Source organism: Ruegeria sp. CDSC085 (genome assembly GCF_059610465.1).
This window is the reverse complement of record NZ_JBXWNR010000002.1, coordinates 506,580-560,430: the sequence shown is the minus strand read 5'-3', so window position 1 is coordinate 560,430 and position 53,851 is coordinate 506,580. Positions and strand designations below refer to the sequence as shown.

General features: G+C 57.5%; 62 protein-coding genes, 1 tRNA gene and 1 pseudogene (2 of these 64 only partly in view). 32 read left to right on the top strand and 32 right to left on the bottom strand.

Annotated features, from left to right (window positions below; genetic code table 11):
• The 5 genes from AC2FJB_RS06265 to ribD all read left to right on the top strand — a co-directional run.
• A protein-coding gene (locus tag AC2FJB_RS06265) for a DUF4166 domain-containing protein (protein WP_496720238.1) crosses the window boundary here: on the top strand, positions 1-164 show its final stretch. 385 nt of this gene lie to the left of the window's left edge; the window shows 164 of its 549 coding nt (coding positions 386-549); its start codon lies off the left edge, out of view; its stop codon occupies positions 162-164.
• 78 nt (positions 165-242) lie between these two features.
• Positions 243-647, top strand: coding sequence for a hypothetical protein (locus AC2FJB_RS06260; RefSeq protein WP_117869417.1), 405 nt, complete (start codon positions 243-245; stop codon positions 645-647).
• A gap of 21 nt (positions 648-668) precedes the next feature.
• A complete protein-coding gene (locus AC2FJB_RS06255; protein WP_496720240.1) occupies positions 669-1,082 on the top strand; it encodes a secondary thiamine-phosphate synthase enzyme YjbQ in 414 nt (137 codons plus the stop codon).
• A gap of 120 nt (positions 1,083-1,202) precedes the next feature.
• Positions 1,203-1,673: a transcriptional regulator NrdR gene (gene nrdR, locus AC2FJB_RS06250; RefSeq protein ID WP_117869416.1), complete on the top strand. Its 471-nt coding sequence runs from the start codon at positions 1,203-1,205 to the stop codon at positions 1,671-1,673.
• On the top strand, positions 1,670-2,770 hold the full coding sequence (gene ribD / locus AC2FJB_RS06245; protein ID WP_496720242.1) for a bifunctional diaminohydroxyphosphoribosylaminopyrimidine deaminase/5-amino-6-(5-phosphoribosylamino)uracil reductase RibD: 1,101 nt from the start codon (positions 1,670-1,672) through the stop codon (positions 2,768-2,770). The genes nrdR and ribD overlap by 4 nt, the downstream gene beginning before the upstream one ends.
• Before the next feature lie 2 nt (positions 2,771-2,772).
• Here ribD and AC2FJB_RS06240 read toward each other — a convergent pair whose 3' ends face one another.
• The 3 genes from AC2FJB_RS06240 to AC2FJB_RS06230 all read right to left on the bottom strand — a co-directional run bounded on the left by AC2FJB_RS06240 (position 2,773) and on the right by AC2FJB_RS06230 (position 7,289).
• Positions 2,773-4,773: a capsule polysaccharide biogenesis protein gene (locus AC2FJB_RS06240; RefSeq protein ID WP_496720244.1), complete on the bottom strand. Its 2,001-nt coding sequence runs from the start codon at positions 4,771-4,773 to the stop codon at positions 2,773-2,775.
• A 3-nt stretch (positions 4,774-4,776) separates the two neighbouring features.
• A complete protein-coding gene (locus AC2FJB_RS06235; RefSeq protein WP_117869413.1) occupies positions 4,777-5,910 on the bottom strand; it encodes a polysaccharide biosynthesis/export family protein in 1,134 nt (377 codons plus the stop codon).
• 80 nt (positions 5,911-5,990) lie between these two features.
• Positions 5,991-7,289 carry a capsule polysaccharide biogenesis protein gene (locus tag AC2FJB_RS06230; RefSeq protein WP_299895942.1) on the bottom strand — a complete coding sequence of 433 codons (1,299 nt, stop codon included), beginning with the start codon at positions 7,287-7,289 and terminating at the stop codon, positions 5,991-5,993.
• Between the two features lie 140 nt (positions 7,290-7,429).
• On the opposite strand from AC2FJB_RS06230, the gene AC2FJB_RS06225 reads away from it, so the two are divergent.
• From AC2FJB_RS06225 to AC2FJB_RS06205, 5 genes are all read left to right on the top strand, one after another.
• Positions 7,430-8,017, top strand: coding sequence for a riboflavin synthase (locus tag AC2FJB_RS06225; RefSeq protein WP_117869411.1), 588 nt, complete (start codon positions 7,430-7,432; stop codon positions 8,015-8,017).
• 99 nt (positions 8,018-8,116) lie between these two features.
• Positions 8,117-9,238, top strand: a complete 1,122-nt coding sequence (gene ribB, locus AC2FJB_RS06220) for a 3,4-dihydroxy-2-butanone-4-phosphate synthase (RefSeq protein ID WP_117869410.1) — start codon at positions 8,117-8,119, stop codon at positions 9,236-9,238.
• A gap of 2 nt (positions 9,239-9,240) precedes the next feature.
• Positions 9,241-9,792 carry a 6,7-dimethyl-8-ribityllumazine synthase gene (locus AC2FJB_RS06215; RefSeq protein WP_299636648.1) on the top strand — a complete coding sequence of 184 codons (552 nt, stop codon included), beginning with the start codon at positions 9,241-9,243 and terminating at the stop codon, positions 9,790-9,792.
• Positions 9,789-10,271, top strand: coding sequence for a transcription antitermination factor NusB (nusB, locus tag AC2FJB_RS06210; RefSeq protein ID WP_117869408.1), 483 nt, complete (start codon positions 9,789-9,791; stop codon positions 10,269-10,271). The genes AC2FJB_RS06215 and nusB overlap by 4 nt, the downstream gene beginning before the upstream one ends.
• A 59-nt stretch (positions 10,272-10,330) precedes the next feature.
• The gene (locus AC2FJB_RS06205) at positions 10,331-10,636 is read left to right on the top strand and encodes a hypothetical protein (protein WP_299895950.1); all 306 of its coding nucleotides are present in this window, start codon (positions 10,331-10,333) and stop codon (positions 10,634-10,636) included.
• A gap of 214 nt (positions 10,637-10,850) precedes the next feature.
• Here the strand turns inward: AC2FJB_RS06205 and AC2FJB_RS06200 are convergent, their stop codons facing one another.
• Complete coding sequence (locus AC2FJB_RS06200) at positions 10,851-11,276, bottom strand: SRPBCC family protein (protein ID WP_496720247.1); 426 nt, start codon at positions 11,274-11,276, stop codon at positions 10,851-10,853.
• Complete coding sequence (locus AC2FJB_RS06195; RefSeq protein WP_496720249.1) at positions 11,269-11,592, bottom strand: ArsR/SmtB family transcription factor; 324 nt, start codon at positions 11,590-11,592, stop codon at positions 11,269-11,271. The genes AC2FJB_RS06200 and AC2FJB_RS06195 overlap by 8 nt, the downstream gene beginning before the upstream one ends.
• 113 nt (positions 11,593-11,705) lie before the next feature.
• Between AC2FJB_RS06195 and AC2FJB_RS06190 the strand changes: the two genes are divergently transcribed.
• Complete coding sequence (locus AC2FJB_RS06190; RefSeq protein ID WP_496720251.1) at positions 11,706-12,137, top strand: MmcB family DNA repair protein; 432 nt, start codon at positions 11,706-11,708, stop codon at positions 12,135-12,137.
• 5 nt (positions 12,138-12,142) lie between these two features.
• Here the strand turns inward: AC2FJB_RS06190 and AC2FJB_RS06185 are convergent, their stop codons facing one another.
• Positions 12,143-12,331, bottom strand: coding sequence for a DUF6324 family protein (locus AC2FJB_RS06185; RefSeq protein WP_117869403.1), 189 nt, complete (start codon positions 12,329-12,331; stop codon positions 12,143-12,145).
• Positions 12,332-12,408: 77 nt separating this feature from the next.
• Here AC2FJB_RS06185 and AC2FJB_RS06180 point away from each other — a divergent pair, with 77 nt between their 5' ends.
• Together AC2FJB_RS06180 and AC2FJB_RS06175 are read left to right on the top strand one after the other, a co-directional pair.
• Positions 12,409-12,891 carry a GNAT family N-acetyltransferase gene (locus AC2FJB_RS06180; RefSeq protein WP_117869402.1) on the top strand — a complete coding sequence of 161 codons (483 nt, stop codon included), beginning with the start codon at positions 12,409-12,411 and terminating at the stop codon, positions 12,889-12,891.
• Between the two features lie 47 nt (positions 12,892-12,938).
• Positions 12,939-13,015: transfer RNA gene (locus AC2FJB_RS06175), tRNA-His, on the top strand.
• Positions 13,016-13,108: 93 nt separating this feature from the next.
• Here AC2FJB_RS06175 and AC2FJB_RS06170 read toward each other — a convergent pair.
• The 12 genes from AC2FJB_RS06170 to secG form a co-directional block, all read right to left on the bottom strand.
• Positions 13,109-13,915: an ABC transporter permease gene (locus tag AC2FJB_RS06170; RefSeq protein ID WP_496674983.1), complete on the bottom strand. Its 807-nt coding sequence runs from the start codon at positions 13,913-13,915 to the stop codon at positions 13,109-13,111.
• Positions 13,912-14,799, bottom strand: a complete 888-nt coding sequence (locus AC2FJB_RS06165) for an ABC transporter permease (RefSeq protein WP_496720253.1) — start codon at positions 14,797-14,799, stop codon at positions 13,912-13,914. The genes AC2FJB_RS06170 and AC2FJB_RS06165 overlap by 4 nt, the downstream gene beginning before the upstream one ends.
• Before the next feature lie 82 nt (positions 14,800-14,881).
• Positions 14,882-15,631, bottom strand: coding sequence for a transporter substrate-binding domain-containing protein (locus AC2FJB_RS06160; protein ID WP_117869399.1), 750 nt, complete (start codon positions 15,629-15,631; stop codon positions 14,882-14,884).
• Positions 15,632-15,663: 32 nt separating this feature from the next.
• A complete protein-coding gene (locus tag AC2FJB_RS06155) occupies positions 15,664-16,440 on the bottom strand; it encodes an ABC transporter ATP-binding protein (RefSeq protein WP_117869398.1) in 777 nt (258 codons plus the stop codon).
• A gap of 109 nt (positions 16,441-16,549) precedes the next feature.
• Entirely contained in the window at positions 16,550-17,308 is a 759-nt protein-coding gene (locus tag AC2FJB_RS06150; protein WP_496720289.1) for a phosphate/phosphite/phosphonate ABC transporter substrate-binding protein, read from the bottom strand.
• 5 nt (positions 17,309-17,313) lie between these two features.
• Positions 17,314-17,751, bottom strand: a complete 438-nt coding sequence (locus tag AC2FJB_RS06145; protein WP_117869396.1) for a tellurite resistance TerB family protein — start codon at positions 17,749-17,751, stop codon at positions 17,314-17,316.
• A 20-nt stretch (positions 17,752-17,771) separates the two neighbouring features.
• Positions 17,772-18,221, bottom strand: a complete 450-nt coding sequence (locus AC2FJB_RS06140; RefSeq protein WP_299895970.1) for a tellurite resistance TerB family protein — start codon at positions 18,219-18,221, stop codon at positions 17,772-17,774.
• Between the two features lie 42 nt (positions 18,222-18,263).
• The gene (locus AC2FJB_RS06135) at positions 18,264-18,557 is read right to left on the bottom strand and encodes a DUF1330 domain-containing protein (protein ID WP_496675109.1); all 294 of its coding nucleotides are present in this window, start codon (positions 18,555-18,557) and stop codon (positions 18,264-18,266) included.
• 78 nt (positions 18,558-18,635) lie between these two features.
• Positions 18,636-19,412: an isocitrate lyase/PEP mutase family protein gene (locus tag AC2FJB_RS06130; RefSeq protein WP_496720255.1), complete on the bottom strand. Its 777-nt coding sequence runs from the start codon at positions 19,410-19,412 to the stop codon at positions 18,636-18,638.
• Positions 19,413-19,580: 168 nt separating this feature from the next.
• The gene (locus tag AC2FJB_RS06125; RefSeq protein ID WP_496720257.1) at positions 19,581-20,084 is read right to left on the bottom strand and encodes a bacterioferritin; all 504 of its coding nucleotides are present in this window, start codon (positions 20,082-20,084) and stop codon (positions 19,581-19,583) included.
• Between the two features lie 123 nt (positions 20,085-20,207).
• Positions 20,208-21,851, bottom strand: coding sequence for a CTP synthase (gene pyrG / locus AC2FJB_RS06120; RefSeq protein WP_170346558.1), 1,644 nt, complete (start codon positions 21,849-21,851; stop codon positions 20,208-20,210).
• A gap of 160 nt (positions 21,852-22,011) precedes the next feature.
• A complete protein-coding gene (gene secG, locus AC2FJB_RS06115; protein WP_496720291.1) occupies positions 22,012-22,377 on the bottom strand; it encodes a preprotein translocase subunit SecG in 366 nt (121 codons plus the stop codon).
• Positions 22,378-22,528: 151 nt separating this feature from the next.
• Between secG and nthA the strand changes: the two are divergent.
• The 5 genes and pseudogenes from nthA (at position 22,529) to AC2FJB_RS06090 (ending at position 25,898) form a co-directional block, all read left to right on the top strand.
• Positions 22,529-23,143 (top strand): annotated as a pseudogene (gene nthA / locus AC2FJB_RS06110) (nitrile hydratase subunit alpha).
• Positions 23,140-23,817, top strand: a complete 678-nt coding sequence (nthB, locus tag AC2FJB_RS06105) for a nitrile hydratase subunit beta (RefSeq protein WP_299895988.1) — start codon at positions 23,140-23,142, stop codon at positions 23,815-23,817. The pseudogene nthA and the gene nthB overlap by 4 nt, the downstream one beginning before the upstream one ends.
• Positions 23,814-24,143, top strand: a complete 330-nt coding sequence (locus tag AC2FJB_RS06100; RefSeq protein ID WP_496720259.1) for a nitrile hydratase accessory protein — start codon at positions 23,814-23,816, stop codon at positions 24,141-24,143. Before nthB ends, AC2FJB_RS06100 begins: the two co-directional genes overlap by 4 nt.
• A gap of 223 nt (positions 24,144-24,366) precedes the next feature.
• Complete coding sequence (locus AC2FJB_RS06095; RefSeq protein ID WP_496720261.1) at positions 24,367-25,662, top strand: adenylosuccinate synthase; 1,296 nt, start codon at positions 24,367-24,369, stop codon at positions 25,660-25,662.
• Positions 25,662-25,898 carry a DUF2842 domain-containing protein gene (locus tag AC2FJB_RS06090; RefSeq protein WP_496720263.1) on the top strand — a complete coding sequence of 79 codons (237 nt, stop codon included), beginning with the start codon at positions 25,662-25,664 and terminating at the stop codon, positions 25,896-25,898. Before AC2FJB_RS06095 ends, AC2FJB_RS06090 begins: the two co-directional genes overlap by 1 nt.
• Here AC2FJB_RS06090 and AC2FJB_RS06085 read toward each other — a convergent pair.
• Together AC2FJB_RS06085 and AC2FJB_RS06080 are read right to left on the bottom strand one after the other, a co-directional pair.
• Positions 25,889-26,461: a GNAT family N-acetyltransferase gene (locus AC2FJB_RS06085; RefSeq protein WP_496817969.1), complete on the bottom strand. Its 573-nt coding sequence runs from the start codon at positions 26,459-26,461 to the stop codon at positions 25,889-25,891. The two genes, AC2FJB_RS06090 and AC2FJB_RS06085, sit on opposite strands and share 10 nt — an antisense overlap.
• A gap of 191 nt (positions 26,462-26,652) precedes the next feature.
• A complete protein-coding gene (locus AC2FJB_RS06080; RefSeq protein WP_496720267.1) occupies positions 26,653-28,365 on the bottom strand; it encodes a hypothetical protein in 1,713 nt (570 codons plus the stop codon).
• Positions 28,366-28,488: 123 nt separating this feature from the next.
• Here AC2FJB_RS06080 and AC2FJB_RS06075 point away from each other — a divergent pair, with 123 nt between their 5' ends.
• A complete protein-coding gene (locus AC2FJB_RS06075; RefSeq protein ID WP_117869383.1) occupies positions 28,489-29,196 on the top strand; it encodes a thiamine diphosphokinase in 708 nt (235 codons plus the stop codon).
• Here AC2FJB_RS06075 and AC2FJB_RS06070 read toward each other — a convergent pair.
• The 4 genes from AC2FJB_RS06070 to AC2FJB_RS06055 are packed head-to-tail and all read right to left on the bottom strand — an operon-like array spanning position 29,141 to position 32,617.
• Positions 29,141-30,055, bottom strand: coding sequence for a DMT family transporter (locus AC2FJB_RS06070; protein WP_496720269.1), 915 nt, complete (start codon positions 30,053-30,055; stop codon positions 29,141-29,143). The two genes, AC2FJB_RS06075 and AC2FJB_RS06070, sit on opposite strands and share 56 nt — an antisense overlap.
• 45 nt (positions 30,056-30,100) lie before the next feature.
• Positions 30,101-30,517 (bottom strand): GFA family protein, encoded by a 417-nt coding sequence (locus AC2FJB_RS06065; protein WP_496720271.1) that lies wholly within the window; start codon positions 30,515-30,517, stop codon positions 30,101-30,103.
• 23 nt (positions 30,518-30,540) lie between these two features.
• The gene (locus tag AC2FJB_RS06060; RefSeq protein ID WP_117869380.1) at positions 30,541-31,914 is read right to left on the bottom strand and encodes an L-serine ammonia-lyase; all 1,374 of its coding nucleotides are present in this window, start codon (positions 31,912-31,914) and stop codon (positions 30,541-30,543) included.
• A gap of 1 nt (position 31,915) precedes the next feature.
• Positions 31,916-32,617 carry a glutathione S-transferase family protein gene (locus tag AC2FJB_RS06055; protein WP_299896009.1) on the bottom strand — a complete coding sequence of 234 codons (702 nt, stop codon included), beginning with the start codon at positions 32,615-32,617 and terminating at the stop codon, positions 31,916-31,918.
• A gap of 167 nt (positions 32,618-32,784) precedes the next feature.
• Between AC2FJB_RS06055 and rpiA the strand changes: the two genes are divergently transcribed.
• The 6 genes from rpiA to AC2FJB_RS06025 all read left to right on the top strand — a co-directional run bounded on the left by rpiA (position 32,785) and on the right by AC2FJB_RS06025 (position 38,987).
• Positions 32,785-33,573: a ribose-5-phosphate isomerase RpiA gene (gene rpiA, locus AC2FJB_RS06050; RefSeq protein WP_117869378.1), complete on the top strand. Its 789-nt coding sequence runs from the start codon at positions 32,785-32,787 to the stop codon at positions 33,571-33,573.
• A gap of 125 nt (positions 33,574-33,698) precedes the next feature.
• Positions 33,699-35,057, top strand: coding sequence for a glutathione-disulfide reductase (gene gor / locus AC2FJB_RS06045; protein WP_496720274.1), 1,359 nt, complete (start codon positions 33,699-33,701; stop codon positions 35,055-35,057).
• A gap of 72 nt (positions 35,058-35,129) precedes the next feature.
• On the top strand, positions 35,130-36,272 hold the full coding sequence (gene hflK, locus AC2FJB_RS06040; protein WP_117869376.1) for an FtsH protease activity modulator HflK: 1,143 nt from the start codon (positions 35,130-35,132) through the stop codon (positions 36,270-36,272).
• A complete protein-coding gene (hflC, locus tag AC2FJB_RS06035) occupies positions 36,272-37,168 on the top strand; it encodes a protease modulator HflC (protein WP_117869375.1) in 897 nt (298 codons plus the stop codon). The genes hflK and hflC overlap by 1 nt, the downstream gene beginning before the upstream one ends.
• Positions 37,168-37,362 carry a DUF2065 domain-containing protein gene (locus AC2FJB_RS06030; protein ID WP_496720276.1) on the top strand — a complete coding sequence of 65 codons (195 nt, stop codon included), beginning with the start codon at positions 37,168-37,170 and terminating at the stop codon, positions 37,360-37,362. The genes hflC and AC2FJB_RS06030 overlap by 1 nt, the downstream gene beginning before the upstream one ends.
• A 110-nt stretch (positions 37,363-37,472) precedes the next feature.
• On the top strand, positions 37,473-38,987 hold the full coding sequence (locus tag AC2FJB_RS06025; RefSeq protein WP_496720278.1) for a Do family serine endopeptidase: 1,515 nt from the start codon (positions 37,473-37,475) through the stop codon (positions 38,985-38,987).
• A gap of 225 nt (positions 38,988-39,212) precedes the next feature.
• Here AC2FJB_RS06025 and AC2FJB_RS06020 read toward each other — a convergent pair whose 3' ends face one another.
• The 5 genes from AC2FJB_RS06020 to AC2FJB_RS06000 form a co-directional block, all read right to left on the bottom strand.
• Entirely contained in the window at positions 39,213-39,881 is a 669-nt protein-coding gene (locus AC2FJB_RS06020) for a Crp/Fnr family transcriptional regulator (RefSeq protein WP_496720280.1), read from the bottom strand.
• A 115-nt stretch (positions 39,882-39,996) separates the two neighbouring features.
• The gene (locus AC2FJB_RS06015; protein WP_496720282.1) at positions 39,997-40,602 is read right to left on the bottom strand and encodes an inner membrane-spanning protein YciB; all 606 of its coding nucleotides are present in this window, start codon (positions 40,600-40,602) and stop codon (positions 39,997-39,999) included.
• Positions 40,603-40,618: 16 nt separating this feature from the next.
• Positions 40,619-41,521, bottom strand: a complete 903-nt coding sequence (locus AC2FJB_RS06010) for an EamA family transporter (protein ID WP_496720284.1) — start codon at positions 41,519-41,521, stop codon at positions 40,619-40,621.
• A 90-nt stretch (positions 41,522-41,611) separates the two neighbouring features.
• A complete protein-coding gene (gene ftsY / locus AC2FJB_RS06005) occupies positions 41,612-42,751 on the bottom strand; it encodes a signal recognition particle-docking protein FtsY (protein WP_299896020.1) in 1,140 nt (379 codons plus the stop codon).
• 58 nt (positions 42,752-42,809) lie between these two features.
• Complete coding sequence (locus AC2FJB_RS06000; protein WP_496720286.1) at positions 42,810-43,448, bottom strand: lysoplasmalogenase; 639 nt, start codon at positions 43,446-43,448, stop codon at positions 42,810-42,812.
• A gap of 155 nt (positions 43,449-43,603) precedes the next feature.
• Between AC2FJB_RS06000 and AC2FJB_RS05995 the strand changes: the two genes are divergently transcribed.
• Complete coding sequence (locus AC2FJB_RS05995; RefSeq protein WP_117872792.1) at positions 43,604-43,984, top strand: hypothetical protein; 381 nt, start codon at positions 43,604-43,606, stop codon at positions 43,982-43,984.
• Here the strand turns inward: AC2FJB_RS05995 and AC2FJB_RS05990 are convergent, their stop codons facing one another.
• Positions 43,985-44,347, bottom strand: coding sequence for a glutathione binding-like protein (locus AC2FJB_RS05990; RefSeq protein WP_496720287.1), 363 nt, complete (start codon positions 44,345-44,347; stop codon positions 43,985-43,987).
• A 281-nt stretch (positions 44,348-44,628) separates the two neighbouring features.
• A complete protein-coding gene (xseA, locus tag AC2FJB_RS05985) occupies positions 44,629-46,113 on the bottom strand; it encodes an exodeoxyribonuclease VII large subunit (protein WP_117869368.1) in 1,485 nt (494 codons plus the stop codon).
• Positions 46,114-46,188: 75 nt separating this feature from the next.
• Here xseA and purD point away from each other — a divergent pair, with 75 nt between their 5' ends.
• The gene (purD, locus tag AC2FJB_RS05980; RefSeq protein WP_496685264.1) at positions 46,189-47,457 is read left to right on the top strand and encodes a phosphoribosylamine--glycine ligase; all 1,269 of its coding nucleotides are present in this window, start codon (positions 46,189-46,191) and stop codon (positions 47,455-47,457) included.
• A 106-nt stretch (positions 47,458-47,563) separates the two neighbouring features.
• On the opposite strand, the gene AC2FJB_RS05975 is transcribed toward purD, so the two are convergent.
• Positions 47,564-48,604 (bottom strand): LacI family DNA-binding transcriptional regulator, encoded by a 1,041-nt coding sequence (locus AC2FJB_RS05975; protein ID WP_299896035.1) that lies wholly within the window; start codon positions 48,602-48,604, stop codon positions 47,564-47,566.
• 97 nt (positions 48,605-48,701) lie between these two features.
• On the opposite strand from AC2FJB_RS05975, the gene AC2FJB_RS05970 reads away from it, so the two are divergent.
• The 5 genes from AC2FJB_RS05970 to AC2FJB_RS05950 all read left to right on the top strand — a co-directional run.
• Complete coding sequence (locus AC2FJB_RS05970) at positions 48,702-50,213, top strand: tripartite tricarboxylate transporter permease (protein WP_299639265.1); 1,512 nt, start codon at positions 48,702-48,704, stop codon at positions 50,211-50,213.
• On the top strand, positions 50,210-50,680 hold the full coding sequence (locus AC2FJB_RS05965) for a tripartite tricarboxylate transporter TctB family protein (protein WP_117869364.1): 471 nt from the start codon (positions 50,210-50,212) through the stop codon (positions 50,678-50,680). Before AC2FJB_RS05970 ends, AC2FJB_RS05965 begins: the two co-directional genes overlap by 4 nt.
• A 47-nt stretch (positions 50,681-50,727) precedes the next feature.
• Positions 50,728-51,690, top strand: coding sequence for a tripartite tricarboxylate transporter substrate binding protein (locus AC2FJB_RS05960; protein WP_496717244.1), 963 nt, complete (start codon positions 50,728-50,730; stop codon positions 51,688-51,690).
• Between the two features lie 61 nt (positions 51,691-51,751).
• Positions 51,752-53,155 (top strand): acylating sulfoacetaldehyde dehydrogenase, encoded by a 1,404-nt coding sequence (sauS, locus tag AC2FJB_RS05955; RefSeq protein WP_496717245.1) that lies wholly within the window; start codon positions 51,752-51,754, stop codon positions 53,153-53,155.
• Positions 53,152-53,851, top strand: the 5' portion of a protein-coding gene (locus AC2FJB_RS05950) for an AMP-binding protein (protein WP_117869361.1). The gene runs 800 nt beyond the window's last position; 700 of the gene's 1,500 nt are visible here — the first part of the coding sequence; it begins with the start codon at positions 53,152-53,154; its stop codon lies off the right edge, out of view. The genes sauS and AC2FJB_RS05950 overlap by 4 nt, the downstream gene beginning before the upstream one ends.

The window sequence follows — 53,851 nt, the reverse complement described above, 5'->3', positions numbered from 1 at the left end:
TCCCGGTACCTTTATTTGCGGTGCCACGTTCGAACACACGGGAATGGCAGGATGCAACGGGCCGGTTCAGGTTCAACGTGTCAGCAGAGGCACCGGGATTAGGCCTGCTGATCCGCTATCAGGGCTGGCTCACGCCGGATCACGCAATGCACGAAGCGGGTTGAATTGATCGTGAGGTGCCCTGTGCACGCGATGAAGTTCGTCTAACCTATTTGGAACAAGCAATCAGGGAAGAATTAACGATGAAACAGTTATGCACCTTCGCCGCGCTGGCCGCCTTGACCCTCAGTATCCCCATGACAGCAGATGCTGCGCCGAATGGATTTCGAACAGAACCCATCAACGCCACTGATTTTGAGGTCATCCCGCGCGGTGACAAACGTGTCGAAGGCTATTGGTGCGCGGCCGCGGATTATGCGCGCCGGACCTTGGGGTTGGGCTGGATGGACCGAATTTATGTGTTGCGAGGATACGGGCCCAGTGTCACCACCGGGCGCAGAACAGCAGTTCAGTTTTCGATTAAGCAGCCTCAGTCGGTTGATGTGCAACCAAGCAGCTTTGTTTCGTTCGGGTTTCAGCCCGGTAACAGTGAATCTATACAAGGTGCGAATGCACGGTGTAACTATCGGCCGTTCTTCAACGATTGATTGGCGCGCGGGATTGTAACGATGCAGACTGAATTCGTTTTGCACACTCAAGGGCCGGGGCTGTACGAATTTACGTCTGATGTGCTGCAATGGCTTGAACGGGTAGCGAAGGATGGGGTTTTGACTCTGTTCGTTCGCCACACCTCTTGCTCGTTGTTGATCCAGGAAAACGCGGACCCCGAGGTTCAAACTGATCTTCAGGCGTTTTTTGAGCGGCTCGTTCCTCGGTCAGACAACCCCGCCATGTCCTACCTGAGGCACACGTATGAAGGCCCGGATGATATGCCAGCGCATATCAAAGCGGCGCTCATGCCGGTTTCGCTGACGATCCCGGTGTTGCAGGGTCGGCCTGTGCTTGGAACATGGCAAGGGATTTACCTGTTTGAACACCGTACTGCGCCGCATCAAAGGAAGGTTGCAGCGCATCTGGCCTGACCCTTTATTTAGCGGTTTGAATTTCCGACTACCCAAACCCTAGCGGCTGCCCTATAGTTGTGGATAAGTAAGCCGCAGCGCTTACAAAAAGAGGCCGAACATGGTACGAGGAGACGGCGGATGCGCTGCCCGTTTTGCGGAAATATCGACACTCAGGTGAAAGATTCACGCCCGGCAGAGGACCACGTGGCTATCCGCCGACGCCGGTTCTGCCCGGCCTGTGGCGGACGGTTCACGACCTACGAACGTGTGCAGCTGCGTGATCTGGTTGTCATAAAAACCAATGGTAAACGCGAGGATTTCGATCGCGACAAGCTGGAGCGTTCGATCCGCATCTCGATGCAGAAACGGCCCGTTGATCCCGAACGGATCGATCAGATGATCTCGGGCATCGTGCGCCGTCTGGAAAGCATGGGCGACACGGATATCCCGTCCAACAAGATCGGTGAAATCGTTATGGAAGCTCTGGCGCGGATCGACACTGTCGCCTATGTTCGCTTTGCGAGTGTGTACAAGAATTTCCAGGCGGCCGATGATTTCGAGGAGTTCGTCCACGAACTGCGCCCGCCGCAGCCTTCGACTGACGAGTGAACGAAGCAGATAAGCGATTTATGGCGCTTGCCCTGTCTTTGGGGCGGCGCGGTCAGGGGACGTGCTGGCCGAACCCCGCCGTGGGGTGCGTCATCGTTCGTGATGACCGGATCATTGGGCGGGGCTGGACACAACCGGGTGGCCGCCCTCATGCCGAGACCGAAGCATTGGTTCAGGCCGGGCAGGGTGCGCGTGGTGCGACCGCCTATGTAACGCTGGAGCCCTGTGCCCATCACGGCAAAACGCCGCCCTGCGCCGAGGCCTTGATTGCGGCAGGTGTTTCCCGTGTTGTGGCCGCTGTCGAAGACAGCGATCCGCGCGTGGCTGGGCAGGGTTTTGCCATGTTGCGCGAGGCGGGGATTGACGTTGTAAGTGGCGTTCTTGCGGAACAGGCAGAACGGGATCTGGAAGGCTTCTTCCTCAAGACTGAACAAGGCCGGCCTTTTGTGACGCTGAAGATGGCCAGCAGTTTTGACGGGCGCATCGCGACCTCGACAGGGCACAGCCAATGGATCACCGGACCGCAGGCACGTCGTGTGGTCCATGCCATGCGTGCACGTCACGATGCAGTGATGGTCGGGGCAGGGACGGCGCGCGCCGACGACCCCTCGCTGACCGTTCGGGATCTTGGCGTTGAGCATCAACCCGTCCGCGTCGTGGTGTCCCGCCATATGGATATTTCTCTGATGGGGCAGCTGGCGCGCACGGCCTCAAAGATACCTGTCTGGCTCTGCCATGCGCATCACCCGGATGCCGAACGTGCACAGGCGTGGGAGGGATTGGGGGCAAAGCTGATCCCCTGCGCGTTGAAGGACCACCATATCGATGCGTTGGATCTGCTTCAGCAACTGGGTCAGGCCGGTCTGACCAGCGTGTTCTGCGAAGGTGGGGCTGCGCTTGCGGCCTCGTTGCTGGCTGAGGATCTGGTGGACGAACTGATCGGGTTCACTGCCGGTTTGACCATCGGAGCCGAAGGACTGGCCGCGGTCGGGACACTTGGTCTGGAAACGCTGGAGGCCGCACCGAGGTTCAATTTGATCGAAACGCAGGCGGTCGGCGGGGATGTTTTGCACCGTTGGCGCAGAGCGTCGGAATAACGTCAACGCCAAAGATGAGCGTGCGTCGCGAACGCGCCCTGCAGCTTTGCCAGGAAACGATTGAACGGACCAGACGGTGCCGAATACCCCAGCGCCAAGCGTTCAACAGCCACTTCGACAGGGCAGGGTTGTCTGGTGATCGGATCGAAATAGCGCGGATAGTCAATCAAGGTGGCGTGCACCAAGCCCATCAGCGATGGCCGTGCGCCTCGCCTGACGGGAACGGTATCGAGATCGGTGGTCAGGCCCCATCCCGCATAGAAGGGCGCACCCAGAGTCGTGACCTTCACCCCGCGCAACAATGCCTCGAACCCCAACAGCGATGTCATCGTCCACACCTCGTGCACCTGCGGAAGCAGAGAGGCGGGGTCAATATGGGTCACAACAAGGTCCGCAAGTGCCTCTGCGTCTATCTGGCCATCCCGTAACCCGGCTTCGACGTCTGGGTGCGGTTTGTAGATCAGGATCGCGTTGGGGTTGGCCTTGCGCGCGGTTTGCAGCAGTGCCAGATTGCTACGCACTGTGTTGGTGCCCAACAGGATCGAGGCATCATCTTCAACTTGTCCGGGCACAAGAATACGATGCCCGTCGGGCAGGGAAGGCGCTGGCTGGCCCGAGTTATACTTGCTCAAACCATCGGCCAGCAATCTCTCAACAAGTCTTTCAGCGCGTAATTCCTGATCCGGACGCAATGTTGCGCGCTCGCCGATCAGGTTTTCCAACTGGCTGGGTTTTGTGGGGTCGTAGTAGATGCCGATTTCATCCGTTACCAAGGATAGAGGCGGAACAAGTGCGGCCCCCAATCCGCGTGAACGCAAGAATCCGTCTTCCACGCGAATTGCCCCTTCGCTTTCGCGCGCCTGACTGGCCCAGACCATATGGGGGCGATCCGAGGCGACAGGCTGTGTGGACGTAAAGCGCAACTTGCCATGTCGCCCGAAAATCTGCTGCAAGTGTCTTCGTTTCCACAAGCGCATGCCAGTGGCGGTCCAACCGTGCCTGTCCTGCCGCCACGCGCGGGTCTGTGCCTCCAACGTGTCCAGAACCGTTTCCAGTTCGCACAGCTGATCTCGGTAAGGGTCGTACCAGGTCGGGTAAAGCAGCATCGCGGCCGCGAACAGTTGCGCGCGGGTCAGATTACGCTGACGGCGCTGGACTGGGAATTCATCCTGCGTCAGGCCCCAACTGGCGTAGAAAGGTTGGCCGAAAATGCGCGGTTTGTGACCGGCCAGGATCGCTTCGAAGCCCAGTTGCGAGGATACGGTATAGACCGCGATTGCGCCCTCAAGCAGGGGCCACGGGCTGATCGGCTTGTCAAACCGAGTGACCCGGTCTGACAGGTCCTGATCGGTAAAGTGCCCCTGACGATGACCCGCCAGCGTTTCTGGATGTGTCTTGATCAAAATGCGCGCGCCTGGGTTTTCCTCCTGCGCGACCACAAGCATTTCAAGAAAACGGGCACGATCGGCACCGCTTGCCGTGACGGCGGCATCGCCAACCGTCTGGTCGATGACCAGTACATAACCGGGGTCAGGTGCGGCAAGGTCGGGGTCAAATGCGGAATACTTGCTGAGGTGCAATTCCCTGACCCGCTCCATCGCGGCACGCGCGCGGTTCAGCAGCGCGGTGTCGTCCAGCGGATCAGCGTTCAGCAACTTCTCAAGGTCCGAAGGTTCGGCTGCATCAAAATGCGGGCCTGAACGGTCCAGCAACAGGCCCAACGGGGGTTCACCGGCACGGCCCGGATGCAGGGACCTGAGCAAGGCGTCTTCGACGCGCAGAACCGGGGCATTGTATTTTTCGGCGACCCGTAGACCCCGATACGCAGTAGGGCTGTTACCCCAGAGTCCTACGCAGCCGCCATCCTTGGGAAAACCCAGGCGAATGTCATAGCCCGAAAGCGTCAGAATACGCCTGAGACGTTTCTGCGTCAGGAAGCCACCGTTATAGACAAACAGCTGGGTGCGCTTGGCCCCGGCTGCGCTGTCCGGATCGGGTACCATGCATCAGTTGCCGGTCAGCGTGGCAACGTTTGCGATGGGGGTCAGGCCACCAGCGATAAGCGAGATGGATTTGCTCCACTGTGCATAGGGTGCTTCGGTCACATAAATCGTATCATCGTCGCGGATCACGAAATCCCGCGCAATGAACAGGCCGTTGGGGGCCGTCAGGTTCAGCAGGTAGATCATACGCTGGTCGCCCTTAAAATCGGCGCGTCCGGTGATACTGCGTGCGACGTCCTGGCGTTCTTTTCGCAGAATGAAAATACCGGTTGGATCAGAGGACAGCGTCAGTAAACCACCGACTTGGGCCAATGCTTCAAGCGCAGAAAGATCCTGGCTTTCAAAGGCGACGCGCGATTGGCCACCTGTGGCACCTAGAGCGATGTATGATCTGCTATCTTCTTCCACCAAAATGCGGTCTCCGCCACGCAATGCGACGTCCAGTTTTGGATTGCGGAACAGGTCTTCGTACCAGACGGTGCCCTTTTGACCCCCTCGGATCAGAGTCACCAGCGCGATATCTGACGCTACAGAAACCCCGCCCGCCTGAGACAGCATGCCAAGCAGCGAACGGGTTGGGCGTTCGATCGGATAGATGCCGGGAGATGCGACAGTTCCCGTCAGCGAGACGGTGGATCCGTCACCAGCAACACGCCGCACTTCGATCTGTGGGTCGGGTGTCTGTTCACGCAGCTTGTTCGTGATCAAAACGCGAAGCTGTTCCGGCGTGTTCCCTGCGGCCCGAATCCGACCTGCATAAGGGACAAAAATAAAACCGTCGCTGTCGACCTGAACTTCATCCAGGGCGGTTGCCGTACCGGTTTCGCCGGACAGCAAACCGTCGTCCACGTTTTCCCATATGGTCAGGCCCAGCACGTCTCCGGGCCGTACAGTGTCGGCGGTCAAGGCCTGGGCGCTGCTGAACGAGGAAGAAAAGCCAAACTGAGGCACGGCGGATGTGAGGCGTGTCACGCGATCATCGACTTCGACGACAAACGCGTTGCCGCCATTCTGAACTGCGCCAGCCAGAATTTCGGTCTTGTTTGGCCCGGATTTCGGAAGTTGGCAGGCCGCCAGCAAGCCGATTGTGGCCACAAGGGAAACCCCCCGCATCCATCGCTTAGGAGAGAATTGCACTGCCGGATATCCTCAGTCTTTTGTTGTTGCCGGAAGATTAACCGGTAAATCGCTCAACTTCCAGTCACAGAGCATCCGGTCTACTCGACGATTTTCAACTGTGGCGTCTGCGCCTCGTTCTTGTTCAGAATGGCCTGATAGGGGTCGCTGCTGCTTAGCATCATGTCCACGGCGCGGCGCAACAATTGCCGACGTCCGCGCCGGGAATAAAAGCCGCCCGGAACCTGGCTGGTTTCCAGCAGGAATTGCCGATAGCTGCGATATGCTTCGACATCAGGCGAGTCAGGGTCAGCAAAAAAAGCAGCGATCGACTGCTGCGATACGAAGTCGGTCTTGTCATAAACCGAACGCCCGAAAATCCGCAGCGGAATACCCCGCCACAAGACCTGCTGCCCCGCAGTGGAGTTCACGGTGACGGCCGAATTTGCCTCATCCAGCAAACTTGCCAGTTTGCCGCCGGGGACATAGTGAACACGGTTCTGTACTCCGTGTTTCCTGGCTATCTCCATGGCACGCAGGTGCAATGGTTCACGGTGGTTTTCCAGAGGGTGCTCTTTCACGACCAGTCTGTGGTGCGTCGGTGCGCCTTGCGCGAATCCGGCAATGACCAGCTCCAGAAAATCGGACATACAGGAGAAACGGGAATGGGCCTGAACCGAACTGTCATGCCCGAGTTGCAGCAGCACGAGGTGATATGGGAAGCCCCCCCATCTGACACGCGCCGTCGCAACGCTGCGTTGCAGGCGATGAACAGGCATCAACATCAGACGTTTGAAATACAATCTGAACTCCTGCGAAACCGACAGATCACGATGGCGCCTGAAATTGCGGTATCTCCGGTTCAGAAACATCACGAACCAATGATAGAGGGCGCCGTAGAAAATATGTTGCCGCATGTCCCCCCAATGTGATGGAGGCGGAGGTGCCTTGCTGTCCGACTGGGCCAGAGCCTGCCGCATCTGGTCCACATCCAATGACATGAGACGCGAGTGCCCGTTTGATCCATCCCGCTCGTACGTGACCCACCAAGGCCGCAGATAACCTTCTTCGAAAACGTGAATGGTAAGCCCGTGCGACTTGGCGATCTCAACCGCCCGGGCATGGACAGGTCTTGTGTCGCCATAAAGAACGATGTCCGTGACCGCCTTGTCGGCAATCAATCTGTTCAGTGTTTTGGGCCAATCGCCGGGCTGGTTCTGAAATGCGATGAAACACGCTTTGTCAAACCAGAAAGCCTGATCGCCCGCATTGAACCCAACCCGCCAGACTTGCGCCCCCGTGGCGCGTAACATCTGCCCGAGCGCCGAGAAAAACGGTCCATGAGGCCCCTGAAGGAACAGGAAGACCCGATCATCTGAGCCTGAAGGCGTTTGCGGCATCTGGACTGCTCTTTTGGTTTTGTTGCTGAAACTATGCCTGTTTGGGCGTTGTACGGCAAGGTGGGGCTTGCCCGGGACGCCCATTGGGCTTACCTCGACGGTGAAAGTCAGACACAGGGTAGGAACTGAGGGTTAACGGAATGTTCACTGGGATCGTCACCGACATCGGAACTGTCACCGAGCTGGAACAGCAAGGAGATCTGCGCGCCCGGATCAGGACAGCCTATGACACGGCCAGTATCGATATCGGTGCCTCGATCGCCAGTGATGGCGTGTGCCTGACAGTGATCGCGCTGGGCGACGATTGGTATGATGTTCAGATCAGCGCCGAGACGGTTTCGAAGACCAACCTTGATACATGGGCCGTCGGCAAGCGTGTCAATCTGGAGCGAGCGCTGAAAGTGGGTGATGAACTGGGCGGTCACATTGTTTCGGGCCATGTGGATGGCGTGGCCAAAGTGGTCGCGGTCGAGGATGAAGGCGACAGCACACGTGTCACCTTGCGTGCACCGAAGGAACTGGCCCGGTTCATAGCGCCCAAAGGGTCGGTTGCGCTGAACGGGACATCGCTGACGGTCAATGACGTGAGTGATTGCGAGTTTGGCATCAATTTCATCCCTCACACCAAAGAAGTCACAACCTGGGGCGATGTGGGCGTAGGCGATCACGTCAATCTTGAGATCGATACGCTGGCCCGGTACGTCGCGCGTCTGGCCGAGATGTCCTGATACGTCGCGTCGGAAAGCACCTGCGCCGTTTGTGGACTGGTCTTTGCGCCCTCAGTGGTCTATTCCGCCGAGCAAACCTGCCATGTGAAAGGCTGCCCCATGAGCTTTGAAACCCCCGGACCGGTCGAGGCCCAGTTGCGCGACGCGATCAGCCCGATCGAGGATATCATCGAAGAGGCGCGTGCAGGCCGGATGTACATTCTGGTCGATCATGAAGATCGTGAGAACGAGGGCGATCTGGTGATCCCCGCCGAGTTTGCAGATGCCGAGGCGATCAACTTCATGGCTACACACGGGCGCGGTCTGATCTGTTTGCCGATGACGGCGGAACGGATAGATGCGTTGGGACTGCCGATGATGGCCGTGAACAACTCGTCCCGGCACGAGACCGCCTTTACGGTATCGATTGAGGCGCGCGAAGGTGTCAGCACCGGGATTTCAGCCGCCGACCGGGCGCTGACCGTGGCGACCGCAATCAACGAACAGAACACGATGGCGCATATCGCCACCCCGGGGCATGTCTTCCCGTTGCGGGCAAAGCGGGGCGGGGTGCTGGTGCGCGCTGGCCATACTGAGGCCGCCGTGGATATCTCGCGCCTTGCCGGGCTTAATCCGTCAGGAGTGATCTGCGAGATCATGAATGCAGACGGAACCATGGCGCGCCTGCCGGATCTGGTCGAGATCGCCAAAGAGCACAATATGAAAATCGGCACGATCAGCGATCTGATCAGCTACCGGTCGCGCAACGACAATCTGGTTGTCGAGACCTCGCGTGAAACAGTCACCTCGGAATACGGTGGTGAGTGGGAAATGCGGATTTTCACCGATCAGACCCACGGCATTGAACATGTTGTCATGATCAAGGGTGACATCACCACGCCAGAGCCTGTTCTGACGCGTACACACGCCCTGCACGAAGCACCTGACATCCTGGGTCTTGGTCCGAAGTCTTCCCGCGAGTTGCCGCGCGCGATGGAAAAAATCGCCGAGGAGGGACGTGGTGTGGTCTGCCTGTTTCGCCAGCCGCGCAATTCACTGTATGCGGTCGAGGATGAAGGCCCGCGCACCATCAAGCAAACCGGTCTGGGGGCACAGATCCTGTCCAAGATGGGTATTCAGGAACTGGTGCTTCTGACCGACTCTCCTGAAACGGTGTATCTGGGGCTCGACGCGTTTGGCTTGTCCATCGTTGGCACCCGCTCGATTCTGAAGGAAGACTGAACATGGCTGAACAAGACAAACACGGGATTCTGCCGACACCCAGTTTCGACAAACCGGTGAAACTATTGATCGTGGCGGCCCCGTTCTACCGCTCGATTGCCGACAACCTGATCGCGGGTGCCACGGCTGAAATCGAAGCGGCTGGCGGGACCTGTGAAGTGGTCGAAGTTCCCGGCGCGCTGGAAATTCCCACAGCCATCGCCATGGCCGACCGACAGTGTAATTTTGACGGCTATGTCGCGTTGGGCTGCGTCATTCGCGGTGAGACCACGCATTACGAAACCGTCTGCAACGATTCCAGCCGGGCCATTCAATTGATGGGCCTGCAGGGGTTGTGCATCGGCAATGGCATATTGACCGTCGAGAATGACGAACAGGCCGAAGTGCGCGCCAACCCCGAAAAGATGAATAAAGGGGGCGGCGCGGCCGCTGCGGCCTTGCATCTGATTGCGCTCAGCCGTAAGTGGGGCTCTTCCAAAAAGGGCGTCGGCTTCAAGCCGCCGTCCGAGTCCATCCTAGTGGCGGGCGACAACAACGGACCCACGACAGCATGACCAAGACAGACGCGCCGAAACCGGCCAACCAGAAACGCCTTAAGAAATCCGCCGCTCGGCTTTATGCCGTGCAGGCGCTGTTCCAGATGGAGCAGTCCGGGCAGACGACTGAAGCCGTCGTAAACGAGTTTCTGGATCATCGGTTTGGCGCGGTCTACGAGGGCGACGAGATGCTTGAGGGCGACAGCGCGCTGTTCCGCAAGCTGGTGGATGACGCCGTGAACTATCAGGCTCCAATCGACCAGATGACCGACCGTGCGCTGGTGGCCAAGTGGCCGATTTCGCGCATCGACCCGACCCTGCGCGCGCTGTTCCGCGCGGCGGGTGCGGAACTGACCCAAAGCGACACACCGCCCAAGGTGGTGATCACCGAGTTTGTCGATGTGGCGCGTGCCTTTTTCCCTGAAGGTAAAGAACCTAAATTCGTCAATGCCGTGCTGGATCACATGGCACGCGAGGCTCAGCCCGAGGCGTTCTGACACGTTTACCTGAACCAGACATGCGCTAAGATGAATGTCACAGCGCAAGGAGGTTCGCCATGCCCAAACTGATCCGCCTGTATATCACGCAAGTCGCTTGGGGTTTTGTCATTTCTGCCGTGTTTGTCGGGGCGCTATTGGCGCTGAACGTCGCGAACCTTCGGCATCTGATCACCGGTTCGGAAATCGGCCTGATTGCGCTGGTAATGATCTGGTTCATGAACGGTATCGTTTTTGCGGGTGTTCAGTTCGCTTACAAGATCATGAGCTTGGCCGAAAAGCCGCAGGGGCCACGTCGGGGAACGCCGGTCGTGCACAGCTTTGAACCTGCAACGGTCAAGAAGGAAGTTCGCGCAGGGCGCTGATAAATCGGGTAAAGTGCGGCGGGACCACCAATCAACCGTGCGGTTTGATTCCCGAGGACCTGTATGTACAGGTGGGCGCCAGGTAATCAGGCCAGGACCTGAACAGAGCCAGCCCCCTCGGAATTGCTTAAGGCCACCAGAATGCTACCTGTCACAAGAAGGGCAGAACCCGCCAAGCGCTTAAGTAGGGCGTCTGACGGGTTCACACAAGGGGTCATGCATCAACAGTTTCGTGCAATGCAACACGCATCTTGCCGAAATGTTCATCCCAGCCTTTATCCAGGGCCAGGATCAGGCCAAATGCGTCGGCACCTTGTGGCAGACCTTCATGCAGCAGATCCAGGCGTGTTCCACCTGCCACAGGTTCCAAAGTCCACTTCACCGTGCTTATGGCGTCGCCCATAGGTTTCACTGTGAAAGTGTACTCCAAATACCTGGGAGGTTTGGCGGCACGGACCTCTCCCCAGATCAACAAGTCGCCGCTTGTTGTGCCGAGCATCTCAAGCTTCTGACCTTCCGTCAGCGTTTTTTCAGGTTTGTGGAACCATTCTGCAAGGTGGTCAGGTTCCGTCAGATAAGCCCAAACGGTTTCCGGTTCCGCCCTCAGGAAAATCGATTTCTTCAATACGGCATCAGTCATTTTGTTTCCTTTCAATAGCTTCTTTTAGTGAGTTCAGGCGATCGTCCCAGAACCGGTCGAAGTATCTGAGCCAGTCGAGCACAGGGGCCATCCCCTGTGGTTCAAGTCGGTTGATGCGTTCTCGCCCGCGCACTTCGACCGAGATCAGCCCGCCGTCCGACAGCACGGTCAGGTGTTTCTTGACCGCAGCCCGGGTCATGTCGAACCGGTCGGTCAGTTGCCTGATCGTCATGTCCTGAGACGAGAGCAGTTGCACGATGTCCCTGCGTGTGGGATCGGCCAGCGCACGAAACGCGTTTTGAGTTTGGTTTTCCATAAGCAACCTCAGATGGGATACCATTTGGTATTATATAAATGTGATACCATAAGGTATTATGTCAAGACGCAATGACGCTTTACTTTTGTTCACCAATTGTTCACATTTCGAATATGACATTGGATCTTCAGCCTGGACAAAAACTGGCACGCGGTGTCGCGCGACATCTTGCGACGCATGGATTTGTTTCTGTTGAAGAATTCGTGCCTGCGCGCGGGCTGCGTGTGGATGTAATGGGGTTAGGCCCGCGGGGTGAATTGTGGGTGATTGAATGCAAGTCCAGCCGTGCTGATTATCAGTCGGATGCGAAATGGCAGGGCTATTTGGAATGGTGTGACCGATTCTTCTGGGCCGTCGACACAGAGTTCCCGACCGATCTGTTGCCTGATGAAACGGGCCTGATCATCGCCGACGCTTATGATGCGGAAATCGTACGAATGGCACCCGAAGACACAATCGCCCCGGCGCGGCGTAAGAAAATGATCCAGAAATTTGCAACAGATGCCGCGCGCCGCTTGCATGCGCTGCGCGATCCACGTTTGTAAGAAGTTCAGCCTTTGACGGCGAGGGCGGCTTGTATCGCGGCGCGAATTTCGTCGGCGATTTCTTCTGCTTCTTCCGGGTCAAAATCCATTGGAATTTCGATGCCGTCAGCTTCGATGAACAGGCGGACCATACCCTGATCGGTCGGTCCGATTTGCAGGTTAGCCTGAATGTCGCGTTCGGTATTGATGCCCATCTGTGCCTCCGAGACTGAGCGTTCCTGCTAGCGCGCACGGGGTTGAGAATCAAGTCACCTTTGCGGTCAGATGAGACATGGAAGACGCCGTTCTCAGATCCTTTCGCCCCGATGACGCCGCGTGGCTGGTTGAACAGCACGGTCTGCTTTATGCCCGGGACGAAGGGTTTGATGACAGCTTTGCCCCGTTGGTGGCCAGCATCCTTGATGATTTCATCGACAACAGTGACCCTGAGCTTGAAAGAGGCTGGATCGCGGAACGGGAAGGGCAGCGTCTGGGCAGTGTTTTCTGCGTTGCTGTTGACCGAAGTATCGCCAAGCTGCGCTTGTTCCTACTTGTCCCGGAAGCACGAGGGCTAGGACTGGGAAAGCGGCTTTTACATACGTGTACTGCTTTCGCACGCGAGGCAGGTTACCGGGAAATGGTCCTGTGGACACACGAAAGCCATACCGCCGCCTGCGCTCTGTACAAAGCGTCTGGCTGGGAGTTAATGGACAGCAAAGCGGTGCATTCCTTTGGTGTCGATCTTGTCGAACAAAGCTGGAAATTTCGGTTTTAATCCTCTTGCATTCCGCGGGCGTGTTCGGTACATCGCCCCTCACGAGTGCCGCCTTAGCTCAGTTGGTTAGAGCGCTGGATTGTGGATCCAGAGGTCCCCTGTTCAAGCCAGGGAGGCGGTACCACTTCCCTCCTGAATGTGCTGAAAAAAGCGTGCGGGTGCGCATTGACTGTCGTTGATTTGGCTTTGTTTCCGGACGTGGTCGGCGCGCCGGAAATTAGCGCGCCAGATTCAGTTTGAACCGCATCTTGGCCTGCCTTGCGACCGGCAGGTGCCGGTTCAAGCGCTTGTTGATCAGGCCAAAGACCCCGACGATCACCAGTGTCAGCAGGATGAAATAGAACGCCAGAATCGGGTATGGGATGAACGGGTTGAACGTCTTGTCGGCAAAGTAACTGGCGTAGTACAAGGCGTCTCCACGTTGCTGCCAAGCTGGGAAAGCCGAAAAGAAGACCAGCGTTGTTGCGTGGAAGAGAAAGATTGCTTCGTTTGTGTAAGCAGGCCATGCAAGCCGCAACATGGTGGGCCAGACGATCCGGCGGAAACGCGCCCAACCGGACATGCCATAGGCATCCGCAGCTTCAATATCGCCTTTGGGAATGGATCGCAGCGCGCCATAGAAAATCTCGCCCGTATAAGCCGCGGTGTTCAGGAACAGAACGATCAGCGCGCCCAGCCAGGCCGCGGTAAAGGCGTCGAACATCGGGTTAGATTTCTTCAGCGACAGGAACAGGAAATAGGCGAAAAAAAACTGGATAAACAAAGGCGAACCGCGGAACAGGAAGATAAACCATTCCGAAGGTTTGCGGAGCCATTTGTTGCTGGATGCCTTACCTACTGCGAGGGCGGTGGCCAGGAAGAACCCGGTCGCCAGAGCCATGATCCCGAAATAGACATTCCAGATCATGCCCGACCCGATCAGTGTGAATTGCTCACACAGGGTGAAGTCAGTCTTGGGCAGCAGACGCTCGCCAATACCGAGGGACCGCAGGCCATAATCTTGGATTGTCTGCAAGCAGCTCATGCCGTGGTCTCCTTGCGCAGAAGCTCGCCGCCTGATGTGGCCTGTCCGTGGGACAGCCTCCGCATCAGCTTCTCCAGACCAAGTTCAGACACACGTGTCATGCCGAGGTAGAAGACAAGCAGGAACAGGAAGTACCACATGCGCCAGTCGCCATGCGGATACTGGGTAAATTTGGAGGTCTTGGTGCCACCTAGCTCGCGGGCCCAATAGACGATGTCTTCAATGCCCAGCAGGAACAGCAGCGGTGTGGCCTTGATAAGGACCATCCAAAGGTTCGACAAGCCAGGCAGGGCGTAGACCCACATCTGCGGCACAAGGATGCGCCAGAACGTCTGGCGACGGGACATGCCATAGGCCTCGGCGGTTTCAAGCTGTGCGTGGGGAACCGCGCGCATTCCACCAAAAAGAACGTTCGCGGCAAACGCGCCGAAAACGATTGAGAAAGTAATAACAGCCAGGAAAAAACCATAGGTTTCATGAATCCATTCCGGTGCGGTCCCCAATGGCAGCTTGGCCGCCTGACAGACGATAAAATCATTTCCCTGACGGATAGGGTCGGTCCATTCAGGGCACAGGATCTTATGCCGCGTCCATTCGAACGCCTGGTCCAAGGCTATCACGAAAAACAGGAAGAAGGCGATATCCGGAACACCGCGCACAATGGCAATATATCCATTACCCAGCCAGCTCAGGGGTAGGAAATGTGATCGGGCGGCCATTGCGCCCATAAAGCCAAACGTCAACGCGACCGGCGCGGTCACCGCCAGCAATCCCAGGACCTTTAGGAATGACAGGTAGAAGGACCAGTGAACACCGTTGGTCAGGTAGCAAGAGAACCAACGGAATGTTCCGAGCGTGTCAGGGTCAGCGCAATAGGAAAACATGAAGCGTCTTTCGAACGTCGTACCCGGGTATTCCACCAGGCAGGGTTCGGCGCGATGGACGCGCCGAACCGCTTGATACGGATTAGTTTGTAACGACCGAACCGTCAGCGTTGTAGGTCGGAACGCCTTCGCCGAACCACTTGGTGATCAGTTCGTTCAACGACCCGTCCGCTTTCATCGAAGTGATCGCCTCGTCGAACTTACCGCGCAGTTCGCCATCCGATTCACGGATGCCCAGTCCGATGCCACCGCCCAGCGGGACGTCATCGCCAACGAAGACCAGCTCTCCGGCGGATTCTTCTACGATCGGCACCAGGAAATCCTTGTCGGCAAACACGGCATCGGCTTCGCCGTTACGGACGGCAGCGATGGTTTCTTCCGGAGTTGCAAACTCGACCAGAGTCGCGCCCGACTCAGCCACGTGGCCAGCCTGAATGGTCGCAGTCTGTGCGGCAACGACGCCGGTGGTGACATCAACACCGTCCGATGCACCGACATAGGCCGAAGCCGCAGGCGGGAAATAGTTCTGGGTGAAGTCGATGACTTCGTCACGCTCGTCGGTGATCGACATGCCCGCGATGATGGTGTCGTAGTTGCCCGAGACCAGGTTCGGAATGATCGAATCCCAGTCGTTCTTGACCCACTCGCACTCCAGGTTCGCGCGCTTGCACAGTTCGTCGCCGACTTCACGCTCGAAACCGTCGATTTCGCCGGCATCGTTGATGAAGTTGTACGGAGGGTAGGCGCCCTCGGTCCCCATGCGGACCGTGTCGGCCATGGCGATACCGGCGGTCAGTGCCAGTGCGGCAGTGGACAGAATCAGGTTTTTCATTGGTTACTCCCCAGTTTGGTTCTGTTTTGAAGTTAAGCCGCCTGAGTGGCGGAGAGAAAGCCCCGAAGCCTTTCGGATTCGGGTGACGTAAAGATATCTTCCGGCGTGCCTTCTTCTTCGATCAGGCCTTGGTGCAGGAACACCACGTGGCTTGAGATGTCGGCGGCCATTTTCATGTCATGCGTCACGATGATCATGGTGCGCCCTTCAGCAGCCAAGTCCTTGATTACCTTAATTACTTCCTGTTCCAACTCGGGATCCAGTGCCGATGTGGGCTCATCAAACAACAGGGCCTCGGGTTCCATGCACAGACCGCGGGCGATGGCGGCACGTTGTTGTTGTCCGCCGGATAGCTGAGCGGGGTAGACATCGCATTTGTCGCCGATGCCTACTTTCTCAAGGTATTTGCGGGCGCTGTCTTCAACCTCGGCCTTGTCACGCCCCAAAACAGTGACCGGAGCTTCCATCACATTTTGGAGAATGGTTAAATGAGCCCAAAGGTTGAACTGCTGGAACACCATGGACAGGTTCGTGCGGATACGCAGAACCTGCTTGGGATCTGCTGGGCGGCGCCCATGGCTTTGCCCGGTCCACTTGACCGGCTCACCCTTGAAAAGGATTTCGCCCTGTTGGCTGTCTTCCAGAAGGTTGCAGCACCGCAGAAGTGTCGACTTCCCCGAGCCGGACGACCCGATCAGCGAAACCACGTCACCGCGATGTGCCGTGATATCCACCCCCTTCAACACCTCTAGATTTCCGAAGCTTTTGTGAAGGTCTTTGATTTCGATGACGGGATCAGTTTCTGTCACGGGCAGTCCAGTGGTTGGTGGTGTTGGTCCGGTACTAGGGCCGAAAAAAAAGGTCAATGCAATGCGCAAATGACAGAATCAGGCGGAGAAACACCCAAATTGGTCAAAATCAGTCAACAATTTGGGCAGTCGTTGATCTGCCATCTTTGGGGGAAGGCGGAGTGGGAACAGCAAGATAGTGGACTGCGGGAATGTCGATCAACCCGCGAATATGCAGCAATCGTTGATCGTCGTCACAAAGCTGGTCAATTGCGGCCCGAACTGCGCCTGCAATGACCTGCGGATTCCGACCCATCGATGTGATGTAGGGAAGGGTCGGAGTCGGTGACGTCCTTGCCAGTTCGCGCAGTTTGGTCCCCAGATTGGTGTGCTGTTGCAGCATCAGCCACGTCAGTATGTCCAGCGCGGCAAAGTCGGCTTTGCCGTCTTCGACGGCTTGGGCGGACAGTGCATGCCCACCGGTTTCCAAAAGTTCGGCGGGGCTCAGGTTTGCATGGGACATGTGTGTAATCGGGGCCGCCCAGCCGGATTGGGACAAGCCTTCATTATACGCGAACACGCCGGTGCTCAGACCCGCCAGATCCCGGGCGTCGTCATGCCGGGCCACAAAGACCGAGCAATAGTATCCGGGGGGACACCCGGGCAGGCCATAATCCGGGGTGCCAACCAGTTGGACATCGCCATGCAATTGGGTTCGGAACGGCATGCCACAGGTTTGGGCCAGAACCAGGTTCGGGTCTCGCCAGACCTTCCACATATCTTTGTCGCGGGTAAGGTGTTCGGGGCCTGATTCCAGTTGGGCGCGAATCAATCCCCAGAACCGGTCATTGGCTGCTTGCAGGGCGGGCATGTCATACATGCCTAGCATTGCACTCACGACTTAGCAGCCTTTTGACGTGCCAAAGCGGAGTCCACATCACTGACGCCCAGAAGACTGACAACCAGACGCAGCAGCGAATCTTCCTCGCTTGTGCGGTGCCCATCGGCCAGAGCCACGGACCACAGTGCCTGAACGACCGCCAAGCGGTCTTCATAGGCAACCGCCTCTTTGATGGCTCGGGTAAAGCGGACGGTGTCCGGGGCTTCCGCCTCCAGATTTTCGGCACGTGCGCGCAGGGCAGCACTTTCGAACGGAGACAGGCCGAAACGTTGTGCCGAGATTCGGTCTATCCGAGCCATTTCGGTATCGGAATAGTCATTGTCGGACCGCGCCAGACGCACCAGCAGGGCCGTCAGGGCGAGGCGGGCGTCATCATCGACAAGCGGATCGGGCTGAGGCTGCGTGAGCCTGGAAAGAAATTCACTGAACATGTGTTAGATATAGCGAGCGCCTAACTCACATCCAAGCGACTTTGAACGCGTTCACGTGCGGCCTTACTGTCGTTGAAGCTCAAGCCCATGGCGACGCGGGCTTCTTCGACAATTTTCATTTCACCTTCGTCGGACGTTCCGTCGGCCAGAACGACTTCCCAAAGTGCATCCAGCGCGGCCAAACGCTCTTTCAAGTCCGTTGTTTCCCGGATCAGTTTACCGAATGTATCGGTTTCAGGCGCAGCCGCATGGAGCTTTTCGCACGTGGCGCGAACCTTGGCCGCTTCGATTGCATTATGCTGGTAGAGACGGGCCAGGATTTTGTCGATCAGGCTGATCTCTTCCAGCTTGTAATCCCGATCGGCCTGCGCCACACGCACCATGAGCGCGCCCAGAGCAAGTTCGGCATCCGGGTCCGGTAGATGTTCATGCTGAGGCGGTCTGAACGCCTGAAAGAGCTTTTTCAACATGGCTACAAGTTATTCCATATTTTGTGGCAGGCCAAGCGAAGACTACTCGTCATAGCCCTGAATGATCACAAGATCGCCCATCGACACCGGGGCGCGCAGAGCTTTGGCTTTCTGGTATGCTTCGCTTTCGTAACAGGCAAGCGCATCTTCATAGCTGGGAAATTCTATTACAACGGTTCGCGCGCGCGCCGCTCCTTCATTCACTTCACGTTTTCCACCCCGCGTCAGAAAGCGTGCACCATATGCTGCAAAGGGTTCCGCATTTGCAGCGATGTATGACTTGTATGTGTCCACGTCGTTCACATCGACATGTGCGACCCAATAGCCTTTCATCAAGCTTGCCTCCTGTTCAGTTTCGAAGGCAGGGTGATGAGAAGAAATGCCACCAATTGCAATCCTGCGGCCTCAGGATGATCAGGTGCGGTAGTGGATAGCGGCGTGCGCCTGATCTGTTAACCATTTGATCATCTGGCGATAAGGAACCGGACCATAGCTGACGCGCGCAACCCCCAGTTCAGCCAGGCGTGGTGTGCCGGGGGTGCCGGGCAGGGCGATGATGTTTACGGGCAAATTTGACCTCTTGCACAGATGGCCGATCATTATCTCGTCTTTCAACCCCGGAGCAAAAAAACCGCTGGCCCCCGCTGCTTCATAGGCCGAAGCACGTGCAATGGCGTCGTTCAGCATGGCCTCATCATGTGTTTCTGCCGGAGCCTTCAGGAAAGTATCGGTTCTCGCGTTGACATAGGCAGCTATACCCGCGCTTTCGCAGGCCTCTCGCATGGCCTCGACGCGCTTGGCCTGAACCGCTGTATCGTACAGCCCGTCACTGCCGATGATCTGATCTTCGAAATTGAAACCAACCACGCCGCAATCCAGCGCACGCTTGACGTTTTGCGCGATACCTTGCGGGTCTTCGGCATACGCCCCTTCGAAATCCAGTGTCACCGGAAGATCAACCGCTGCAACGATGCGGCGCGCATTGTCCAAAGCGACCTCTAGCGGGATGTTCTGCCCATCGCCAAAACCTTGTGCCATGGCAACAGGTGCGCTGCCGGTAGCAATGGCTTGCGCGCCTGCATCCCGCACCGCGCTGGCACTTCCAGCATCCCAGATGTTGAACAGAATGACGGGGTCGCCCTTTTTGTGAAGGCTGGTAAAGGTCTTCGCGCTTTGGGATTGATCGCTCATCGGGGCTCTCCTGTCGTGGTGTGATCAACAGTTAACCCCATGGGGGCAGACCGAGTAGAGGTTTTTTTGCTCGGTCGCGTCACGTTGAAGTGACGGAAACCGCATGACCCGGTCCACGGCAAGATGGTCCGAGCCATACTGGTGTATGGGCAGGCGGCGGTGCGTGCCTCAGGCTTCTTCTGCCGCGCCGGATACGAATTCTGCCGCGCCGGATACGAATTTTGCGCTGAAGTTGGCCTCACCCAAACGCTTCAACAGGTTCAACTGGGTGTCCAGCCAGTCCTTGTGGCCTTCTTCTTCCAGCAAGATGCGTTCGAACAGGGTCCTTGACCCGACATCGCCGACCTCGGCGGCCTGCAACGCGGCCTTGGTATAGAAGTCGACCGCCTCGGTTTCATCCTTCAGATCCGCGGCAAACATGTCTTCCAGGGACCCCGCGGCTGCCGGACTTTTCTGAAACGCAAGCTCGGGCACGCCGCCAAGGAACAGGATACGCTCGATGAACGCGTCGGAGTGGCCCAGTTCTTCCTGCATTTCAGCGCGCATTTTTTCGGCAAGGATGTCCAGCCCCCAGTCCTCCAGCACATGGGCATGCAGCTGATACTGGTGCGCCGCCGTCAGCTCCATGTGAAGCGCTTGTTGAAGGTTGGTAATCGTTGTTGCGTTGCTCATCGGACATCTCCTGAAACTCTGAACGGCATCGAACATGTGTAAGCAGAAATTCTGCTTACACCAACAGTTAAGAGATCAGCCCACACAAAACAACGCGGGGTGACAGTCCGACACAGCCCAAGGTCAGACCAGGCGCGAGGTGTCTTTCGCAGCGCGGACAAAATCGCGGAAGAGGGGATGCGGGTCGAACGGTTTGGATTTCAGTTCCGGATGGTACTGCACGCCGATGAACCATGGGTGATCCGACCATTCCACGATCTCTGGCAAGCGACCGTCCGGCGACATGCCCGAGAAGTTGAGCCCCGCCTTTTCAAGCTGCTCACGGTACTTGATGTCCACCTCATAACGGTGACGGTGGCGCTCCTCGATCTGTGTGCCGCCATAAACCTCGGCGACTTTCGATCCCTCTGCCAGCACCGCGTTGTAGGCGCCCAGACGCATGGTGCCGCCCTTGTCGTCGCCGACTTTGCGCTCGACCTTGTGGTTGCCCTGCACCCATTCCTTCAGATGGTACACGACGGGCTCAAAACGCTTTTTCCCGGCTTCATGGTCGAATTCCTCGGACCCTGCTTCAGTGATGCCAGCCGCATTCCGGGCGGCCTCGATCACGGCCATCTGCATACCCAGGCAGATGCCCAGATAGGGGACTTTGTGTTCGCGCGCATATTGCGCGGCTTTGATCTTGCCTTCGGTCCCGCGCTCACCAAAGCCTCCGGGGACGAGGATGGCGTGGAAACCTTCAAGATACGGTGCGACGTCTTCGTTGTCGAACACCTCGGCGTCAACCCATTCGACCTTGACCTTGACCCGGTTGGCCATGCCGCCATGGGTCAGCGCCTCGGCAATCGACTTATAGGCGTCTTCAAGCTGTGTATACTTGCCCACGATGGCAACTTTCACTTCGCCCTCGGCGTTGTGGATGCGGTCGCTGACGTCTTCCCATTTTGCCAGATCGGGTTTGGGCGCAGGGCTGATCTGGAACGCGTCCAGAACGGCCTGATCCAGACCTTCGCGGTGATAGGCCAGAGGGGCGTCATAGATGGTGCTCAGATCCTGCGCTGCGATCACACTGTCGGGGCGCACGTTACAGAACAGGGCAAGTTTTTCGCGTTCCTTGGTCGGGATCGGCCCTTCCGAGCGGCAGACAAGAATGTCAGGTGCCAGACCGATCGAGCGCAGTTCCTTAACCGAGTGCTGTGTCGGCTTGGTTTTCAGCTCACCGGAAGCCTTGATATAGGGCAGCAGTGTCAGGTGCATGAAAATGCACTGACCGCGCGGCTTGTCCTGACTGAACTGACGGATGGCTTCGAAGAACGGCAGGCCTTCGATATCGCCCACGGTGCCGCCGATCTCACAGAGCATGAAATCGACCTCGTCCTCGCCGATGGCGATGAAATCCTTTATCTCGTTGGTGACGTGCGGGATCACCTGGATGGTCTTGCCCAAGTAGTCGCCGCGGCGTTCCTTTTCGAGCACGTTGGAATAGATCCGGCCCGAACTGACCGAGTCGGTCTTGCGCGCGGCCACGCCGGTGAAACGTTCGTAATGACCCAGATCCAGATCGGTTTCGGCCCCGTCGTCGGTGACGAAAACCTCACCATGTTCGAACGGCGACATCGTGCCGGGATCGACGTTCAGATAGGGGTCCAGCTTACGCAGGCGTACCGAGTATCCCCGGGCCTGCAACAAGGCGCCCAACGCCGCCGAAGCCAGTCCCTTGCCCAAAGACGAAACCACACCACCGGTGATGAAAATAAAACGCGCCATGTTTTTCGGCTGCTCCCGTGAGACGTCAAAATCAGCTGCCCGACGGTTTACGAAAAACCGCTGCATCACGGGACTTCACGTATAAAGGATTCGCGCCCAAAGCGCAAGAGAACCGCAAGATGCTGTTGCGGTTCTCTTTTGAGTTTCTAAGTGTAGTGGCTTAGTCCGCTTGCGGGATCAGCGGTGCATTGTCGTCCTGTGCAGGCGGCAGAAGGTCATCCGCCGCCGGAACCGCCAGTGTGCTTTCCTCAGTCGAAGCCGGAGCCGGAACGCCCAAACGGTCGATCACCGAGCTGCCCGAAGACTTCTGAGCCGCCAGAATGGTCAACGTTATCGAGGTTACGATAAAGCAAGCGGCGAGGATCCAGGTCAGTTTGCCCAAAGCGGTCGCTGCTGCACGGCCTGTCATGGCACCACCGCCACCACCACCCATGCCAAGGCCACCGCCTTCGGACCGCTGCAACAGAACAACGGCAATCAGGCCCAGAGCCAAAAGAAGGTGGATAATGAGAACGACGTTTTCCATGGTGGTCCTGTACAGCGTGGCGTGTATCGCGTGGTACTTATGCAAGTTTGCCAGCGGGGGCAAGTCAGGAGTTCGCATCACCGCACGTGATGCATGATATCACGGTAAAGGGGCTGGACAGAACGCCGATGCGTGACGCAGGCTGCGGCCTATGCCACATGACGACCACGACCACCCGCACGCCCTTTTGCCGCCTGAACCCGCATTGCGTGTCAAAGCGCTTGAAACGATTCTGACCCGCAAAGGTCTGATCGATCCAGCAGCTCTGGATGAAATCATCGACACCTATCAGAACAAGATTGGCCCGCAGAACGGCGCGCGGGTTGTTGCCAAAGCCTAGAGCGACCCAGCTTTCAAGGCCGCTCTGTTGGAAGACGCCACCCCGGTGGTCGCGGATCTCGGCTATTATGGTCGCCAGGGCGAACACATGGTTGTTGTCGAAAACACGCCGGCCCGGCACAACATGGTCGTCTGCACCTTGTGCAGTTGCTATCCTTGGCCTTTGCTGGGTATCCCGCCGGGCTGGTACAAATCTGATGCCTACCGGGCTCGTGCGGTGCGTGAGCCCCGCAAAGTACTGGCTGAATTCGGCGTCACCTTGGACGAAGGAACTTCCGTACGGGTCTGGGATTCGACCGCCGAGGTTCGCTACCTCGTTCTGCCGATGCGTCCCGAAGGCACAGATGGGATGAGTGAGGAGGAACTTGCTGCGCTTGTGACACGCGACAGTATGATCGGCACGGGCCTGCCGAAGGTCCTTTCATGACCCGCGTTCATGACATGGGAGGCCGGTTCGGAGATGGTCCGATAAGTCCCGAAGCCGAGAATGCACCGGTTTTTGCCGAAGACTGGAACGCACGGGCACTGGCAGTGACACTTGCATCCGGCTTTCTGGGGCAGTGGAACATCGACATATCTCGCCACGCACGCGAACGGCTGTCCCCGAAAGACTACACGCGGTTTTCGTACTATGAGAAGTGGATATCGGGCCTGGCTGACCTGCTGGTAGAACACGGCGTTCTTACCTTGGCCGACCTGCGGGGCGACGGGAATGACGTACCGAGTCCACTGGCAGACAGGAGGCTGAAAGCGGAAGCTGTTTCTGCTGCTTTGGCCAAAGGTGGGCCGGCGGACAGGCCCTCGAAGGTGTCGGTGCGGTTTTCTGTCGGGCAACAGGTTGTCACAAATCGCCCCGCAGCAAATCGGCTTGTAGATGGCGGCCATACGCGCCTGCCGATCTATGCGTCTGGTGCCAAGGGCCGAGTCCTGCGCCTGCACGGAACCCATGTCCTGCCTGATTCCAACGCTCACGGGCTGGGCGAAGCGCCTGAACCGATTTATGCCGTGGCATTCCCGGCATCGGAGCTTTGGGCCAACCCTGAACACCCCGATGACGAAGTCGTATTGGACCTCTGGCAAAGCTACCTGGAGCCGGCATGAGCGATTGCATCACCCACAGCGCACCCGATCCCGTCTTTGCCGAGCCCTGGCACGCTCAGGTATTCGCTGTCACCGTGGCGTTGAACGAGGCCGGTCGGTTCGAATGGCCCGACTGGGCCACCCGGTTTTCGAATACGTTGAAGCGCCACGGACTCTCTCGAGAACTGGATGGAGGTGACGATTACTTCAAAGCATGGCTGGAAACGCTTGAGGGGTTGTTGGCCGAGCAGGGCACTGCGCCGCAGCAGGATGTAAAACAGTTATGTCAATTCTGGGAAGAAGCATATCTGACGACACCTCATGGGCAACCGGTGCATTTGCGTTGATGTCGGGTAGGGGGCTCTGCCCCGCCGCCCGTTCCGAGAGACTCCCCCGGGAAATTTTTTGCCAGATGAAGCCGGGGATCCGCTTTTCATCTGGCTATAAATATCCCCGCCTGAGGCATCGCGCGTTCGCGCGATTTTCATCTGCGGCGAAATATCGGTTTCCCTGCCGTTTGCGCCCCGCTATACGAGCCGGGTTTGATAACTCAGCGCAAAAGGACCGGATATGGCCAACGTGGTTGTTGTCGGCGCCCAGTGGGGTGACGAAGGAAAAGGCAAGATCGTCGACTGGCTCAGCGAACGGGCGGATGTGATCGCGCGTTTTCAGGGCGGACATAACGCCGGTCACACGCTGGTGATCGATGGAGAAGTCTACAAACTGCATGCGCTGCCTTCCGGTGTCGTGCGCGGTGGCAAGCTGAGCGTCATCGGCAACGGCGTCGTGCTGGACCCCTGGCACTTGCTTAAGGAAATTGCGACCATCCGGGCGCAGGGGGTGGAGATCACCCCCGATACGTTGATGATTGCCGAGAACACCCCGCTGATCCTGCCGATTCACGGTGAGCTGGATCGGGCGCGTGAAGAAGCGGCAAGCAAAGGCACCAAAATCGGCACTACAGGTCGTGGGATTGGACCGGCTTATGAAGACAAGGTCGGGCGCCGTTCCGTGCGTGTCGCCGATCTGGCGGATGAAACCACGCTCGAGGCACGGGTGGACCGCGCTTTGCAGCACCATGACCCGCTGCGCAAAGGTCTGGGAATCGAACTGGTCGACCGCGACGCGCTGATTGCCCAATTGAAAGAGATCGCGCAGAGCATTCTGCCTTTTGCTGCTCCGGTCTGGAAAGTACTGAACGAAAAGCGCAAAGCTGGAAAACGCATCCTGTTCGAAGGGGCGCAAGGGGCGCTGCTGGACATCGATTTCGGCACCTATCCATTCGTGACCTCGTCCAACGTGATCGCAGGTCAGGCCGCGACAGGGGTCGGGATTGGACCGGGATCGATCGATTTTGTGCTGGGGATTGTAAAAGCCTACACCACCCGTGTCGGCGAAGGCCCATTCCCGACGGAACTTGAGGATGCGGATGGTCAGCGCCTGGGTGAACGTGGGCATGAATTCGGGACAACAACAGGTCGCAAACGCCGTTGCGGATGGTTCGACGCGTGCCTGGTCCGTCAGACCTGTGCGACCAGTGGCGTGAACGGTATCTCTTTGACAAAACTGGACGTTCTGGATGGGTTCGAAACTCTGAAGATCTGTACAGGGTATGAGCTAGACGGCGAACGCATGGACTATCTGCCGACAGCGGCTGACCAGCAGGCCCGTTGCACACCGATCTACGAAGAAATGCCGGGTTGGAGCGAATCGACCGAAGGCGCGCGCAGCTGGGCTGATTTGCCGGCCAATGCGATCAAGTATGTGCGCCGGGTCGAAGAGCTGATCGAATGCCCTGTGGCCCTTCTGTCCACCAGCCCGGAGCGGGACGACACCATTCTGGTGACCGACCCGTTTGCTGATTGATGAAGAAAGAGAAGAAAACAGGTCTGAGTTACAAGGCGCGCCGGCGCTGGTCGTTGGTTGTTCTTGTGATCGGCCTACCACTTTACATTGTGGCGGTGGTGACGGTTTTGAACTGGCTGGAGCGCCCCCCGATATGGGTGGAACTTCTGGTCTATATCGTCCTGGGCATTTTTTGGGCCCTGCCGTTCAAGTTCGTTTTTCGCGGGGTTGGCAAAGAAGACCCGGATCAATCCTGAGCCTCGTTTGATGTGTGCACAAGGTTGGGCCAGTTGAGCACTGCGCGTGCAAACGCGTGGTACTCGCCTGTGATTTCTTTGGCCATACTAAACGGTGTCGGCCACGGAGTGGTCAGGGTAGCCTCGACCTGACCCGGTACAAGGGTCAGCTTGGCGTTGTGCTTGGCGGCCAAGCGCCGCATTTTTTGGTTTGCCGCAAGGCAAAGCATGTGAACTTCTCTGATCCCTCGATTTTGGGCGACCGTAATGAGGCGTGACAGCAATGCATCGCCGATGCCCCGATCCTGCCAGGCCTTCTCTACGGTAAAGGCTACTTCGGCAACGTGGTGTTTGTGGTCAGGTATCAGGCGCAATTCTCCTAGACCACGCAGGCAAGGATCCGGGAATGCTCCGAAAACGAATGCTGCATCAGCAAACATGTTGGAAAGGTAGTCTTGCAATCCCTGCGGCTGAACAGGCACTCCAAAGCGCGACAACAATATCTCTTCATCCAACTTGTTGAAATGGTGTTTAATTAAGGCCTGATCGCACCTCCGAAGTCGGCGAATTATGACATCTTGCATAGCGCTGCCCATGTCTGAAACGGATATCATGACGAAATTACTATCGTATGATCATACCATATTTCTGCACTGCAGCGTCACCCGTTGGGTGGTATTATTGAAAAAATTACTCAGTTTCGGCATTTTTTGTTGTCGGCAAAAGAAAAAGGGCCGGTGGGGCAGCCGGCCCTGTTTGTCAACTGGTATGGCAGTTAGCCTACTGCGCGCTTATCATCAGGGCGGAAACCGATCAGGTTGGACGCAGCAAAACGGCCACCACCGGCTTTCTCGATTTTTCCGTCGCGCAACAGCTGTCCGAACGAACGCAGGCTTTCTTCGCGATTGAACTCATCCTGCTTCAAAGAGCGGACCTTGTTCATCAGTTGCGGGCGCGAGAATTGCTGCTGTCCTTCGATAAAGGACAGGTAGGCCGCAGCTGCTTCCAGCAGATCCTGAAGCGACTGTGCGCCCTGATCCTGTGCGAATTGCGCAAAACCGCCTTCTTCCGACTCGGTTTCTTCTGTCTGAGTGGTGACGCGACGCGGCATCACGGGGCCATTGGATTCGCTTTGATCGTCCACGCGCTGCTCGGCAACCAGCTTCAACGGGGCCGGAGTATCTGCTTCAGGGCGAATACTGGTCACGTTTACCTCGGGGCGGCGCGGGCTGACCGCTGACGCTAGGTCAACGCGGTACTCATCGACAGGCGAGGCGTCCGGAGTCGTTTGGTCATCACGGTCGGCCTCGGTTGCGGCAACGGCAGTACGAAGATGCGAATAAGTTTCTCGCGCGTCGCTGCTGGAGGGATCCTCCATGTGTTCACCGGTTTTGGCCATCAGTCGCGAGATATCCTGATCAGGATCGGCGTCATCAGTCAGTTTCTGGCTGGAACGACCTGCCATGTCTTTTTCGATTTCCGAAATCTCAGACAACAGTCGATATTCGTCCTCTTCCGACAATACACCCTGCACACCCTGCGCCTGATCGTCCTGCGGCTCTTCACCTGGTTCTTCTTCGGACTCGATCGCCACGTCTTCAACGTTGAGGATGTTTGGAACATCTTCTTTGTCGAATTCCTCTTCGCTATCGTCTTCAAGATCCGAGAACAGGGGCTCTGCAGGAAGCTGTGCGGTTTCCGTTGTTTCTTCGAAATTCTCGTCCTGCAGGTGCTCGGGGGTCAGTGGCACTTGCTGTTCGGAAACGTTCTCGATACCCGATTCTGCGGTTTCGATGTCCTGCTTTTCAGCTGTTGCGGGCGCTTCATCGGCCTGTACGTCTTCTACATTGAGCGCTTGCAGATCCTCGATTTCCGCGGCCTCGGGCTCGGCAGGTTCTTCAAAGTCTTCCGAACTGAGAGCACCGGCTTCGAAAGCAGCTGCTACGGCGTCCACCGGCGGAGCGGTGTTGGCCAGCAACGAAGACTCCTCGTCTTCGGAATAGGCAGTAGGGGGGACGTCCGAATGGGAAACAACGGCTCGGATACGCTGCAGTTTCGCTGCGATGCTATCGGCTGCCGGAGAAGGGGTGTCTTCGACGGTTTCCGCGTCCGCGAAAGAGGTCTGTGCCGGGCTTGGTTGAGTATATTCGGGACCGGGGGTTTTCATGATATCAATATCAGCCGTGTGCGGGGCCGGTGCGTCAGAAGCGATCGGTGCCGGGGCTTCGGTGCCTGATGAAGCACGCAGCAAAAGCCCGGATTCGTTTTGACTGGCTTCAACGCGTTGCGATGCATCGCGGCGTGCAATGCGGGTCAGCATTTCGGCGTCTGGTTGCGGAGGCTCCGAGCCGAAGTAACGATCATCCGCAGCGAGATCGCGGAAATATTCGGCAATGGCCTTCATCGTTTCAAAGGAATCGTCGAATCCTTCCAAAGTGCAGGAGAAGGTTCCATATGAAACGGTTAATACCTTGTTATTCTGTACCATCAGACGCACGTCCTTTACAAACTACAAGAGCCCACTTACCCGGAATCGGGAGCACACGGAGGCTCTGAACTTTATGCATGAACCTATCATTTTGTGGTCTTAATGTGTCCAAATCCGGGAAAAATGGCCAATCTTAGGAAAAATGAACCAATTGTACGCTCTGCTGATCCAATCGGGTTGTTTGGGGGCGGTTATGTTGGTTTCGACGACCTGAATTTGGTGCTGAACCGCGTCACTTCAGTCGTTGCAGCGGATGGTGGGGCGGCAGTTCTGACAGAATCAGGTCGGATTCCGGACGCGGTCATCGGGGATTTCGATTCGCTGGACAACGCGTCGAAAGCGAAAATCCCGTCTGACCGGCTTTTTGCCATTCGCGAGCAGGACAGCACCGATTTCGACAAGGCCTTGCGCAATGTGCAGGCTCCGCTGGTTTTGGGGGCCGGTTTTCTTGGCGGACGACTTGATCATCAGCTTGCAGTTCTGAGCATACTTGTCAGACGTCAGGACCAGGCCTGCATTTTGTTGGGCGAGCATGAGGTGGTTTTTCACGCGCCTCCCCGAATCCGGCTGCCGGTTGCGCCTGGAGATGTGGTTTCCCTGTTTCCAATGCGCCCGGTAACGGGGCGCAGCACCGGGCTGGAATGGCCCATCGACGGCTTGCGGTTTCATCCGGACGGGCAGGTGGGTACTTCCAATCGCGCGCTTTCGGATGTTGAATTGCAGATGGATGGACCAGGCCTTTTGGTCATGGCTCCCCGCACTGCACTCGATCCGCTCATGCAGGTGTTTCTGTCGGGACAGTGCGAGCGGTGGCCCGTTCGCGAAGAATAACGTACAAACCGGCGGCGACTGTGATCATGATGCCAACCGCTGCCGGCCCGTCCGGCAGGTCGCTGAAAATTACCCAGCCAATCAGGGTTGCCACCGGGATTTCCAGGTATTGCATCGGGGCCAGCGTGGCCGAAGGTGCATAGCGCAGTGACCATGTCATCAGCAGATGCGCGACGGTCCCCAGAACTCCAATCGCGATCAGCAACCAATACATGTCGGGGGCGGGCAAGGCGGCTGACAGGTCCCAGATACCAAGCGGTGTTCCGATCACAAGGACAGGAACCAGCACCACAGTTGCCAGGACGCCAGACACCGCCTGCAAGGAAATCGGATCAGTTTCCTTGGCGATCTGGCGCGTGACCAGCATGAACAACGCAAAAACCACGGCAACGATCAAAGGCAGCAGAGCAGGTGCGCCGACCTCGGAAAAGCTGGGCTGGATAACCAGAAGTGTGCCGATGAAACCGACGATGCAAGCCACAAGGCGCCGCGCGCCGACCTCTTCGCCCAGAACGTATCTGCCCAGCAGCAACATGATGAAAGGCATGACAAAGGCAATGGCGATGGCGTCAGCCAAAGGCAGGAACTGCAGCGCGCTGAACATCGCAGCTATGCCGATGATGTGCAGCAGTGTGCGGATGACTGTCAGGCGCAGAATCCGCCCGCGCATCCGCCAGGGCCGGCCCGTCATCACCACAAGGGGGATGAGAATCAACGCTTGCACCGCGAAGCGGACAGCAACCAGCAGACCTAACGGAGTCGTCTCACCCAACAGCTTTGCCATCGCATCTCCCAAGGGTGCGAGCACGCAAAAACCTAACATCAAAAAGATGCCGAAGACGGGACGATCCTGAGTCATGAGCGCGACGCTATCTGCTTCGCGGCGCAGTGGAAAGGTCGAATGTCAGGCGTCCGGCAGGGGTTGAATTTTTGTGTAATCCGGCCCGGTGCAAGTGGGCAGACCGTCATCCAGGTGCAGCCAGCTCAGCTTTTCCTCATGAGACACGTGCAACGTGGGCTGTAACGCCTCTGGGGTCTCCAAAGTGGCTACATACAGGTGCATCACATCCGACATCTTGGCTGAACGGAATGAGATTGGGGTGCCGCAATGCGGGCAAAAACTGCGCTCGACACCGGGAGAAGAGTTGAAGCGTTTCGGCTCTTCTCCTATCCAGCGCCACTTTCCGTCACGAACTGCGAAATAGGTGGTCATTGGTGCAGCGCATTGGCGTCGGCAGCTGTCGCAATGACAGGTGACACAGGACAGGGCAGGAGTGTCAATCTCGTACTTGATGCTGCCGCACAGGCAATGTCCACGCATATCGACCCTCTCTTATTGCGGTCTCAGCAGTTCGGCACGTTCACGGCCAACCCGCCAAGTGAGGTTTCTTTGTACCTTTCGTGCATGTCATGACCGGTCTGACGCATGGTTTCGATCACTGCGTCCAGCGGCACGAAATGCTCACCGTCGCCGCGCAGGGCCAGCGATGCAGCAGACACCGCCTTGATGGCACCCAGTCCGTTCCGCTCGATACAGGGCACCTGAACCAGACCGGCGACGGGATCGCAGGTCATGCCCAGATGATGCTCCAATGCAATCTCGGCGGCGTTTTCAACCTGCTCGGGTGTGCCGCCCATAACGGCGCAAAGCCCGGCTGCCGCCATGGCTGATGCGCTGCCAACCTCGGCCTGACACCCCGCTTCGGCCCCCGAGATGGACGCATTGTATTTGACCAGCCCTCCAATCGCGGCCGCGGTCAGAAAGAAGTCTTCGATATGGCTCTCCGAGGCACCGGGAACGTGGTCCAGGTAATAGCGCAACACCGCAGGAAGAACGCCTGCCGCCCCGTTGGTCGGTGCTGTGACGACTTGCCCACCGGCGGCGTTTTCTTCGTTGACCGCCATGGCGTAGACGCTCATCCAGTCGTTGATCGTGTGCGGCGCGGTCAGGTTCATGCCGCGTTCGGCCATCAGCGCGTCATAGATACCCTTTGCCCTGCGGCGCACCTTCAGCCCGCCCGGCAGGATGCCGTCAGTCGTCAAACCGCGTTCGATACAGGCATTCATGACGTCCCACAGGCGGGCAGAGCCTTTGGCAAAACTGTCAGCACAGCCGCGCGCTATCTCATTGGCGCGCTTCATCTCGGCGATGCTGTTTCCACTGGATTTGGCCATATCCAGCATCTCCGCGGCAGACTTGAACGGGAACGGTACAGGCGCGCCTTCGTCGGTTGCTTTGCCCTCGGCCAGCTCTTCTTCGGTCAGGACAAAACCGCCACCGATGGAATAGAACACCTGACGCAGGATCACGTCCCCCTGCGCGTCTGTGGCCATCAGGATCATCCCGTTGGCGTGCCCCGGCAGGTTGGTGTCATAGTCGAAAACCAGGTCAGCTTTTGGGTCGAATTGAAGTGTCGGCAGGCCTTCGGGGGTAACTGTGTGTGTCTTGGCGATGTCCGCCAATACGGCCTCGGCCTTGCCGTTGTCGTAGGTGTCCGGAACAAAGCCGGCCAATCCCAGAATGGTCGCCCGGTCGGTTGCATGGCCAACGCCGGTAAAGGCGAGCGAGCCATGCAGCGAGCCCTTCAGACCTGCAAATTCAAATGGTGATGCACGCATCATGTCCAGAAAGCGAGCCGCCGCCACCATGGGGCCCATGGTGTGCGAGGAGGACGGGCCGATGCCCACTTTGAACATATCGAAGACAGAGAGGAACATGTCAGGTAGCTGAGCCTTCTAAGGGGGTAGCGTAAATAGGAGAGGTGTACGGTGTGGGTCCCAGACCCTCGGCCGCGATGGCTGCGAGGGTGGCAGGGCGCGTCTCAAGCTGTGCCAGGATGGTTTGCAGGGCCGGGGTGTCAGTCAGTTGATACCAACTGCGATCTGCCTTGGCCGGGTACAAGGCCATCCAGCGCATCATGCATGCGACGTAATAGGTCAGAACCGACGGACATTCTGCGCTGAACCAGATCGGCGCGTGTTTTGCCAGCGCGTCCAGCAGTTGCAGGTGTTGCTTTAAACGGGGTCGGATACCTGCACGCAACGTATCGGCCCGTGGGGGATCGATGTATTTCTCGGCGTAAAACAGAATGCGCAGATCGGCGTGCAGGGTATTGGACGCAAAGAACAACCATTTCAAAAACTCGGCGCGTTCGGGGGCTTCTGCCGCCGGGGCCAGTTGACCGTGGCGCTCGGACAGCCACAGCAGGATTGCCGCCGTTTCAAAGATCGGCCCTTGCGGAGTTTCAAGCACAGGGATCAGCCCGTTGGGGTTCAACGCCCGATACGCTACGCTGTCTTGTTCGTTTCGACGGCGATCGACCAGCACGGTTTCATAGGGCGCACCCATTTCTTCCAGCACCAGCCGGACCACCAGCGAGGCGTTATCAGGGGCATAATGCAGGCGGTATCGGGTCATCATGCGGGCAATCTATATGACAAAGATTCCTGCGGAAGACATGATTGCGACGTTTCCGATAGGAAACGCGCAGTTTTGAGACATCTTTGAACTTGCCGGACCGCAAATTGTGGTCGCAGTTGTGTGGTGCATTCCCTATAACACCGGCAGGCCAAACTGGGAAAGCTGCCATGACCGGAGAATTGTCGCCCATCGACACCGCAAAATTTGTGGCTGCATGCCGTGCCGCCGAGATGGTCGAGGACGGTATGCGCGTGGGTCTTGGAACGGGGTCTACAGCGGCCTGGCTGGTCCGCCGTTTGGGTGAACGGGTGCAGGACGAAGGCCTGCGGATCAAAGGTGTTCCCACGTCCACCCGCACCGCGCAACTGGCACGCCAAGTCGGGATCGAAGTCATTTCTCTGGATCAGGCCGGGTGGCTGGACATGACCATCGATGGCGCGGACGAATTCGATGGTGACCTGAACCTGATCAAGGGCGGTGGCGGCGCGCATTTGCAGGAAAAAATCGTTGCCACAGCCAGCGATCAGATGATCGTCATCGCCGATGCCGGGAAAGAGGTGGAAACGCTGGGTGCTTTTCCTTTGCCGGTCGAGGTTGTCCCCTTTGGCTGGCAAACCACACGGACACTGATCGAAGAAGCGCTGGATGCGATGGATGTGCTGGGAACCTCGGCGGCGCTGCGTATGAATGGAGAGGCCCCGTTCGTGACAGATGAAGGCAACCACATTCTTGACCTGCACCTACAGCGCATCGGCAATCCCCGTCAGATGGCCTTGATCCTCAATCAGGTTCCCGGCGTGGTGGAAAACGGCCTGTTTATCGATATCTGTGACAAGGTCGTCATCGGCCATGGAGACGGGCGGGTCGAACTGCGGGATATCAACGCGGGCACCCTTGAACTGGATCAGCTGTTGCGTGACTCTCGAGAAAACCTGTTTTCCGATCAAACGGACTGAGTTTCATGCAAGCTATTCGGACAAGCGTCGGTAAAAGGTCGAATAATCCGCGCCCGGGGGTTGGCACCGCGGTTTTCGCGCCCAGATATCCAGAGGAATTTGCAAGTTGAACGAAGGAAACCGGCATGAGCTTTGACTATGATCTTTTCGTCATCGGTGGAGGCTCGGGCGGGGTCCGAGCGGCACGTGTGGCGGCGGGTGAAACCGGTGCAAAGGTCGCGCTGGCTGAAGAAGACCGATATGGCGGCACCTGTGTGATCCGGGGCTGCGTGCCAAAGAAACTGATGGTCTTTGCCAGCGAATACTCGGGCATGGTTGAAGATGCAAAAGCCTATGGTTGGGACGTTCAGCCCGGCGCGTTTGACTGGGATACGTTTCACGGCAAACTCATTGCCGAACTGGACCGGCTGGAAGGAATTTATCGCAGCATCCTGAAAAACAACGGCGTTGAAAGCTTTGATCAGCGCGCGCGCCTGGTGGATGCGCACACGGTCGAGCTGACTGATGGCAGCCGGAAAACCGCCAAACACATCCTGATTGCAACAGGCGGTCGCCCGGTTGTGCCAGAGTTCCCGGGATCGGATCTTGCGATCACGTCGAACGAGATTTTCCATCTGGACAAGCTGCCAAAGAGTATTCTGATCGTCGGTGGTGGCTATATCGCCAGCGAATTCGCCGGGATCATGAACGGTCTTGGCGTCGAGACCACGCAATTCTACCGCGGTGCACAAATCCTGCGTGGTTTTGATGAAGAAGCGCGCGGGCTGATCTGCGAAGAAATGCGTCAGAACGGTATCGACGTTCGTCTGGGCACCAATGTGCTGGAAATGACTAGAGATGGTGAACAGATCCGCGTCAAGGCAACTGACGGCACCGAGGATCGTTTTGACGTGGTCATGTACGCCACAGGCCGTGCGCCGAATGCCGACAATCTCGGGCTGGAAGATCTGGGCGTCGAGCGTGGTCGCAAGGGTGAGATCGTCGTGGATGAATACAGCCAGACCGCTGTTCCGTCGATATATGCCATTGGCGATGTGACCGACCGGGTCAACCTGACACCCGTGGCCATCCGTGAAGGGATGGCTTTTGTAGAAACTGTTTTCAAAGGCAACCCGACACCTGTAGATCACGAGCTGATCCCAACCGCCATTTTCACGCAACCTGAATTCGGCACAGTAGGCCTGAGCGAGGAGGAAGCCTCGGCACAGGAACCGATTGAAGTCTATGCGACGTCGTTCAAGCCGATGCAGAAGGCGTTTGCCGGTGGAACGCAGCGGGTTTTGATGAAACTGATCGTTTCTCAGGCTACCCGTCAAGTTCTGGGCTGCCACATTGTGGCTCCGGGTGCCGGTGAGATGATCCAGCTGGCCGGAATTGCCGTAAAGATGGGCGCGACAAAGGAAGATTTCGATCGCACGGTTGCAGTTCATCCGGTGATGGCCGAAGAACTGGTAACAATGCGGCAACCTGTACGCACGGCTTGATTTGCAAGCGCGCGCACACACGTTACAAGGGAACCCGTGATCACACGGTCCAATACAAGGGAAAAGATACAAATGGCGGGCAACAGCGGCGGCCCCTGGGGGGGCGGAGGCTCATCCGGTGGCGGAGGAAATCGGGGTAACAACGGGGACGGGCGCAAGCCGCCCGAAGGCGACGGCCCGCAGATACCCGAGATCGACGAGCTGATGAAAAAAGGCCAGGAGCAGCTTCGCGTCCTTATGGGCGGTCGCGGCGGCGGTGGTCGTGGTGGCAGCGGTGGTCAGGGCGGCGGTGGCCCGGCCTTTACAAAGGGCACAATTGCGATCGGTCTGGTGGCGGCTGCAGTTTTGTGGGGCCTCGCAAGTTTTTACACCGTCAAACCCGAAGAACAGTCAGTCGAACTGTTTCTGGGCGAGTTTTCGGCTGTTGGAAATCCGGGTCTGAACTTTGCGCCATGGCCGTTTGTCACCGCCGAAGTCATTCCGGTGACCCGCGAACAAAACGAAGACATGGGCGGAGCGCGCGGCAGTGACGATGGCCTGATGTTGACCGGTGACGAGAACGTGGTCGACATCGACTACCAGGTCGTCTGGAACATCAATGACCCGGCCAAGTTCTTGTTCAACCTGCGCGATCCGCGACAGACAATCCGTGCTGTATCGGAATCGGCCATGCGCGAGATTATTGCGCAAAGTGAGCTTGCTCCGATTCTGAACAGGGATCGCGGTGTCATCGCCGACCGCCTTCAGGAGCTGATTCAGTCCACGATGGACAGTTACGATTCCGGCGTGAATATTGTTCGCGTTAACTTTGACAAGGCCGACCCGCCGCAGGACGTGATTGCCGCGTTCCGCGATGTTCAGGCTGCTGCGCAGGAGCGTGACCGTCTGCAAAACGTGGCCGACGCCTATGCCAATCGGGTTCTTGCCGAGGCGCGCGGTGAAGCTGCGCAGATTCTTGAAGAGGCTGAAGGGTACCGTGCTCAACAGATCAACAGTGCTCAGGGTGAGGCCAGTCGCTTTAGCGCGGTTCTGGAAGAGTATTCCAAGGCACCGGACGTGACACGCAAGCGTTTGTATCTGGAACGGATGGAACAGATTTTGGGTGACGTCGATAAGATCATTCTAGACCCGAGCTCGAGTGGGCAAGGGCAGGGCGTTGTGCCCTATCTGCCGCTCAACGAGCTGCGCCGAAGCCCTGCAGGGGAGAGCAACTGATGCGTAAGACGACATTTATATTGCCGATCGTTTTTATCGCGATAGTCGGCGTGCTGTCCTCGATCTTCATCGTGGACGAGCGCGAGCGTGCTCTGGTTCTGCAATTTGGCCGCGTTGTCGCTGTGAAGGAAGAGCCAGGTCTGGCGTTCAAAATTCCGCTTATTCAGGAAGTGGTGCGCTATGACGACCGCATCTTGTCCATCGACGTGCAGCCGCTGGAGGTCACACCTCTGGATGATCGTCGCCTCGTGGTTGACGCTTTTGCACGTTACCGGATTTCGGATCTGAACCAGTTCCGCCAGGCGGTTGGTGTTGGCGGTATCCCGGTTGCCGAAGATCGACTGGATCGCATTTTGCGCGCCGAAACCCGCGAAGTTTTGGGTTCGGTGTCCTCGCGCGATATCCTGAGTTCCGACCGCGCCGCGCTGATGCTGCGTATCCGCAACAGTGCTATTGCCGAGGCACGTGCGCTGGGCGTCACCGTGATCGACGTACGCCTGAAAGCGACCGACCTGCCGCAAGCCAACCTTGAGGCAACGTTCGACCGGATGAAGGCCGAGCGGGAACGTGAAGCAACTGACGAACGCGCGCGTGGTAACGAGGCCGCGCAGCGGGTTCGTGCGCAGGCCGACCGAACTGTGGTTGAACTAGTTTCGGATGCGCGTCGTGAGGCTGAAATCACCCGCGGTGAGGCCGACGCCGAACGCAACGCGATCTTTGCTGAAGCCTACGGTGCCGATCCGGAGTTCTTTGAGTTTTACCGCTCACTGACGGCCTATGAGAATGCGCTGCAAGGCGGCAACAGCTCGCTGGTGTTGAGCCCGGATTCAGAGTTCTTCAATTACCTTGGATCTCCTACAGGGCGGCCCGTGCCAGCGGCTCCGGCCTCTGAATAATGGGCATAATCCTTCTGGCCTTTGGGCTGGTATTGATCGTCGAGGGGCTGGCGTATGCGCTGGCCCCTTCGCTTATCGAACGGATGCTTGAAGCCTTGCGGGACATGCCCGAGCAAGCCCGTCGTCTCGCCGGATTGTTGTGTGTGATCAGTGGGCTGATCCTGCTTTGGGGCGCGCAACAGCTGGGCTTTTGATACAGCGGCTTCACTTGCAGGTGATTTCGTTGCGATCCCGAGTTGCTCGCCGGGTCAAACTGACTACATTGGTTGGTAAGAAAGGCCGTGTACACGCGGTTTTAGCGAGAATGTCGACAAGGAGAGCTCAAGTGCAGGCGAAAGCGCGCAGTGTATCCGTCCGGTGGGACGAAGTGAGTGTTTGGTTGCGGCTGATGTGGCTGGCTTTTGCCGGTTCACTGCTTTTGCTGGCCCAATCGGCCGCGGCTCAGGCCCGAGGCGAAAGCCTGGCGCCGCTGGCAGATAAAATCAGCCCGGCGGTGGTGAACATCACAACCAGCACCCTGATCGAGGGCCAGACTGGCCCGCAGGGCATAGTGCCCGAAGGGTCCCCGTTCGAGGATTTCTTCCGCGAATTTCAGGACCGCAACGGCGGAGATGACGACAACGCGCCGAGACGCAGTAACGCGCTGGGATCGGGGTTCGTGATCTCGGAAGATGGCTTTATCGTCACAAACAACCATGTGATTGCCGAAGCTGATGAAATCCTTGTGGAATTCTTCCCCGGCGATGGTCAGCCCAAGAAAGAGCTGGCGGCCAAAGTCATCGGAACTGATGAGAAGACCGATATCGCTCTGCTCAAGGTCGAGGCTTCGGGCCCGCTAAAATACGTGAAGTTCGGCGACAGCGACGTGGCGCGCGTCGGAGACTGGGTCATTGCGATGGGCAACCCGCTAGGGCAGGGGTTCTCGGTGTCTGCCGGGATTGTGTCGGCCCGTAACCGAGCGCTGAGTGGAACCTACGACGATTACATTCAAACGGATGCGGCGATCAACCGGGGCAACTCGGGCGGGCCCTTGTTCAACATGGACGGCGAAGTGATCGGTGTGAACACTGCAATCCTGTCACCCAATGGCGGTTCGATCGGCATAGGCTTCTCGATGGCGTCGAATGTCGTCGTGAAGGTTGTCGATCAACTGCGTGAATACGGCGAGACCCGTCGCGGTTGGCTAGGGGTCCGTATTCAGGACGTAACCGAAGACATGGCCGAGGCCATGGGGCTGGAAAAACCGGGCGGCGCGCTGATCAGCGATGTGCCGGACGGCCCCGCCAAGGAAGCCGGGTTGAAGGCGGGTGACGTGATCCTCAGCTTTGACGGCGTTGAGGTGGAAGACACGCGAGCTTTGGTACGTCAGGTTGGTGAAGCAGAAGTCGGCAAGTCCGTCAGAGTGATCGTGCATCGTGATGGCGGAACGCAAACCGTACTTGTGACGCTGGGACGCCGTGAGGATGCCGAACGCGCTGACAGTGGCGAGGAGGAACCGCAGGAAGCACCGGTTGACGAAAACGCGGATATTCTTGGCCTTACGATATCCCCCCTGACTGACACCCTGCGTGCAGATCTGGGACTGGATGTTGATGCAGACGGCCTTGTGATTACGGATGTCGATGAAGCATCTGAGGCCTATGCCAAGGGAATGCGAGCCGGTGATCTGATCACCGAAGCAGGCCAGCAAAAAGTGGAAACCATCGGGGATCTCGAAGCTCGTATGGAAGAATCGCGCGAAGCCGGTCGCAAATCTCTGCTGCTGTTGGTGCGCAGGGGCGGCGATCCGCGTTTTGTGGCGCTGAGCCTCGAGGACTAACGGAATAGGCCGGGAAAACCTCCCGGCCTTTTTCTTGGTCGCAGACCAAACCGGGCATCACCGATACGCCACAAAAAAATGAGCCATACGCAGATATTGCGTATGGCTCAGATACAGGGAGAGGTCAGTGGACAGATATCGGGGATGATTCTCTGACCTCCTACGGTAACAAACTCACCTTAGGTCAACGTGGGATCGATGTTCTGTGAACCAGATCACACCTGATCAAATAAGATCTGAATCAGCCAACTCTCGCAGGGCTTCAAAATCCTGGATCAGCACCCCCCCACGAGACGCTTCGACCATGTTGTCGCGTTTCCAGGTTGAGATGGTTTTGGATACGGCTTCGCGCGTGGCTCCGACAAATTCGGCCAACTCGCTCTGCGACAGGGTGATGCGCGCGGACGGGTCGTCCTGCAAACCCGACAGGTGCAGCAGCTTGCGAGCCAGTCGAATAGGCATGGGCAGAAAGACCTGTTCGTTCAATTGCGATCCCATCCATCGCATTCGCAATCCGGCCAGGCGGATCATATCTACTGCAAGATCAGGCTGTTGCCTTATCTGGTTCATAACGTCGTTGCGGCGTACGCGCAGTACACGTGACTGTTCGGCAGCCGCGATGGTCGCCGTCCGCGGTCCATTGTCGAACAATGCGATTTCACCAAAGACTTCGCCCGGGCGCATTAGGGTAAGCGTCAATTTGCGGCCGCTCATGGCCAGAAAGGAAACCTCTAACGTGCCTTCCAGAATGGCGTAGAGAGAGTCGCCCTCGTCGCCTTGTTCAAAAAGTATTTCACCTGGGGACAGAGAGATTTCGGTCGCCTGCGCCGAAAGCATTTCTCTGAGCCCGTCGGAAGCTTCGGAAAGGAAGCCGCTAGTGGGAAAGGCCGTCATGTATGCACCGATCTTGGGCAAAGTATGAGAGTGGGTGGTGGCACAACTTCCCATAGCTGAGCGCTCAAGCCAAGAATTTTGTTTGTTTTCGCTGGTCTGGCGGAAGTAAGGGCAGCTATTTCTGCTCGGGATCTTCCATATAGCGCTGAAGAATGCTGAATTGCAGCATCAGGAAGGCCATCAGCGCGATAGGAAAGCCGAAGGTCTCGATCTTGACCCACAGGTCCGTGGACATGGTGCGCCAGACGAACTCGTTTGCGGCGGCCAGAGCGGCAAAACACGCGCACAGCCGGCGCGTGAGTATCATCCAGCCTTCGTGCTTCATCGGCAGCATTTCATCCAGAACATAGGCCAGGTAGGATTTCTTTTGCATCAGACCGATGCCGAGAATCAGGGCGAACAGTCCATAGACAAGTGTGGTTTTCATCTTGAAGAACCGCTCGTCGTTGAACCAGGCAGTTAGGCCACCAAAGAAAATCACCATGAAGGCTGTGAATATCTGCATCCGGCTGAGTTTGCCGGTCAGATACCAAAGGACACCCATTGCCCCCAGCATCAGCGGGACGAAGATTATCGTGGCGATGATAAACCCGGAATATTCGATGCCGCCGATCAGAAAGCTGTCGTCGCGCAGGCGCAGGTAAATGAAGAAGAAGGCCAGCGGAGGGCCAAGTTCCAGAACCTGTTTCAGAAACGGATTGATGTCTTTTTTGCCTGTCATCTGTACTTCCTGCTGCTTACCCGCCCATTTCAACTATTACGGCGCCAAGTGCAATCAATGCCATCAAGGCAATGCGTCTTGGACCAACGGTTTCCTTTAGCACAAGCCAGCCGATCAGCGCCGCAAAGACTGTCGAGGTTTCGCGCAGAACAGCTGCTTCACCTACCTTGTCCAGCCGGGTGGCCAGCATGATTGCCCCGAAGGACAAAGGGGCGATGATACCACCAGCGAAGCCGCGTAACATCAGCGGACCAGGCGCAGGTCTGTGCGCCATCGCGCGCCACCTGAGAAATGCGTAGATCGGCATGGCCGCGCCGTCGATCATGAAGAACCAGGCCAGAAAGGTGAACGGATCGGTGGTAGCGCGAATGCCATAGGCGTCATAAGTGGTATACAGGGCCACAAACAGACCTGTGATGATCGCCAGTGTTAGTGCGATCCCCAGCGTATCCCTGTTGGTTTCAAGGAACCTTAAATTGTAGGCGGCCAACCCGAATATCCCTGCCAGCAACGTAGCTACGCCCAGCCATTGAACAGCCGAGAATGCTTCACCGAACAAAAGATAGGCGCCGATGACAGTGAACAGCGGACCCGTCCCGCGCACCACAGGATAGACGACGGTGTAAGAGCCTTTGGTGTATGCCATGGCCTGCAGGGTCTTATAGGCAATGTGGATCAGCCAGACGAGTGCGAAGATCGGCCACATATGAGGTTCGGGCCATGGGACCACGAAAAAGGCGAAAGGGGCTGCCATAAGGCAATAGCAGGCGTCGATTGCACCTCGGGACAGCCACGGGTCATGCCTGCCTTTTTGCAATGCACCGAAGACCGCGTGCAGGAAAGCCGCCATCAAAGCCAGCGCCAATGCCAGCTGGTGTCCGGCCTCGGTGCCTTCGAGAGAGATCAGCCAGTCGCTCAAATTCGCGGACCTTTTTCGGAGCGGAGAAGTTGGGGGGCTGTCTGCCCCCCACACCCCCCGAGGATATTTTGGGCCAGATGAAGCCTCGGATCAGCTTTTGTCGAGACCGGTGAGGGCGGCGGCGAATTCTTCCGGGTCGAAAGGGGCAAGGTCATCGATCTGTTCGCCGACGCCGATCGCGTGGATGGGCAACCCGAATTTGTCTGCCAGCGCAACAAGAACACCGCCTTTTGCCGTGCCGTCCAGCTTGGTCATGACCAGACCGGAAACGTCCGCCAGATTACGGAACGTTTCCACCTGGCTCAGCGCGTTCTGACCGGTGGTGGCGTCGAGTACGAGCAAAGTGTTGTGTGGAGCGGTGTCATCAACCTTGCGGATGACGCGAACGATTTTGGCCAGTTCCTCCATCAGGTCGGTGCGGTTTTGCAGGCGGCCTGCAGTATCAATCATCAGCAGATCGGCGCCCTCTGCCTGTGCACGGGTCAGCGCATCAAAGGCAAGGCTGGCGGGATCCGAGCCTTCGGGTGCAGTCAGAACCGGAACTCCGGCGCGATCGCCCCAGACCTGCAACTGTTCTACGGCCGCAGCGCGGAAGGTGTCGCCGGCGGCGATGATGACCTTTTTGCCGGCCTCTTTGAACTGGCTTGCCAGTTTTCCAATTGTCGTGGTCTTGCCTGAGCCGTTGACGCCGACGACCAGCACAACTTGTGGCCGTTTGGGATAGATCGGCAGAGGTTTGGCCACAGGCTCCATCACGCGGGCGACTTCCTGGGACAGAAGTTGCTTGATCTCTGTGGTCGACAGTTTGCGGCCAAAGCGGCCTTCAGCCATGTTCGACGTGACACGCAAGGCCGTGTCGACGCCCATGTCCGAGGCGATCAGCAGCTCTTCCAGCTGCTCCAGCATGTCATCATCCAGTGTGCGGCGCATTTCCGTGACGGCGCCTCGATTGAACAGGCGGTTCAGGATACCTTTGGATTCAGGGATTTCCGGAGGTGGAGCGACGGGGGTGGGGTCAGCCGGGATCGGCGTGGGCGGTTCAACTGGTTGCGGGGCCGGGGCTGGGTCCGGTACTTCAGGGACTGGTTGCGGTTCGGGTTGTGGTTCAGGGATCAGCGGGTCGGGAGCCGTAGTTTCCTCGCCACCATCCTCGACGATGGCTTCCAGCCCCTCTTCAAGACGAGATGAAGATTTGAACAGCTTGTCCTTAAGCTTTGAGAAAAACGCCATACTTGGTCTCCACAGGTGTTCCCTTCACCTAATGCGGATTTGCGGCAGTTGCAAAGGGTCACGCGAACGCAAGGACAAAGCCGAATTGCGCGCCCCAGTAGAGGGGCCACACCAGATAAGGCGTTACCTTGAGGGCAGGGTGGTTCGGCGGCAGCAGAAACTTCTCGGTTGCGAGGATCAGATCTGAGGCGATGAAGGCCATGGCTGCGGGAAAGGCCCACCGCAGCGGGCTAACATCCGGCAGTGCCAGCACAGTGATCCCCATTCCAAGAATGATCGGGATATAGGCCAGAACGGGCCCTTTCAGGTCTCCGGCGCGGGGCGCAAGCATCGTGGCCATGATGATGCCAAGAATGATCAACGACCATACAATCGCTGGTGCGTTCCAAATCAGCGCAACGGAACTGGTCGGATGAGACAGGAACAGAGCGATATAGGCCAGATGCCCGGCGGCAAAAGCGGCGATGCCCGCCATGAACGTGGCATCTGTTTCGCGTGACAGCATAGCGTCGCCGGACGCGCACAGAACGAGCGCAAGAACCAACAGCCAAGGCCCACCGTGCAAGACGGCTATGACCGCCAACAGGACGACTGAAGCGGTTTTCAGCACGGTGCGCAAAGATCCGGCAGGTCGGGAGGTCAGTGGCAGATAACCAAGGGCGCAGCCAAAGGCGATCCAGAACAGTATGGTTGTCATGTCTTCTCCTCGCCGGTTCAGAATAATCTGATCTTGGACGTGGCGTGAAATCAACCGCTTACGTTGAGTTAAGCGCCTTGTGATGACCCCGATCCAACAGGCGAATGGCGTGACCGGACCGCTTCTGACAAAATGGAAACATGTTCAGATCCATGATGATTCTCGCAACCTTTGCCGCACAATCCGTGGCGGCACAAACGCCTTTGTCGGGCCCGGAATTCGACAAGTATACGCGGGGAAAAACTCTTTTCTACGGGTTCGACGGGCAGGTTTACGGGGTTGAACGGTACCTTCCGAACCGTCGTGTGATCTGGTCTTTTCTCGACGGGAATTGCAAGGAAGGTATCTGGTACCAGCGGGATGAGCAGATTTGTTTCCTCTACGAAGACAGGCTGGATCCGCAATGTTGGGTCTTTACCCAATCAGGTGGCGGGCTGATCGCGCAGTTCGAGGGTAATCCGCAAGCGACCGAACTGTATGAGGCAGAGGATCTTGGGGAGGAAATGGTATGCTACGGGCCCGACGTTGGTGTTTGATCAGCTTCGGCGCAGCTCCTCATAGCTGATCATGACATGGGTCTGGTAAGCTAGCCTTTCGGTCAGCGCGTCATAGCACCGGCGCAAATTGGGCAGTGATGTACGTGATATATCGATGTCATAGTAGCGATAGTGAACGTGTCCCATCTGGATATCGGCCAAAGTCAGACAAGAGCCGCACAGGAACGCCTGTTCAGGCAGTTGCGCATTGGCGATTACCAGCGTGCTTTCAAGCGCTGTCACGGCTTTTTTGATTGCATGGTGGTCGCGCTCTGCCTCCGGTGTCCGCACGATCCGCCAGAAAACAGGTGCCGTGAATACCATCGCGACGTTGATTTTGGCCCATTCCGCCCACTTGTCCACTTCGGCTTGCCGGGTCGGGTCGCGTGGTCAGAAATCACCCTCACCATACGCGGAGACCAGATACCGCAGGATTGGGCCCGTCTCCCAAAGCGGGGGCGTTCGCTATCCTGTATCACCGGGATGGTGCCGTTTGGGTTAAGTTTGCGAAAGCCATCCTTGTTCAGCCCGCCGAACCTGTGCCCCACATCGTGGCGTTGAAAACCTAGTGCCAGCTCACCTACGCACCACATCAGCGCCTGTACATTCGATGGTGTTCTTCGGCCCCAGATGGTCAGCATGGCCTAGAACAGCGATCCTTGATCCGGGGCGCCCGGTTTGGGTTTCTTCGAAGACGGTTTCGCGGCCGCGCCGGTGCTGAGAATGCCATCGGCGAATTCGATCTCAAGCGCCGTTTGTTTGGCGGCCTGGGCCTTGGTGGTGATCACATTTCCCTCGGCCCGGACGACCGCGTATCCGCGGTCCAAAGTGGCCTTGTAACTCAACGTCTCGCGCAGGCGATCCGTCGCTTCGAGTTGCTGTTTGAGGCGATCCAACCGTGCGGTTTGGGCCGTATGCATTCGATCGCCAAGACGATTGAGGTTTTGCCGCTGCTGGTCGATTTCCTTTTGGATTGGTCGCAGGGACAGGCGCGAGGACAGGTTGTGCAGTGATTCTCGTCGTGCAGATACCAGACTGCGCAGGGTTGAGGGGCGCAGATGGGCAGACAGTTCCACCACTTGAAGGCGACGGTTCTGCACCCCGCGTATCAAGGCGGGTGTGAGGCGATCTGCAATCAAATCAAGACGTTGTCTCGGAGAGTTCAACAGACTGTCCGGGCGCGGAAGCGCGCGGGACAGATCGTGCAGCCTTTGCGCTCGGCGTTGGACTGCGTCAGTTGCGGCCCGTGACAAGCGTGCGCCTTGCTCGCCAGTCCAGGCGAGCAACTCCATGCGGACGGGGACGGCCAGTTCGGCGGCTGCGGTGGGCGTTGGAGCGCGCTGGTCCGAGACGAAATCTATCAGGGTGGTATCGGTCTCGTGCCCAACGGCCGAGATCAACGGTATGTCCGACGCGGCGGCGGCGCGCGCGACGATCTCTTCATTGAAACCCCAGAGATCTTCGATTGATCCGCCGCCGCGGGCCACGATGATTAGATCGGGCCGGGGCAACGCGCCGCCGGGTGTCAATTGGTTGAAGCCTTCGATGGCGCGGGCAACCTCAGAAGCGCAGTTTGCTCCTTGTACGGCCACGGGCCAGATCAGCACCTTGCGTGGGAACCTGTCCCTGAGTCGATGCAGAATGTCGCGGATTACTGCGCCTGAGGGGGATGTGACCACGCCAATAACCTGTGGCAGGTACGGCAGGGGTTTTTTGCGTTCGGGCGCGAATAATCCTTCGACCTCAAGCTGCTTCTTGCGCTTTTCCAGCAACGCCATCAGCGCGCCCTGACCAGCAACGGAAACCTCGTCGACGTTCAGGTTGTATTTGGATTGTGCCCCAAAAGCAGTAAGGCGACCGGTGACGACGACCTCCAACCCTTCTTCCGGCACAACGGACAGACCTGCAACCTGCCCTTTCCAGGTGGTGCAGGCCAAAACGTTCCGGTCATCCTTGATGTCATAATAAAGGTGCCCGGATCGCGCCTTGAACACGCGCCCAACCTCACCCCGGACGCGGATTCGCCCGAACGAGCCTTCGAGCGTCCGTTTCACCTCACCGGAAATTTCGGACACTGTGTATTCAGGGGTGTTTTGGCCCGGAATCGGGTCATCAAGCAGGTCGGACATTTCAGCGCCTTGTTTCAAATGCTCACCCAGCTTAGAACGCCGCGCAGGCAAGGCCAAGCAGATCGGAGAGCTTTCATGAATATCCTCATTCTCGGCAGCGGAGGGCGCGAACACAGCCTGGCATGGGCAGTGCTGCAAAACCCCAAATGTGACCGCCTGATCGTTGCGCCGGGGAATGCGGGGATCGCTCAGATCGCTGACTGTGCCACTCTTGATATTGAAAACGGCGGTGCTGTTGTCAGCTTTGCCGAAGAAAACGCGATTGATTTCGTGATTGTCGGGCCCGAGGCGCCTTTGGCGACCGGTGTGGCTGATCGCTTGCGCGAAGCCGGAGTTCTGGTTTTTGGGCCCTCAGCCGAGGCAGCGAAGCTGGAAGCGTCGAAAAGCTTCACCAAAGAAATCTGTGACGCGGCCAAAGCCCCCACTGCAGCCTATGCCCGTTTCACCGAGGCAGAGCCTGCCAAAGCTTATATCCGCGAACAGGGCGCGCCAATTGTGGTCAAGGCCGATGGGCTGGCCGCAGGCAAGGGCGTGATCGTTGCGATGGACGAAAAGACCGCACTGGACGCCATTGACGACATGTTCGGCGGTGCTTTCGGCGGTGCGGGCGCGGAAGTCGTGATTGAAGAGTTCATGGATGGCGAAGAAGCCTCGCTGTTCGTTCTGTGCGATGGAGAGAACATTCTCTCTGTCGGCACGGCCCAGGATCACAAACGGGTAGGAGAAGGCGATACTGGCCTGAACACCGGCGGAATGGGGGCGTATTCTCCGGCTCCGGTTTTAAGTGAACAAGTAGAAGCGCGCGCGATGGAAGAGATCGTGCGCCCTACGATCGCCGAGATGAAGCGCCGGGGAACGCCGTTTCAGGGGGTTCTTTATGCAGGGTTGATGATCAAGGATGGGCAGCCAAGGCTGGTTGAATACAACGTCCGCTTCGGTGATCCGGAATGTCAGGTGTTGATGATGCGTATGGGCGCGCAAGCGATGGACCTGATGCACGCCGCTGCCGAAGGCAGGTTGGATGAGGTGCGGGTGAATTGGGCGGATGACCATGCCATCACGGTCGTGATGGCGGCGAATGGCTACCCTGGCGCTTATGAGAAAGGCACTGCGATCAAAGGGTTGAACGCGCTGCCTGAAGACAGCCGAAACATGGTATTCCACGCGGGAACGAAGACTGTGGAAGGGCAGGTTGTGGCCTCGGGCGGGCGTGTCCTGAACGTGACCGCGCGTGGAAACACGTTGAAGGAGGCGCGCGACCGGGCCTATGAAATGGTTGAAGGTGTGGATTGGCCTGAAGGGTTTTATCGGCGCGATATCGGATGGCGTGCATTGGATGGTTGACGGGATAGGGGGCACTGCCAAGCCGTCGATTGCACTTTTGTATGGCACTACCTCGCACTTGACAGCTTGGGCCAAAGCTGTGTTCGCCAAGATGTCCAGGACCGTTTCAGGTGTTTGCCATTCCAGATGGAGTCGCGGTGGAATCCCGAACTAATACACTGAGTTCGTAATTTGTCGCCGTTGTACCCGCGCTTTTTCCAGTAACGGCGTCCGCTATTTGCTTTGCGGCCAAAGCTCCAATTCGTTTGGCCGGAATGCGGATGGTTGAGAGTGACGGTTCGATTTCTCCCGATCCTTTGAAATCGCCGATCCCCATTATTGAAAGTTCTCCAGGCACAGCAATGCCCAAGTGTTTCGCGGCATAAAGCACGCCTTGAGCAATAATGTCATTACCGCACAAAATGGCACTGGGGCGCGGAGACTTCCCCAACAACGACAGGGTAGCGCGTTTTGAGTCCGCAATGCTGTAGGGGGCCTGCAGTTGCCACTCTTCCGGCACCTTGATCTTTTTCCGCCGCAGCTCTGAGAGAGCTCCGTGCAACCGATCGTGAGCTCGGTCGTTTCCAGCAAGGTCGGGAAAGACAAGGCCGATGTCGCGGTGGCCGAGATCCAACAGGTGACACGCGGCCAAGCGGCCAGCCTCTGAATTTTGAACCCCTACGCAAGATAATCGTGCGTCGTCGGCATAGTTCCAGATTGCAACAGTTGGCACCCCCTGCTGTTCGATTAGTTGATGGGTGGCGTCCGAGTGTTCCAACCCGATAAGCGCCAGCCCATCGACACGGTGTTCCATCAGTTTGCGCAGCATTTTGTATTCGCGATCCAAATCGAAACCGTGAGATGCAATAAGCATCGTGAAACCGTACTGATCCAGCCCATCAGAGAAGGACTGGATCAATTCGGCAAAGATCGCGTTGTCAATTGTTGGCACGACCAGTCCGATGGTGCCACTGCGCCGCCCATGCATCACCTGCGCCGCGCGATTGCGAATATAGCCCAGTTTCTGCACCGCTCGATCAATCTTCTTGCGAGTCGCCGGTTTGAGAAGATCAGGGTGATTGAAGCTTCGCGAGACCGTCGAGATGGAAACCCCTGCCGCTTTCGCAACAGCGACGATATCAGGTTTATCTTTTTGTTTTCGGGCCATTATTCACACTTATTCGGCTAAAAAATGAAAACATTTGCAAAACTATTTTCATCTCTTAGCCTGTGATGTCAACGTGAGAAAACCATCAGGTGGAACTTTGGAATTCCTTTATTACTTCGGAGATGTCTTCACACCGATCTCTTTTGGCTTGTTGCTTTTGGGGACGATTGGTGGGCTGATTTTGGGGGCAACCCCCGGACTATCACCGACAATGGCAGTGGCCCTTTTAATCCCCTTCACCTTCCACCTGGCACCCGTTCAGGGACTGATCCTTTTGGGAGCGGCCTATACATCCACAGTGGCAGGTGGCGCGGTCAGCGCCATCCTTCTTAAAATTCCCGGTGCACCTGCAAACATCGCAACGACGTTGGACGGTCACACCATGGCCAAGCAAGGCAAAGGGGCTCAAGCGTTGCAGCTCAGCTTCCTAGCTTCGGCAGTCGGGGGCGTGATTGGTGTTCTGCTGTTGATCTTCCTGACACCCGTACTGGCGCAATGGGCGCTGGCATTCGGTCCCAGTCACCTGTTCTGGCTCGCCATCCTTGGCGTCACTGTAATCGGTTCGCTGGACAGCGCTTCGGTGGTGAAGGGCCTTCTGTCCGGTTGCATCGGCCTCTGGCTTGCGACCATCGGATTTGACGACATCATGGGCGCGCAGCGGTTTATTTTTCACCCAGCATTGGGTGGCGGTATCAACATCATTGCGGCGCTCATCGGGTTGTTTGCCATTCCCCAGGTACTGACCATGTTCGCAAAAGGCCGCAAAGCTGCAAATGCTGAAGTGATCGAGGTCGAGAAACATTCGATCATGGATGCGGTGCGCGAGCTTCTGCGCCGTCCTCGCGCCCTTAGCATTGGTACCATCACAGGTTCGGTCATTGGGCTTATTCCAGGCGTCGGAGGTCAAATCGCAGGTCTTGTCGCCTATGACCAAACCAAAAAGTTCAGCCCGGAACGCGATAAATTTGGCAAGGGCCACAGTGAAGGTGTGATCGCAGCAGAAAGCGCGAACAACGCCATGGTCGGCCCAAGCCTTGTGCCACTTCTGACGCTGTCGATCCCTGGTTCGCCCACGGCAGCAGTGCTGCTGGGTGGTCTGCTGATCCACGGAATTTTTCCGGGCACCGATCTCTTTGACAATCATCCGGATGTGGCGTGGACCTTTATCAACTCGATGCTGATCGGTCAGGTGCTCATGTGCATCTTCGGCCTTTATGTGGCTGGCCTTGCCGCCCGGGTTGCACAGGTGCCGCAAAGCGTTATGGCGGCCGTTGTTCTGGGGCTCGCCGTCTTCGGCAGCTACTCGGTCCAGTCCAGCATGGGCGACGTTTACGTCATGGCCGCATTGGGCGTTATGATGTACTTCCTTGAACGCTTCGGCTTCTCGGCCGCGCCGCTGGTGCTTGGCCTGATCCTTGGCCCGATTGCCGAAGCAAATTTCATCCAAGGGTCAATGATTGCCGGAGCCACTGACGGGATGGCGAGCTATTTCCTGACTGGCACGCTGAACATCGTCCTAATTGCCATCGTGATTGCATCAATTGCTTATTCAGTCTGGATGGAACTTCGCAGCCGTCGCTACACCTCTAAAGAGGAGATCATGGGATGAGCCAAATCAGTCTTCCACGCGTTCAACACATTGTGGCGTCCGGCATTATTGCGGCGGTCGGGATGTGGGTGGCATGGGTAAGCTATACGCAACAGCCTGCCGAAGCCTTCCTGTTTCCGCGTTTGATTTCGACCGTCTTCGTCGTCTTGGCATTGTGGACATTCGTCAAAGCGATCCTTGGTTGGACAAAGGTGGGAAATGGCGTTTCGCGCAAAGATTTCGTGTGGCTTCTGCCAGGCCTGACCATCGCGCTTGTCTACATTTTCTGGGCCGCCAAGGCGTTGGGTTTCTACACCGCGGGTACGATCACGTTTTTCTTGCTTCTCAGCTTCTACGACCCGGCGCCACATGACGAAGCCAAGACCTGGGTCAAGCGCGTGATCATCACCGCAGGGTTTCTGGCGGTGATGTACGGGCTCTTCGCCCTGCTGCTCAAAGTCTACACACCGCGAGAGATATTTTTCTGAAAAAGACCGCGCAAAGCGGCGATCAAAAATCCAAGGGAGGATCTAACATGAAACATTTACTGGCAGGCGCCGCATTGGCGCTAATGTCCCTGACCGGTGGCATGGCCATCGCCGAGGATTACCCGGAACGCCCCATCATGATGATGGTCAGCTATGGTGCTGGCGGGGCCACTGACTTCCAGGCCCGCATTGTCACCATGACGGCAGGCAATGAAGATGCGCTTGGTATGCCCATTGCGATCATCAACAAACCCGGCGCTGGTGGGCGGGTTGGCTGGAACTGGTTTGCAACCCAGGCCGAGGCTGATGGCTATACGCTCGGGGCATACAACATTCCGCATTTCATTGCGCAGTCGATTAAGGGCGGTGTCGAATACTCGGCGGACAGCTTTGAACCGATCGCCAACTGGGGCGCTGACCCCGCGGTATTTGTGGTGGCCAAGGACAGCCCGTTCAACTCCATGGAGGACGTGGTCACCTACGCCAAGGAAAACCCCGGGAAACTGACGTTCTCTGGGGCAGGTCTATTTGTTGGACACCACATTGCCGCCTTGCAACTTGAGAAAGAAGCAGGTGTTAAAATGGCATATATCCCGACCAAAGGTGGCGGTGCGGCAGCAATGAAAGCTGTGATAGCGGGTGACGTCATGGGCGGCGTGAATAATCTGTCAGACGCATTCCGTGCACAGGAAGCGGGCAACGTCAAAATCCTTGGCGTGTTTGATCTGGAACGCAATGAGTTCCTGCCTGACGTCCCGACGTTAAAAGAGCAGGGCTTTGACATCGACAACGCCAGCGTGAATTTCCGCGGTGTCATGGTGCCCAAAGGAACGCCGCCAGAGGTCATCGACAAACTGGCCGCAACCGTACCCGAGATGTTCAAGAACTCGCGTGTGGCGGGCAAAATGAAAGCAGGCGGTTCGCCCATGCACATTATGACCCGTGAAGAGGTTCAGGAAATGTGGGCTGCGCGTCGGGAAACACTGAAAGAGCTTCTGGCAGGTCTTTAACGAGTGGCAGAGTAATGGATAGGGCGACCCGTGCCCTATCCTCTTCCATAGGAATTTCGCGATGAATGCACATGATGATATTGCTCAATTGAGCAGGGTTGTGGCTCGAGCGCGCGCCGCTCAGAAAGCTTACGAGACGGGTGCCGACCAAAGGCGCTATGACCGCGCAGCCGAAGCTGCCGCTTGGGCGATTATGGAGCCTTCTCGCAATCGGGCTTTGGCCGAACTTGCAGTCGCGACAACCGGGCTTGGCAATGTGCCCGACAAGATCATCAAGAACCATCGCAAGACACTTGGCTTGATGCGCGACATCAAGGGCGTGAAAACGCACGGGATTATCAGCAACGACGCCTCCACCGGCATCACCGAAATCGCGCGCCCCATCGGGGTGGTGGGCGCTGTGGTGCCCTCGACCAACCCTGCAGCCACGCCTGCCAACAACATCATTAACGCATTGAAGTGTGGCAACGCGGTGGTTGTTGCCCCTTCGCCCAAAGGTGTGGCCAGCTGCGAGTTGCTTTTGTCCAACGTTCATGCCGAATTTGACAAGCTGGGGCTGAATCATGATCTGGTTCAGATGGTCCCAGCGCCCGGCTCCAAGGTCAAAACTCAGGCCATGATGGAGCTGTGCGACCGGGTGATTTGCACAGGCAGCCAGAACAATGTCCATCGTGCCCAGACCTGCGGTACACCCGCTGTAGCCGTGGGCGCAGGCAACGTTACGGTTATCGTTGACGAGACCGCCGACCTGAAGGCTGCTGCTCAGAAAATTACCGCTTCCAAGACGTTCGACAACGCAACTTCTTGTTCGTCTGAAAACTCGATGATCGTTGTGGACGCGATCTATGAGGATTTCATTGCGGCGCTCGCCAATGAAGGTGGGGCGCTGGTGGAAGACGAAGCTCAGATTGTTTCGAAGCTTTGGCCCGACGGCCATCTGAACCGAGAAGTCATCGCGCAGGATGCCGACAAGATGATTGCGGCGTTAGGTCTGTCTGATCAGGTGCCCGAAGACACAAAGTTCCTTGCGGTCGAAACCAAAGGCATCGGCCCGGATCATCCGCTGTCCGGCGAAAAGCTAAGCCGCGTTGCCGCGCTTTACCGCGCGAAGGACTACGAGGACGCGCGAGCTATCGCGGCGCGCATTCTGGACTATCAAGGGGCAGGACATTCCATCGGCATTCACACTGCAGATGACGCGCGTGCGGTGGCATTGGGTACCTTGATGCCAACCTGCCGTGTCATCGTCAATCAGGCGCACACTTTCGCGACCGGTGGCTCATTCAACAACGGCATGCCCTTCTCGCTTTCGATGGGATGCGGCAGCTGGGGGGGCAATGCGATTGATGAGAACCTGCATTGGAAGCACTTCATCCAAACCACCAAGATCGTTCGGGAAATTCCACCTATCGAACCCACCGTCGAAGACATCTTCGCAGATTACTGGGCGGATGCAGGGGAATGAAGGTGGATGATCATACGCCGCCAAACGGCACCGTCCGCGACTGGCTAGATGACCGGGCAAGCACCGACGGTGATCGCGACGCCTATTTGTTTTTTGACGGCGAGCCTGCGCTGACTTGGTCGGATTTGCAGAGCAAAGCAAAACAACTTGCGCAACAATTGACGGCGTTGGGACTGAATAAAGGGACGAGCGTCGCAATCCTGCAGCCAAACGGTCGCAAGGCAATCGAATGCCTTTACGGAGTGCTTTACGGCGGGTTCCGTGCGACGGTGATCAACCTCGTCGCGGGAGACGAGGCTATAGGATATGCGCTGGATCACTGCGAAGCGCGCATTGCACTTGTCGGCGAGGCCCAGGTCAATTTGTTCGAAAGGGTAAGCCCGACGAGAATGTCTCGGCTCACAGAAGCAGGTGACAACAAAGCCCCGGTATTACACCGGCTTGAGCCTGCAGACGACGCACTACTAATGTACACATCGGGGACAACCGGACGCCCCAAAGGTGTCGTGCACAGCCACGCGAGCTTGTTGGCAGGCGGTTGGACACCAACCGTGGCCCACAGGTTGACGCCAAGCGATCGCGGTCTCTGCGTATTGCCAATTTACCACATCAACGGCTTGTGCGTAACGGTCATCAGCGCATTGGTCTCTGGCGGATCATTGGCGGTGGCCGAGAAGTTTTCAACCAGCAAGTTTT

Excerpts from the sequence above, each read along its gene's own strand:
- AC2FJB_RS06260 (WP_117869417.1), top strand. The coding sequence starts at position 243 with ATGAAACAGTTATGCACCTTCGCCGCGCTGGCCGCCTTGACCCTCAGT.
- AC2FJB_RS06255 (WP_496720240.1), top strand. The coding sequence starts at position 669 with ATGCAGACTGAATTCGTTTTGCACACTCAAGGGCCGGGGCTGTACGAA.
- nrdR (WP_117869416.1), top strand. The coding sequence starts at position 1,203 with ATGCGCTGCCCGTTTTGCGGAAATATCGACACTCAGGTGAAAGATTCA.
- AC2FJB_RS06240 (WP_496720244.1), bottom strand. The coding sequence starts at position 4,773 with ATGGTACCCGATCCGGACAGCGCAGCCGGGGCCAAGCGCACCCAGCTG.
- AC2FJB_RS06230 (WP_299895942.1), bottom strand. The coding sequence starts at position 7,289 with ATGCCGCAAACGCCTTCAGGCTCAGATGATCGGGTCTTCCTGTTCCTT.
- AC2FJB_RS06225 (WP_117869411.1), top strand. The coding sequence starts at position 7,430 with ATGTTCACTGGGATCGTCACCGACATCGGAACTGTCACCGAGCTGGAA.
- ribB (WP_117869410.1), top strand. The coding sequence starts at position 8,117 with ATGAGCTTTGAAACCCCCGGACCGGTCGAGGCCCAGTTGCGCGACGCG.
- AC2FJB_RS06215 (WP_299636648.1), top strand. The coding sequence starts at position 9,241 with ATGGCTGAACAAGACAAACACGGGATTCTGCCGACACCCAGTTTCGAC.
- nusB (WP_117869408.1), top strand. The coding sequence starts at position 9,789 with ATGACCAAGACAGACGCGCCGAAACCGGCCAACCAGAAACGCCTTAAG.
- AC2FJB_RS06205 (WP_299895950.1), top strand. The coding sequence starts at position 10,331 with ATGCCCAAACTGATCCGCCTGTATATCACGCAAGTCGCTTGGGGTTTT.
- AC2FJB_RS06200 (WP_496720247.1), bottom strand. The coding sequence starts at position 11,276 with ATGACTGATGCCGTATTGAAGAAATCGATTTTCCTGAGGGCGGAACCG.
- AC2FJB_RS06195 (WP_496720249.1), bottom strand. The coding sequence starts at position 11,592 with ATGGAAAACCAAACTCAAAACGCGTTTCGTGCGCTGGCCGATCCCACA.
- AC2FJB_RS06190 (WP_496720251.1), top strand. The coding sequence starts at position 11,706 with ATGACATTGGATCTTCAGCCTGGACAAAAACTGGCACGCGGTGTCGCG.
- AC2FJB_RS06185 (WP_117869403.1), bottom strand. The coding sequence starts at position 12,331 with ATGGGCATCAATACCGAACGCGACATTCAGGCTAACCTGCAAATCGGA.
- AC2FJB_RS06180 (WP_117869402.1), top strand. The coding sequence starts at position 12,409 with ATGGAAGACGCCGTTCTCAGATCCTTTCGCCCCGATGACGCCGCGTGG.
- AC2FJB_RS06170 (WP_496674983.1), bottom strand. The coding sequence starts at position 13,915 with ATGAGCTGCTTGCAGACAATCCAAGATTATGGCCTGCGGTCCCTCGGT.
- AC2FJB_RS06165 (WP_496720253.1), bottom strand. The coding sequence starts at position 14,799 with ATGTTTTCCTATTGCGCTGACCCTGACACGCTCGGAACATTCCGTTGG.
- AC2FJB_RS06160 (WP_117869399.1), bottom strand. The coding sequence starts at position 15,631 with ATGAAAAACCTGATTCTGTCCACTGCCGCACTGGCACTGACCGCCGGT.
- AC2FJB_RS06150 (WP_496720289.1), bottom strand. The coding sequence starts at position 17,308 with ATGCTAGGCATGTATGACATGCCCGCCCTGCAAGCAGCCAATGACCGG.
- AC2FJB_RS06145 (WP_117869396.1), bottom strand. The coding sequence starts at position 17,751 with ATGTTCAGTGAATTTCTTTCCAGGCTCACGCAGCCTCAGCCCGATCCG.
- AC2FJB_RS06140 (WP_299895970.1), bottom strand. The coding sequence starts at position 18,221 with ATGTTGAAAAAGCTCTTTCAGGCGTTCAGACCGCCTCAGCATGAACAT.
- AC2FJB_RS06130 (WP_496720255.1), bottom strand. The coding sequence starts at position 19,412 with ATGAGCGATCAATCCCAAAGCGCGAAGACCTTTACCAGCCTTCACAAA.
- AC2FJB_RS06125 (WP_496720257.1), bottom strand. The coding sequence starts at position 20,084 with ATGAGCAACGCAACAACGATTACCAACCTTCAACAAGCGCTTCACATG.
- pyrG (WP_170346558.1), bottom strand. The coding sequence starts at position 21,851 with ATGGCGCGTTTTATTTTCATCACCGGTGGTGTGGTTTCGTCTTTGGGC.
- secG (WP_496720291.1), bottom strand. The coding sequence starts at position 22,377 with ATGGAAAACGTCGTTCTCATTATCCACCTTCTTTTGGCTCTGGGCCTG.
- nthB (WP_299895988.1), top strand. The coding sequence starts at position 23,140 with ATGACCCGCGTTCATGACATGGGAGGCCGGTTCGGAGATGGTCCGATA.
- AC2FJB_RS06100 (WP_496720259.1), top strand. The coding sequence starts at position 23,814 with ATGAGCGATTGCATCACCCACAGCGCACCCGATCCCGTCTTTGCCGAG.
- AC2FJB_RS06095 (WP_496720261.1), top strand. The coding sequence starts at position 24,367 with ATGGCCAACGTGGTTGTTGTCGGCGCCCAGTGGGGTGACGAAGGAAAA.
- AC2FJB_RS06090 (WP_496720263.1), top strand. The coding sequence starts at position 25,662 with ATGAAGAAAGAGAAGAAAACAGGTCTGAGTTACAAGGCGCGCCGGCGC.
- AC2FJB_RS06085 (WP_496817969.1), bottom strand. The coding sequence starts at position 26,461 with ATGCAAGATGTCATAATTCGCCGACTTCGGAGGTGCGATCAGGCCTTA.
- AC2FJB_RS06080 (WP_496720267.1), bottom strand. The coding sequence starts at position 28,365 with ATGGTACAGAATAACAAGGTATTAACCGTTTCATATGGAACCTTCTCC.
- AC2FJB_RS06075 (WP_117869383.1), top strand. The coding sequence starts at position 28,489 with ATGGCCAATCTTAGGAAAAATGAACCAATTGTACGCTCTGCTGATCCA.
- AC2FJB_RS06070 (WP_496720269.1), bottom strand. The coding sequence starts at position 30,055 with ATGACTCAGGATCGTCCCGTCTTCGGCATCTTTTTGATGTTAGGTTTT.
- AC2FJB_RS06065 (WP_496720271.1), bottom strand. The coding sequence starts at position 30,517 with ATGCGTGGACATTGCCTGTGCGGCAGCATCAAGTACGAGATTGACACT.
- AC2FJB_RS06060 (WP_117869380.1), bottom strand. The coding sequence starts at position 31,914 with ATGTTCCTCTCTGTCTTCGATATGTTCAAAGTGGGCATCGGCCCGTCC.
- AC2FJB_RS06055 (WP_299896009.1), bottom strand. The coding sequence starts at position 32,617 with ATGATGACCCGATACCGCCTGCATTATGCCCCTGATAACGCCTCGCTG.
- rpiA (WP_117869378.1), top strand. The coding sequence starts at position 32,785 with ATGACCGGAGAATTGTCGCCCATCGACACCGCAAAATTTGTGGCTGCA.
- gor (WP_496720274.1), top strand. The coding sequence starts at position 33,699 with ATGAGCTTTGACTATGATCTTTTCGTCATCGGTGGAGGCTCGGGCGGG.
- hflK (WP_117869376.1), top strand. The coding sequence starts at position 35,130 with ATGGCGGGCAACAGCGGCGGCCCCTGGGGGGGCGGAGGCTCATCCGGT.
- hflC (WP_117869375.1), top strand. The coding sequence starts at position 36,272 with ATGCGTAAGACGACATTTATATTGCCGATCGTTTTTATCGCGATAGTC.
- AC2FJB_RS06030 (WP_496720276.1), top strand. The coding sequence starts at position 37,168 with ATGGGCATAATCCTTCTGGCCTTTGGGCTGGTATTGATCGTCGAGGGG.
- AC2FJB_RS06025 (WP_496720278.1), top strand. The coding sequence starts at position 37,473 with ATGTCGACAAGGAGAGCTCAAGTGCAGGCGAAAGCGCGCAGTGTATCC.
- AC2FJB_RS06020 (WP_496720280.1), bottom strand. The coding sequence starts at position 39,881 with ATGACGGCCTTTCCCACTAGCGGCTTCCTTTCCGAAGCTTCCGACGGG.
- AC2FJB_RS06015 (WP_496720282.1), bottom strand. The coding sequence starts at position 40,602 with ATGACAGGCAAAAAAGACATCAATCCGTTTCTGAAACAGGTTCTGGAA.
- ftsY (WP_299896020.1), bottom strand. The coding sequence starts at position 42,751 with ATGGCGTTTTTCTCAAAGCTTAAGGACAAGCTGTTCAAATCTTCATCT.
- AC2FJB_RS06000 (WP_496720286.1), bottom strand. The coding sequence starts at position 43,448 with ATGACAACCATACTGTTCTGGATCGCCTTTGGCTGCGCCCTTGGTTAT.
- AC2FJB_RS05995 (WP_117872792.1), top strand. The coding sequence starts at position 43,604 with ATGATTCTCGCAACCTTTGCCGCACAATCCGTGGCGGCACAAACGCCT.
- xseA (WP_117869368.1), bottom strand. The coding sequence starts at position 46,113 with ATGTCCGACCTGCTTGATGACCCGATTCCGGGCCAAAACACCCCTGAA.
- purD (WP_496685264.1), top strand. The coding sequence starts at position 46,189 with ATGAATATCCTCATTCTCGGCAGCGGAGGGCGCGAACACAGCCTGGCA.
- AC2FJB_RS05975 (WP_299896035.1), bottom strand. The coding sequence starts at position 48,604 with ATGGCCCGAAAACAAAAAGATAAACCTGATATCGTCGCTGTTGCGAAA.
- AC2FJB_RS05965 (WP_117869364.1), top strand. The coding sequence starts at position 50,210 with ATGAGCCAAATCAGTCTTCCACGCGTTCAACACATTGTGGCGTCCGGC.
- AC2FJB_RS05960 (WP_496717244.1), top strand. The coding sequence starts at position 50,728 with ATGAAACATTTACTGGCAGGCGCCGCATTGGCGCTAATGTCCCTGACC.
- sauS (WP_496717245.1), top strand. The coding sequence starts at position 51,752 with ATGAATGCACATGATGATATTGCTCAATTGAGCAGGGTTGTGGCTCGA.